The organism is Candidatus Brocadiia bacterium (assembly GCA_041658285.1).
GTDB lineage: Bacteria > Planctomycetota > MHYJ01 > JACQXL01 > JACQXL01 > JBBAAP01.
Genome location: JBBAAP010000011.1, coordinates 1 through 57671, shown reverse-complemented (window position 1 = coordinate 57671; position 57671 = coordinate 1). Strand labels below are relative to the sequence as shown.

Below are 57671 nucleotides of genomic sequence, written 5' to 3'. Positions count from 1 at the left end.
CCTAGCCCCGGTTTTCGATACGCCCAATCCCCATTTTCGACACACCCACTACCGGTTTTCGATACACCCTATCCCCGTTTTCGATACACCTATTACCCGTTTTCGATACACCCTATCCCCGTTTTAGATATCACCTATCCCCGTTTCCGATATCATCTATCCCCGTTTTCGATATGCCTAGTCCCGGTTTCCGATACACCCTATCCCCGTTTCCGATATCATCTATCCCCGTTTTCGATATGCCTAGTCCCAGTTTTCGATACACCTAATACCAGTTTACAACATATCCTATAGGGATTATCGATACTGCTTATAGGTATTACCCAGATGTCCCATAGTAGTCATCCACACCCCTTACAGGGGTTATTGATATCGCCTATGGGAATTATTAGTACTCACTATAGCAGTAATTCACACACCTCATAGAGGTTATCTATACCGCCTATGGGAATTACTGACACCACCTATGGGAGTTATCCATACTCTATATAGGGGTTATAGATATAGGAAGTAGAGGTTAGGGGGGAGGGGGGTAGGTATCTCCCCCCCCCTCTATCTCGAATTAAATAAGGATTTGAGCGGAAACCGAGAAAAGTACGGCCTGGAAGGGGCCTGGTTAGTGCGTTACCGGGGATGGGATGTGTCCCTAGCGTTCACGGGGATATTACCTATACTACGGGGGGATATTACCTATACTACCGGGGGTAGTTACCTATACTAGGCGGGGAGGTTACCTATACTACCCGGAGAGGTTGCCTATACTACCGGGGGAAGTTACCCATACTACCCGGGGAAGGTATGGGAATGGGGGAATATTAATATTTCTCGAAGTGTTGATGGTGGAATAACATGCGAGCCGGTAGGCTCTGGTCTCTGCCTGTGCGCCGCAGGCAGGTGTCTCGCTTGACCGTCGAAATAAATCAGAAAGTCACGACCTTGTCGCTCTCTTTGACAATCTCGTACATATCCTTCATGGTCGACATCGGGCACATTTCCGAGCTTTCCTGCTCCCGGGATTTGATGCACGTTCCGCAGGCGAAAACCTTGCCGCCTGATTTGATGATTTTAGCGGCTTGCTCGATGTTGTTGAATTTGTCGGTGCTGACCTTCTGGTATTCGACTCCTTTACCCATAAGGAATACCCTGACTTCATCCTTCTGCCCGATGCAATAGTTGGCGTATCTCAGCGCATTCCAGCAGGTCTCGGCATCATTACTCGAAATTACCACTCCTATTTTCATAGCCTCTCCTTTTCTAATGTTTATGAAGCGTCAGGTAAACTGCCGGAATCACAAAAAGCGTCAGCACCATACCGAACCCCAGGCCGCCGATGATGACTATGGCTAATGGCTGGAGCATTTCCAGTCCTTCGCCCCAGCCCAAGACAATCGGCAACAGCCCGACTATGGTGGTCAGGTTAGTCATAAGAATCGGGCGCAACCTTATGGGCGGCGCCTCTAAGACCGCGTCGTGAATGTTCCGCCCCTGCTCCCGGCGCAGGATATTGATGTATTCGACCAGGATGATGGCGTTGTTGACGACTATGCCAACCAGCAGAATCAGCCCTAAAAAGGCCGTGGCCCCGAAGGTGGTTCCGGTGGCGGCCATAAAAACAGCCGCGCCTATCAGGGTCAGCGGCAGGGTAATCATTATGACCAGCGGGTCTATCAAGGATTCGTACTGGACGGCCATGACCACAAAGACCAGGAATATGGCCAGGATAATGACGATGATTAGCTGATTGTTGGACTGGCTGATGGATTCTGCTTCGCCGCCGTAGTTTATGGTGTATCCCTGGGGCAGTGTTAAGGCGCCGAGCCGGGACTTGACATCACTGGTTATCAGGCCGACGTTTCTGCCGGTGGCGTCTCCGGTTATTTCCACCAGCCGGACCTGGTTTTCCCGGTCTATCTGGACCGGACCTTCGGATATTTCCACCCGGCCTATTTCTTTCAGCCGTATCTCGGCTTTATTGGGCGGATACAAGATGATATTTTCGACCGTGTCTTTGCTGTTCAAGGCCAGCGGGTTGACCAGTAGCCGAATATCGTAATCAACGTTCAACTCTTTGTCCGTGAATTGGGTGTTAACCGCGCCATCCACCGCCGCTTTGAGCATCTCCGAGACATTATTAGCGGTCAGGCCGAAATAACTCATCTTTTCCCGGTCCAATATTATATGCAGTTCCGGCTTGGATAAATCTATCGATATATCCAGGTTGCTTAATCCGGCGACATCCTTTATCTTGTCCTGGATGTCCCTGGCGATGCCGTATAGTTTATCAAGGTTATAGCCTTTGACCCGGACGTCGATATCCGAGGTCGAGGTGGTTCTTATCCCTTTGAGGGGCGTGCGCATCACCTTGATTTTCGCCTTGGGAATGGATTGGTCCTTTATTTTCTTCTGCAGTTTCTTGACGAATTCGTTGGTGGCTAAGGGGCGTTTGGCCTTAGGCAGAAGCTGGATTTGCAGTTCAGACTCGTTGGCCTTTTCGTAGATGTTCTTGCGGTACCAATACCCGCCGGCCTGAGTATAGAATTTCTCCACGCCGGGCATGGACTTAATCAGCTCTTCTATTTTTTTGGTGACCTGGTTGGTCTTTTCCAGGGCCGTGCCGATGGGCATCTTGAGCTTGACCGTGACCTTGCCGTCATCCATGGGCGGCAGGAACTCGCGGCCAATGCGTCCGATCAGGAACAGGCTGAACGCCAGCATCATCAGGACAGAGCCAAACAATATTACCCGGTGTTTCAATGCGCTCTGGAGCAGCCGTTTATAAAATATCGTCAGACCGTCGAGAAATCGCATGGACAGGGTCTGGGCGGCATTGGGGTTTATGGGTTTGATGAGGTGGGCCGAGAGCGCCGGCACGACCGTCAGGCTGACCAATAATGAGATGACAAAAGCCACGGTAATGGTGATGACAAAATCCCTGAAGAGCAGTGCGGATAGCCCGGTTATCAGGAAAAAGGGGACGATGGCCGCGACGTTGGTGAGGGTGGATGCGGCCAGGGCGCTGATCACCTCGCGGCTGCCGGACCGGGCGCCCTCTTTGGGGTCGTCCGAGTCTTTCTGGTGCCTGGTGATATTCTCAAGCATGACGATGGCATTGTCCACCAGCATGCCGACGGCCAGGACCAATCCTCCCAACGAGAATATGTTGAGCGTCAGGTCGAAGAACCCCATCAGGATGAATGTGCCCAGGATGCTGACCGGCACGGCGATGCCGATAATCAAAGTCCTTTTTATGTCGTGCAGGAAAAACCATATGGCGAGAATGGCCAATATGCTGCCTATGATGGCCGAAGAGCTGACGTTATTGATGGAGTTGACGATGTAATAGGCCTGGCTTGAGGCCACGGCGTAGTTTATGTCGTCGGGGATGATCTTCTTTCTTTTGAGCTCTTTGGCCTTTTTCTCTATGCCCGATACTATCCTGACGGTGTTGGCATTGGGCTGTTTGAAGAAGCTCATCAGCACGCAGGGCTGGTTGTTGAACCTGGTCAGCACCCGTTGTTCTTCGTAAGAATCGGTCACTTCGGCGACATCGGCCACCTTTATCAGCCACCCTTCACGGTTAGCCACGATGGTATTTTTAATCTCTTCCATATTATTGAACTTGGCTAAAAGCCTAACGGTGTATTCCTTTTCGCCGGCGGTTATCCGGCCGGTGGGTAATTCTATATTCCCAGCTTTGAGCGCGGCCAATACCTGATCGGTGGAAATCTCGTAGCGCTGGATTTTCTCCTGGTTGAATACGATTTGTATTTCCCGTATTTTCCCGCCGCTGGTGACGATCGAGCCCAGGCCGGTGATGCCCAGAAAATAATTGCTTAAATCATTCTCCACCCATTGACGCAGGTATCTTTCGTCCCTGGTTTCGGAGAAGACCGCCACGTCCACAATAGGCAGGTTCGAAGGGTCGGCCTTGAAAATCTTGGGTTCGTCAGCGTCTTTGGGCAGTTCTTTCTTTATCAGGTCCAGCTTTGCCCGGGTATCCTGGAGGGCGATATCCATATCCTTGCCGAACTCGAACGAAACCTCTAACGAAGTATTGCCCTCGATGGAGTTGGAAATGACCATGACCGCGTCTTCCGTGGTGGCGACGCTGGCCTCGACCTTCTTGGTGATGTTCTCTTCGACTTCTTCGGGGCTGGCGCCTTTCCAGTCAATCACAATCCTGACCATCGGATAGGTTATCCGGGGCAGGAGGTCGACCGAAATCGTGCTCAGGAAGAAAAGTCCCAATATCACCACCGTTAATGTAAGCACCAAGACGCCGATGGGCCTTTTTATGGACAGATCACTTATGTTCATTTGGTTTTACCTAAAAGCCGTTCGAGCGCGGCCTGGGATAAATACATCGACAATACCGCCTGGGCGTGATTCGACCGGGCCGTGGCGTAGGACTGGTAGGCATCCAGAACGTCCAGGCTGGTCACGGTGTTGTCTTTATACCTTTGTTCGAAGATGTCCAGGCTCTTGCTGGACTTGCTCAAACTGTCATATGCAATCCGGGCCCTTTGCCGGCTTGATTGGTAGTCAAGGAAAGCGCTTTTGACTTCGAGTGATACTTTTTGCTCCGTGAACTCCTTGGTCGCGTTTATTTCTTCCAGATAGGCGTTGGCCTGTTTGACCTTGGAATTAACACGCCCCCAATCCCAAAGCGGCAGGTTCATTACCAGCCCGAAACTCCAAGTATCCCTTTCGGGCGGGAGCGTCGCCCATTCGTAGCCGTACGAACCGCGCAACTTGACTTGCGGGAAATACTCGCTCCGGGCCAGGCTGACCGATTCCTGAGCCCTTTTCAGCTCCTGCTCCAGCTTAAAAAGGTCGGGATTATTGCCTGCGTTCAAATCCATATTCTCCTGGCTTGGGTCGCCGGGTAATTGCCGGGACATATCAATAGCCTGTATTTCCATCTGCGTTTGCCCGCCGGGGTTCAAACCCATGGCATTGAGCAGGAGTTCTTTTAGTATCCTGACGTTGGTTTGGGCATTGATTAATTCCTGCTCGGCGTTGTTAACTTGCACTTCAATCCGCAGGAGCACTTCTTCCCGGGGCGTTTTCATCCGCTGGTTGAGCTCTTTGGCGATTTCCCAGAAAGCGTTCAGCTTGGCCGATAAATCCTGCCGGATGGCAACCATTTCTTCGGCCACGGATAATTTATAATAGACCGATTTGACGCCGTGAATCACTTCGAGTTCGGTGCCGCGATAATCCTCTCGGGCGCCGTTTATCGAGTACCTAGCCTGTTCCTTTTCGGCCGTGATTCTGCCGCCGGTGAATATCGGGGATTCAATGTTCAGGCTGACCTGGTAATCATTGTTCGAATCGCCCAGGAATTGCCTTTTGACCGGCGAGACGTAGGATAAACGGTCGTAACTCGTGGATAGACTTAATACCGGGTAATCCAACGCCTTTGCTGAATTGTACGATTCTTGACGCTGTTTGATTTTGGTCTGGTATATTTTCAATTTGGGATGGTTCTCCAGGGCGATTCTCAGGCAATCATCCAATGTCAATTTTCCACGGGCTATGCCGCCACGGACGGAACTAGGCATCGGGGCCGACTTGGGATTTGAGTTCAAGGACTTGTAATCCGGTCCGGTGACCGGCTGGCTGGCGCAGCCGAAATAGCTCATGGCCAAGAGCCAGGAAAACGTCACCGCGAATATTCTATTGGCGCTCATTTTATTTTAGACATCGTGCATCGTTGCATCTTGACATTTTTAAATGGGGCTATAGGTTTTCCAATCAGTTTCCCGATGCTGGAACGCCATTTAGACAGCGTACCGGTTCTAATGCGATAATGGACGTAATAACCGCGTTTTTCCGCTTCTATCAAACCGGCTTCTTTGAGAATGCGGAGATGCTGCGATACCGCCCCTGCCGATATTCCGAATTGCGATGAGATAGCGCCGACGCACAGACAACGTCCCATCAGCACCTGAATAATACGCACCCGCTTGTCGACCGAGAGGGCTTTGCATATTTTCGTGATTTCCTGGATGCCCGAAGCTTTATTCATGTATTTTAGTATCCACTAAAATACTAAATAAGTCAAGAAAATTATTGCTTTAAAAATAATCGTTGGGGCTGGAAACAGAGCCTACCGGCCTCCTGGAGCGTAAGCCTCCCTTTAGGGATAAGGACACCACATTTTCTTTCCCTTTATTTGAGCGGGTTCCAAGGCACTGTTTTCTTAAGCAAGCTGCTATGTTTAGTATACATACACCGGCAGAGTTATATCCTTGGTAGCGCCGGGAGCGCCGGCGGGCGTGATGGTGCTGTAATCCATAAAGCTTAAAGTCACCGAGAGCCGGTGCCGGACGCCTTTCAACTTATACCCGGACATCAGTTCGACCTTCTTGACGCCGTCATCCCTGATATCCGCCAGATTGACCGTAATGGACAGTTTCTTGGTCATAACCGCATCATCGCCCTGGGCCAGGAACCCGTTGATGACCACGATGCCATATTTAAGATTTTCTGAATAGTTTATCAAAGGCGCGGAGTCAAGCCAGAGCCGGTACTCTTCGGTCAGCCCGGACGGGTCGCTGTAGGCCGATAGGCCCGGCTGGTTGGTGATATAGCCCGCCACCGGAACATCATCCACCTTCCGGCACGAAGACATCATCACCCCTATCGCGACGATAATTATAATATTAACTATCTTCATATTATCCGCATTAATACGCATAATCAGCGGTTAAAATTATCCCACTCCGCCTAACGGCTTCGGGGATAAGTCCCAGTAAGCTCACTTCGTTCGCACTGGCACTAAATCATAGCTATAATACGCCTGTAATGTCATCACCGCAAAGGCGGTGGAATAGACCCGTCCGCCGACGTTGGCCCAGGGCCCGTCCGGGTCCCAGGAGCCGTCCCAGTCGCCGCCCTGCCGCTGGTGCTTCAATAACAACGACTGCATCGTCCGGTTCCAGGACTGCCATTCGGGTCCGTTAGATTCGCTACTCTCACTACAAGTCATCGCCAGCAACCCCAGCGTGGCGTAATACCAGTACCACTCGTTGAGAATATCGCCCCGGATGAACTGGCTGGCCCACATATCGGACGGCAGTTGGTACATCGGCCGCCAGACCGGCGGATGGCCTTTAAGGAATTCGCGCGCCTTTGACTGGACATCCTTAAGCTCGGTTTGGTCATAAGGCGATATCAAAAACCGGGCGACGATGCCGCTAGCGGTGCTGTCGAACCCGCCGTAGCAGACCGGTATGGGACAGATATGCAGAATCCGGCCGGTCTTCGGGTCGGTCAGGGTCTTGATATATTTTTTAGCCCGTGTCAGGTCGTCCGGCGAGACCATCAGGTCGGTTTCACCGGCCATCCTCAGGGCGAAGATATAAAATATGCTCGGGCCGATGTCGGTCGGCTCCAGGTAGAACGACCAGCCGAACTCGGGCAGGACATATTCTCTCGAGTGGTCGAGCGCCTGCTGGGCGTAGGGTTTCAACGCCGAGTCACCGGTCATGGCGTATAATTCCACCAGCGCCATGGTGCCGATGTTGTGGTTGTAACGCCGGACCAGCACGCCGTGGTCATCGCCGCTCCGAAGACAGCGTTTGTCGTGGACGTGGTCCTTGGCCAGGTTGATGCATCCGGCCTTGTCCTGGCAGTAAATCAGGTAGTTCATACCCTTTTCCACGGCATCGTGATGCGGGCCGTAGCGGTGAGTATTACCCGATGCCATTAATGCCAACAGAGCCAGTCCGGTCACGGACGGGTCGAGCAGTTCGTCCTCGTCAAAGGTAAACCCGGGCAGTGACAGGTTGCCGTGGCTGGGGTTATGACGGGCACAGCTCCAGGAGCCGTTGTCTTCCTGGTTCCGGACCAACCAGTCGAGCCCCTTGGCCACGGCCTGCTCGGTCTGGAGCAAGGCGCCGCGGGCGCGCAAGGCCTTTTCCTTGGCCTCGTTCATCCGCAACCCCAGGATGGGCGGCAGTTTAGCATAGGTGAATGCCGTGCCGGATATTGCGAGCCAGCTGGTGGCCGGTTTTATCTGGGTCCGCGCCCAGGCCTTGTCGGCAATAACGTCGCGGCTGTCGGACGAATCGGGCTGGAGCCGTTCCAGGTATTTATCAGCCCGGAGCCGGCCCAGAATCCTGGCGGACAGCGCCCGGATGAGCATGGAGTTATGGCTTAACCCGGCATCGGCCAGGTATTCAAGCGTCTGCGGGCCGGATTTCTCGACCAGCAGTTCTTCGATGGTCCATAGCACGGTCAGGTTGTCCTCGAACCGGTAACGTTCCAGCAACCGGTTGAGTATATCCTGGTTGGCGATGAACCTGATTAAGACATAGACAGCCCCCTCGCGCACCTGGGGATAGTCCGAATCATCCAGCGCCCGGAACAGCATAGGAAAGATGCCGTTGTCCTTATCTATCCGCTGGGGTGTGTGCCGGGGCGAAATATAGTTGCTGACGGCTTCAAGCACGGCCAGGCGCACCTCGACGAAGGAATCGGTCAATGACTTGAACAGCGGGATGATTACCTGCCGGTAATACTCGTCACCCTTGAGGTCGGCCCCGGCCAAAGCGCCGGCAGCAATCAGGCGGATGTTGTTGTTGGGAAAAACCAGCGCCTCGGACTGCAAGAACCTGACCACGGCTGTGTCGGTAAACAGGGACAGCGATTGGATGATGGCCGGCTGGAGCTCTCGGTCGTCGGCCGCGGTCAGGAGCAGCCGCGCGCCGGTGATGTTGTTAAGCCTGCCTATTTCCTGCACGGCCTCTTGGCGGGTTTTGATGTCCTTGGCTGACAGCTTCTGAATCAGGGCGTCCGTGTTCTGATCAGCGTAAATATTTGCCACTGAGACGTTTATACTGAGCGTAGCGAATGTACAGAGAACACAGAGAATACCGCAGATTTTAGAAAGCTTGAACATATTTAAGGCATTGCCTGGAGATTGATTATTATTATGCCGGCATCAATAAAGGTCTTGAAAACGATGGCCAAGCCGATAACGGTAATTATTATCGGGCTGATGATGCCAAGAATCTTGATTACCTTGCTTCCGGCCGAGAAGCGATTGACCAGGGACGAACCGGTGACCATCAGGATGCCGATGGCAATCAGCACCGCGGCCAGGCCCAGGCTGAAGGCGCCGATGAGTACCAGTCCCCATACTGTCTTCTTGAAGTTAACGGCCAGCAGGAGTATGAATATGGCGGTCGGGCAAGGAACCAACCCACCGCTGATGCCCAGGCCGATAAGATGTTTGAGCTTTATTTTCTCTCCGGTAATCGGCTGAGGCAAACTATGTTCGTGCGAATGTTCGGTATGCTCATGCTCGTTATCATGGTCATGACCGTGTTCATGTTCGTGGTCATGTCCATGATGATGCCCATCGCCCTTGCCGAAGGCACGCGACACGAATATCCACACGCCCAGGATGACGATAATCAGGCCGGATACGACGCCCAGGTAGGTGCTCAGTGCAGCCTGATGGACATAGCTGGATGCGCCCAGGGCAATCACACCGGCCACTACTACGGTAAATATGTGGGTAAAGGTGACAATCAGGCCCAGGAGTATGGCCTGCCAGACCGTGCCGCGGGAGCCGATGAGGTAGGCGGCCACCAGGGTCTTGCCGTGTCCGGGCGCCAGGGCGTGCCCGGCCCCGTAGATGAATGCGGCCGCCAGCGCGCCCAGGATTATCAGGAAGGTCAGGTCGCCTGACAGCAGGCCTTCGACCTTGAGGTTCTGCTGGCTGGACGGCTTGACCGGGGTCATATTAAAAGCAAAAGGCGACGGCGCCCCGGCCGGCTTGTCCAGCAGGGAAAATGCGAACTTGGCCCAGCTGGATTCGTAGGGCTTGAGATAGATGCCGCTGCTCAGGCCCAGGCAGTGCCGGTAGTCTTCGGGCGTCCAGTTGATGCCAATCCATTCGTCCTGGTTAACATAAACCTTGGTAAGCACCTTCTTGTCCATGACATTGCCGATGAAGAAGGTCAGGTTGTGCTCCTGCGCCTTGGTTATGGGGTGGGTTGTGAACGCAGAGCGCCATCCCGCTGTAGCGGGTAATGTCTCGAAATCGAGCACGAACTCCAGCCCGATTTTTATGGGCACGGCCGCGTCTTTGCTTTCGTCCACCGTGATGGTGCCAGGCTTCCATTGCTTGAACGGCAGGTTACGCGCCTCGTCGATGGTCAGCGAGAAGGCCGAGTTGGCCACCTTCTGACGGATGACTTCGAGATAGGCCAGTTTCTCATCATCGGTTATCTCGCCATCCTTGTCGACATCAATGATGGGTAAGTAGTTGACGGCCTCTAGGTTGCCGATGGCAATCCAATAATCGATGAATATCAGGTCCTGCCAGACGCTGAGCTGGACGCTGTTGGTGATGCCCTGAACCTGGCGGTCGGAGATGTCGTGCGCCTGGGCCAGCCCGCCGGCCAGCAGCATCAAGACCATGAGCAAACCGAGCAGTCTATACTTCATATTTCTATTCATAGTAAAATCCAATGGAAATATCCAGCAATTAAAGCAAATATCAGCAGAACCAGGATACCGGGCACTTTTATGCGCATCCTCAATGCCAGCCAGAGAGTGGCAACTATGCCCAGCCCTATCAATGCGGTGTTGATTGACCAGAGCGTGGCCGGCGCCATTAGCGGTGCGGGCAGATGCCCGGCCGTACCGAAGAGGTTCCAGCGCAGACCAAAGGGGTCGGATATCAGCGCCACTATCTCGGATGCCCTAAGGTCGACCAGCTTCATGGTATTGGCCAGATGGAAGAACAAGGTCAACGGAATGACGGCGTAAACGCCACGCCGGAATCCGTAGTTGGCAATGATAAATAGTATGATGCCCAGGAGAACGCTCAGGCTGAATATCAGCGATATGCCCACGTTAAAACCGAGCCACTGCCCCATCTGCACGGTGATGGCCTGGTAGCGCGGGCTGAGCGACACGGCTCCGAAGAGCGTCATTGACAGGAGCAGGACAATCATCCATATTTCGCTCCGATTGCGGGCCAGCGGGAATTCCGCGTTCCGGCTCAGGCCGGACAGCTCGCTGAATGGCGAACGGACATTGACGGCGATATTATTGTTGGGACAGGTCCGGATGCACTCGGTGCAGAGGATGCAATAAAGGCTGGTATCCATATTGCCCGGATATTCAAAGACCGGGCAGGCATAGCCGCGGGCATTACCCTTGATGCAGTCCTTGGTAGCACATTTTTGGCAAACATCCTTGTCGGCGCTGCGCAGTTCCAGCGGAGCCAGCATACTGTAAACGCCGGACACGGCGCCGACCGGGCAGACATAGCGGCAGAACGACTGGCGCTCTAACAGCAAGGCCGAGATAACGGTCGCTATCAGGATTATCAGGGCGATGTAGGCGGTCAGGCGCGGGCTGTCGGTCATATTGAAGACATACTCCAGCCCGATGATGGCGCCGAGCAATATCGAGGCTATCCAGATATTGCGCAGCGGGCTGAACCATTTAAGGTTGAGCGAAAAGACCTGGGCCGAGACTCCCCATAATCTCAGCCGCCGGAGCCAGAGGGCCATAGTGTTCCAGGGACAGACCAGGCACCAGCTCTTGCCGCTGACGAGTATCATCAGAGTGATGAAGACCATCCAGCCCAGTCCGGTCAGCCAGGTATTGATGTTACGATAAACGTTGCCGAACAGTCCGCTGATGATAATCAGAAGCAGGAATCCAACAAAGACAAGCTGGAAGATAAATATCAGATAAGGACTGATAATCATCCGCTTTAGCCGGTTACCTAAGATATTCATCAGGTTATTTCTCCGCGTCTCATCTTAACTGCCACTATGGTTGCCAGCAAGACCAGACCAATCACTATCAGGAAAGTTATGCTCGGCGCCGGCGAACCGAGCTGGATATCGGTCTGGAGCCATTGGGCCGGAGTGCCTGAACCACCAACCGGTTCATAAGACACCTTGAGCCGTCCTTTGAGCGGACGGTCATACGAATACCGCAGGTAAAAGATGCCGGTATCGTCAGGCTCCAGAAAACTGCTGAAGACCGGCTTGCCGTCCGCATCCTCGATGACCACCGCCCTCTTGCCGAATATCGGGCGCTTAAGATTGTCCTCAAGATATAACATCAGGTCAACCGTATCCGGCGCCCGGTCCAGAATAGTCACGAAAAGGCTGTAATCCTTATAAATAGCGTTGAGGCTGGTATGCGGCAGATGCGCGTTGGCGGCAATTAGTTCCTTCTGGATGCCGGTAAGCCCGGCGTGGTGCGCCGAGGCATCAGGCGGGTAAAGTCCCAGGACAAGCAGGAACAGCCAATATCGGAACCATTTCATTAAAAATACTTATCACCACGTCGGAATCGGCAGAAGATGGTCGATTATCCAGGTAAATATGTCGGTATTATTGTCGGCCAGCCATTGGGTCACCAGCGGTATGGAGTTCTTTTCCATAAGCAGTCCGATGCCAACCACGGCGTTGGCCTTGGCGTTGGTATCGCCTTCTTTATAGGCCTCCACAAAGGCCTGGGCCGCTTCCTTGTCAGCCAGCAGGCCGAGCGTATGCAATGAATATTGTCTCAAGGTGTCGCTCTGCCCTTTGACCGAATGCTTGACCAGTTGATCCAGCACTTCCTTGCGTTTGCCGAGCATGGACAGCGATACGGCCATATTGGAATAGGCCACAGCGCTGACGTTTTTGTCGACCCGGTCCCAGAGCGGTTGGATTGATGCCACGGCCTTTTCGTCGCCGATCATGCCCAGGGCCAGTATGGCATAAGGCGCCAGTATCGGGTCGTCGGGTGTGGTCTTAAGCAGATCCATCAGCAACGGCACGGCTTCCTTGTCTTTCAGCAGACCATAAGCCATTATGGCCGCGCCCTTGACGGCGCGCGGTTTCCGCTTTTCCTCGAGCATTTTGCGCAATTCCGGTTTTATCTTAGATTCACCCAGGATGCCCAGGGCAATTATGGTCAAGCCCTGTCCATCGCGCTTGCAATTACCAAAGCATTTAAGAATGTTGTCTGACACCATCTTCTGGCTGTGCGCCTTATCGGGATATTTCAGGGTTGACTCGGCCAGGGCCAGGGCCGCCATGCCCCGGATGACCTCGTCCTTGTCCTGAAGCATATTAAGCAGCTCATCCTTGGCCTTGGGTTCTTCCATCAAACCCAGGGCAATGGCCACTGATGTGCGCACTCCCCTGTCCTTATCGCCGGCGGACTTCTTCAGCTCCTGGAAGGCATCCTTGGAGCCGATGTGTCCCAGGGCCAAAGCCGCGTAGGAACGGATGCGGGTATCTGATTTCAGCTCGCCGCTCAGGTAAGCAGCCAGAGTCTTGACGGCAGAATTATCCTTAAGCAATCCCAACGCGTAGGCGGCGGCGCAAACAACGTCTGCCTGTTTGCGGTATTCCTTTTCGTTGATGGTTTCATTCAGAGCCTTGAGCGAACCCGGCTCGTTGATATAGGCCAGGCCGACCGCGGCGTGGCTCCGGACGATTTCCTGTGTTTTCTTGTCAGTAAGCTTGCCGGCAAGGAAATCCACCGCAGACGGGTCTCTTATCCAACCCAGGCTAACCAGTGTATAATTCTTGACCAGCGGGTGCTCGGTATCGTTAAACGCCTTCTGAAGTAAAGGTATCGCCTCGGGGTCGCCGCAACGGCCCAAAGCCAGGGCGGCATTCCAAACCAGGGTATAATCCCTTTCGTTAAGGGCTGATTTTAATATTTCTAAAAGTTCCTTGTATATGGGCAGTATGATGACTGACCTGCTGCCCTCCGACTCCTTGACAGTAACCCACGTAATCGGCTGTCTGAAGTTGAGGAATTTGTCGCGGTTAAGCGTCCACCATACCTCCCAGGGTTCGACCATGCCGGCCAGAGTCATAATCTGGCCATCGGAGTTGGCTAAGGTGCGCAGGCTGGTGATGCGCGGCTGTAATCCGCTGCCTAAAGGCGGCCGGACGGCGCTGATGGCAGTCGGCGTGGCTTCAGTCGAGGATTCTTGTTTAGGCTCTTCCTTCTTGGGCTCGGCGGCCACCTCGGGCGTCTTTTTAGGCTCTTCCTTCTTAGTCTCAGTAGTATCGTTATTAGGTTGGGCCGGTTCAGGATTGGCTTGCGAGCGCCGGAAAAACATCGAACCCGGGCAGGAGCCGAAGATAAAGCTGTCGGTCAGGAATAGAATGGCCAGGACAATTGCACCAACACTAACCAGGATTTGAAATCGCTTCATTAGACCCTCCTTTACCAGGTGGGCAATGGCAATAAATGGTCGATAATCAACGTCGAGATCTCGGTGTTATTATTACCTGTCCACTCAGCTACTATAGGTGAAGACGCCTTTTCCATCAGAAATCCGATACCGGTGATGATAAACGCTTTATTGGTATCGCTCTTCTCGCTGTTGTAATTTTCCACGAAAGTCTTGGCCGAATCCCGGTCGCCCAGCATACCCAGCGTGTGGCAAGCATACTGCTTAAGCGCATCATTATTGCTCTTGGTATGTTGGATTAATTGAGCAACGATTTCGCTTCTCTTGCCCAGCATGGACATGGCCACAGCCATATTGGTATAGGCTAATGAAGTGACATTTTTATCGACCTTGGCCCAAATCGGTTCGATGGCTTCGAGTGCTTTTTCGTCGCCGATCATGCCTAACGACATTATCAGATACGGAGACATAATTGGGTCATCGGACTGTTTCTTAAGCATAGCGATAAAGGTCGGCGCCTGGCTTTTATCTTTCATCAAGCCAGTAGCCATAACTACGGCCGCCTTGAGAAGCTGGCGCTTCTTACGGTCCTCCATTATGCTCTTGAATTCGGCCTTGTATGATTCGTCACCGAGGATGCCCATGGCCAGGACAATCAAGCCGTCGCCATCGGCGGTTTTGGTATCCTTCAAAGCCTTGGATAGAGCCGGAACGATGGTTTTTGTATCCATTACTTCCTTATTTTTAACCGTGATCTGAGCCAGTGATATGGCCGCCAGACCGCGGATAATACCCTGCTTGTCTTTCAGAAGGCTGATCAGCTCATCCTGAATCTTTTTCGGCTCATTGGCTGAACCAACCGGGCCGACACTCATCATACCCAAAGCGATGGCTGCGGATACCCTGACACTGTTGTCACGATCGGCCATAACCTTCTTAAGTTCATTGAAAGCACCTTCATTGCCGATTCGGCCCAGGCCCATAGCCGCATAACTGCGGATTTTAGGATTCACCTTCTCGGCGCTATTGAGCAAACCAGCCAGCGTGGTTACCGCGTCCTTATCCTTGGTAAAACCCATGGCTATCGCCGCAGCGGCTCGCAGGTCCGTGAATTTCTTGTTTTCCTTGTCTTCAATAATGCTTTTCAGTATCCCGAATACGGCCGGGTCGGACAGGTATCCCAAAGCCGCTACCGCATGACTGCGCAGGACTTCCTGTTCCTTATTATCGAGCGCGACTGATTTCAACATTTCCAGGGCTTCGTTGCTTCTAAGCCAGCCCTGCCCCAGGATGGAGTAGTCCTTGACCAGGATCTGCTTATTCTCCTTGAACGCTTTCTGTAAATCCGGCAAAACCGTTGGTTCGCCGCTCCGGCCCAAAGCCAGCGCCGCGTTCCAGGCAACGGTCTGATCCTTCTCGGTTAAAGCGGTCCTTAAGAGTTTAAGAAGTTCTTCGTATATCGGATGTTTGGTTATTGAGGTGGTACCGCCGTCGGTCTTCTTGATGCTGACCCATTCGATCGGCTGCTTGAAGCTGAAGAATTTATCGCGGTTGAGAGTCCACCAAACCTCCCAAGTCTCAGCCACACCGTCCAAAGTCGGCCCAACCGGCGTTCTCATCGCCTGGATGCGCGGCATCAAACCTATGCTCAGAGCCGGACGAGAAACCAGGACAGGCGTTGGGTTAACAGACGGCGGCGCGGCTTCACTGCCCATAGTCTTGGGCGGGTTTGGACACCAGGCTTCGCTATTCTGTTCCCAAGGCAGCACAAAAATAAAACATGCCAATACCAGTACAAGCAATGCATAATTTCTCATATTTTCATATCCTCCTAGCGTTAATATAGCCTATAAATTCTCATTTGTCAAGAATAAAACAATTATCGCGTCTTAACAGCGGCATTCAGCCATTTCAAATAAGGCTTATTACCAGCGATTATGGGCAACCCTATTATTTCCGGGACCTGATACGGGTGCATAACCCTTATTTTATCGGCTAATTTAGGGAACAAGGTCTTTTTAGTTTTGATGACCATAAGCGCTTCCTTATCCCGGCAAAGCTTGCCCTTCCATTTATATACCGACCTTATGGACAGAATGATATTAACGCAGGCGGCTAACTTGGCCTGGACTACGGCGGTGGCAATAACGCCGGCTATCTTAGCTGATGGAACGGTAACGAATACTACAATATACATATTATATTATATTGACCAAACCTGAAAGTATACTACCCTATTATAAGCTTGGAAGGCAACTAATATGGCTCATATTCTCCGCCAGCGACGGTTAGTGCCAGTTTGAACGAAATGAATTACTGGCACGTTATCCCGACTATTCCGTCGTGATTAGAGCGAGTGAATTGAGTGGCGCTCATATGGTGTCACCGGAATTTGAGGAAGATAGGCGAAAGGAAAGTTGTAGCGGTCTTAGTCTCCCCGAACAAAAAAGAAAATATGAAAAATGCAAAAGTAAAAAACCCCTGGCTGGCGGTATGTTTATCATGGATTTTACCGGGCACAGGCCAACTATACGCCAAAAGAAACTCCATTGGAATAACTATCCTGTTTGTCTATCTTTCATTGTTAGTTGCTTTATTTTACTCGATGGTCAGCCCAATGATAGTTTTCCATTGGGCGGCCCTTTTTTTTACGCTATCTGTCTTATTGGCTATTTGGAATTTATTTAATGCGCATAAACTGGTCCGCAATCACAACGCCTCCTTGCCGCCTGACATTCCGGCCGACCAGCCGCAGAAAAACACCTGGTTGGCGGTTTTTCTTTCTTATATACTCCCGGGCGTAGGCCAGCTTTATTGTAAAAGATGGGTAAAAGGCATTATTTTTATTATTGGCTTTGCTCTTCTTGATGAAATTACATTTCAACATAGGTGGGTATCATTACTTCTAGCATTATTATACCGTCTTATAGTTTGTTACGATGCTTTTGTTTCTGCGCAAAGACCGCAAAAAGAACCAAAGAAAACACTGATAACCTTCTTAGTTCTTTTGCTATTATATAAAGTTTTTATTTATGTCTTACTTACCAGTCTTTTGGTTACATATCGCATTCCAACAAAAGGAATGGAGCCGGCAATTATGGAGAAAGACAGGATTATTGTAGAAAAACTGACTTATAGGTTTTCCAATCCTGAACCCGGCGACATTATTACGTTTGAATCACCGGAAGATCCCCAAAAGGTACTTATCAGACGCATAATTGCCAACGGTAGCCAAACCGTTGAAGTCAAAGGCAATAAAGCTTATGTCAACGGTAAATTATTCAAAGAATACCCTCAGCTTGAAGAGCAAATAAATACCGAGCCTTATGGTCCTTACCTGGTTCCTAATAATACCTATTTTGTTATTGGCGACAATTTAACTAATAGCAAAGACAGCCGCCAATACGGCCCCATCCCAAAAGAAAAGATTATTGGGAAGACCTGCAAAATATATTGGCCTGTAAGCCGCATCAAAAAAATAATAAGATAGGGGTACTTCACAATTTAGATTTCTGGGAACCTGCCTGCCGCACCTACCTACTAACGAGACACTAATTATAGATATTCAACACTCAATTATTGACCCCGCTGGATGACTATGTTATCCGTTGATGAATAAAACTGGTAAGATAGTTAAAAATATGCTAGATAAAACATCTAATGGAGTTGACAAAGTAACGGTACTTTCCACCTGAGGCGGATCAGCCTTTGGCTGATGGTATAATATTCACATAATTATGGTGATTCTTTGAAGGATTTTAGCAATCCTATGAGGGATTATAGCAATCCGATAAAGGATTATAGTAGTCCTTCAAGGGATTGTGGTAATCCTGCGAGGGATTATAGTAATCCCTTGAGGGATTTGAACAATCCTGTGAGATGTTGGAGTGATTTGTCATAGGATTAGAGCAGTCCTATGAGCAATTATAATAATTTGACATAGGATTGGAGCAGTCCTATGAGACATTGGAGCAGTTTGATGTTATGTAAGATTAATAATCTATGAAGTTGTGGGAAGTGGCCCCGAATGCTTTCGGGACCATGGCGCTTCGGCGCCATAACGCTGTATGGATTAACAGACTCTAAGAAAAAAAGGCGTAACTATGGGAAAAGTTAAGTTAGGTCTCAAGGGCATGCCAATTCCTGATAAGATTGCATTGGCTACCCGGATTGTCACTGCGATGACCGGCAATGCGAATTTCACCACGCCTAATCCGGCACTGGCCGATATTACGGCCAAAACAACCGCCTTGCGCACATCTTATAATGACGCATTATCTAAGCGCGCTCAGGCCAAGGCCGCGACTGATTTGATGACTAATGATGAAAAGGAACTGGACCGTTCGTTAATGTTAGAATCGCTTTACGTTGAAAATGAATCAGTCGGCGATGACCAGAAAATATCCTCGGCCGGAATGAATATCAGGCATATCGCCGCTCCGATTGGGGAACTACAAGCGCCGAAGAAGTTATCCGCCAAAGCCGGCTATAATGACGGCGAGATTGACCTTAACTGGAAACCGGTACGCGGCGCCCGGAGTTACGTGGTTGAGATAACCACAGACGCCAATGTGCCTACCAGTTGGAAGCATAAAACGAATGTGACTGAATCATCCGCCACCATCACCGGGCTGGCCAGCGGAGGCAAATTCTGGTTCCGGGTAGCCGGGGTGGGCGCGGCCGGACAGGGTCCATACAGCGACCCGTGCGCCAAATACGCGCCTTAGTGCCAGTTAGAGCCCCGCTAAAGGCGGGATAGGCTGCGGCACCTCGATTTTAAATCAGGAGTATTTTTTTGCGATTTTATATTTTCGCGGTTTCGTGGTAAATGAAAGGTATTTATAAACTATTATAAAAGTCCCGCATCAACAGTGCATCTGTTTCCAGGTTCGGGCTTTCGCAGACCAGGAAACCGCCGGCCTGATAATCCTTAAGCGCCTTGAGTAAATCCTTATAGTTCATATCAGAATCCGGCAGGTCAAGGTGCTTCAACTCCCCCTTGGCTGAATACTTGATTCCCGATGTATGGAAATGCATCTGCTTTAATGCGCTAGAACCTAGCATTTTCTGAACCTTATCCAGCGCTGACGCAAACTCCTGGTAAGTATTATTAGCTCCCCCGCTCCGGGCGTGATGATGCGAGAAATCTATGCACGGGCTGATGCCTTCTATCTCGCGGGAAAGTTCCAACAGCTCCTCTAACGAACCGAATTGGCTGGGCTTGCCGGTAAGCTCGGGCGAAAGCCTGATGTTTATCTTATCTTTCCACAGTTGCTTAACCACATCCGCCAGATTCTTCTTTATCTTGCTATAGGCCTGCTTGGGCGAATCGCCCAGATAGAAACCGGCGTGAAAGGTAACGCTTTGGGCGCCGCAGAGCGCGCCGATATAGGCGCTGTCGTAGATTCTTTTCTTGCTGGCCTCTATCTTGGCCTCTTCCTTGGCATTCAGGTTGATGAAATACGGCCCGTGCACCGTCAGCTCTATGCCCAGCTCTGCCCTTTTCAAGGCGACCTTCTGCGCCGTTTCCTTGCCCATCCGGACGCCCTGGACGAACTCGAGCTCCATAAATCCCAGGCCAAGCTCTTTGATTCGCTCCATTCCGGACAGCGTATCAGATGCCTGACTGCTCCTGGGCACCCCGGCCGTGCCGAATAGTAAATCCATATAGAGTTATATCCTCTTGTATATGGCTTTGATATTAACGTGCTGTTTGACTATCTTGATGGCGGCGTTGACCTTTGAAGGCGTAAACACCCCCAGATGCTTGGAAAGCCGGTCGATCTTGCCCATGGTCTTGAGCGTATCATCCCGGACGACTATCACCGGAACGCCCTGTTCTTCGGCCTTGGAAAGAATAATATCTGCCGGGTAAAGACGTCCGGTCAGGACCAGGCACTGAGTCGGCGTTTCCAGCGCGGCCAGGTGGATATCGGTCCGGTCGCCGCTGCAGACAACCGCCTTGCATTTTTCCTGCCTGAAATAGCGCAGGTCATTTTCGACGTTCATAGTGCTCATGCAGAACCGTTCGACCAGCGTATCCTCTTTATCCTTGGCGCAGATGATTTCACCGCCCAATGCCTGGCACAGTTCCTTGACCGAAACGGCCCTAAGGGCATCCGTCTGCGGTATTATGCCCAGCACATCTATTTGATGCCTATCGCGCAGGTAAGGCACAACCTTTTTCTTCAAGTAGTCCAGCTGGGAATCCGGCACGTTATTTATTACCACGCCGATGAGCAGGTTTCCGAACAACTTCTTGGCGGTAATGAATCCGTCCAGGGTATCAATCGGCAAAGCCAACCGGCCGGCCCGATACCCATCAACCAGAATAGTTTTCCAGTTAAAATCCTTGATCAAATTAGACTCGGTCAAGCCAAACATAGCGCCGCGATAGAATCTGCCCAGGCCCTTCACCAACATTACATCCTTGTCCTGTGATATCCGCTCCATCAACTTCGCGATTTTCCCGTTCAAGTCCATAACCGGCTGAGGCATAGACTTGCCGCTGATAACCTCCTCGGTAATCTCGTCGCTCAGCACTAGCGGGCATAGATTATTGACGGATTCATTAAGCCCCAAGGATTGGTGAAAGAAAACGATGTCCTCATCCGTCAGGATGCGTTCGTGGCGTATCGGCTTGTTCCCGATAGGCTTAAAAAACCCGACTCGATATTTGTCCTGCTGCATCTGGCTGCCCAGGCCAAGCATAAGCATATTCTTGCCGGCCGCATCGGCAGCTGAAGTAATAAATAGCGTCTTCATAGCACCTCCATAATTCTGAATCAGTAATTATATTCTAAATCTGGTATCCAGAGCAACCCCGCCCTTGGCAAACACCTTGAACGGGTTGATATCCAGTTCCGTTATTTCAGGGAAATCTGTGACCAATTGAGAAATCTTCAACAACACGTCCCTAATGGCGTTTATATCCGAAGGCTCTTCACCCCTGATGCCGGATAGGAGCTGGTATGAACGTATTTCACGTATCATAGCATCAACATCCTGAAGCGACAGCGGCGCCAGCCTGAACGACACGTCCTTCAATACTTCGACGTATATACCGCCAAGCCCAAACATCACCAGATGCCCGAATTGCGGGTCTTTATTGACGCCGATAATAATCTCTTTCCCACCAAGAATCATTTGTTGGACGATAACCCCCTTGATGTGAACTCCGCTCATCATCCGGGCTTTATCAATGATATCCTGATATGCCTTATTAAGGTCCGCCTGGGTATATATGTTCAAGCGCACCCCGCCGACATCGGTTTTATGGCTGATTTCCGGAGAAACAATCTTCAGGGCGACGGGATAACCGACTTTTTCCGCCGCCTTCTGGGCTTCGGCCAGCGACCCGGCAAGGATTGATTGCGGAATATGAATACCGTAAGCATCCAGGATATTCATCGAATCTTCCAGAGAAATATTTTCACCTTCATTATAGCGGGCCAGAATCTGCTTGACCGAAGGCTTGCGCATAACCTGCACTTTTGATTGAGCCGCCAGCGCTGTTGACGCCTTCATCATCTGATACTTAAAGACCCCCTCGAAAACAGCGATAGCATCCTCAGGGGCGGAATAGTGCGGCAATCCGGCAATCTCCAACGCGCGCACCCCTTTACCGGCAATCTCGCCGCCCATAAAACTGGTAATTATCGGCTTGGGCGACTTTTTGTATACATCAATCGTAGCAGACGCTATAAAATCCGGCTGTTCCTTTGTGGCCGGAGTATAAATAACCAGTATGCCGTCCACGTTCTTATCATCCACCGCTACCTGAAGCGCTATTTTGTAACGGGCCATATTGGCATCGGCAATGACATCAACCGGGTTGTAAATACCAGCGCCTTTGGGCAGAGTTTCACGCAGCTTATTTATGGTTGCCTCGGTAAAATAAGCCATCTTCAACCCATCAGTCTGCCCTGACTTTTCTATCCTGTCCGCGGCCAGCACGGCCGGACCTCCGGAATTAGTTATAATCGCAATGCGCGGACCTTTTAACAAAGGCAACGATTTATTAGCCAGCGCTTTAGCAATATCAAACATCTCGGCGATATTGTTTGCCCTGATAACGCCGCTCTGCCTAAAGGCGCACTGATAAGCAATGTCCTTCCCGGCTAAAGAGCCGGTGTGCGATGAAACCGCCCGAGCGCCAGCCGCGGTGGTGCCGCCCTTAAGTATCAGTATCGGTTTTTGACGGCTGACCCGCCGGGCTACATCCATAAATCTCCGGCCGTCGCGAATACCCTCTAAATACGCCAGTATCACCGATGTGTTTTTGTCTTTGGCTAAATATTCTATCAGATCGGCTTCATCGACATCGACTTTATTACCCAAGGAAATCAGTTTGGAAATTCCTATTTTCTCTTTTATGGCCCAGTCCAGAATTGCCATGGAAAGAGCGCCGGACTGGGAAAAGAAAGATATTTTTCCGCGCGGCGGTATCTTGGCAGTAGTTGAGAATGTCGCATTAAGCGGCGTATGAGTATCAATCATCCCGATGCAGTTCGGCCCAATCACGCTGATATTATGTTTCTTTGCAAGCTTGGCAATCTCGCTTTCCCAAGCCGCGCCTTCAGGTCCGGTCTCCTTAAATCCAGCCGTAATAATTACGGCCGCCTTTATCCGCTTGCCGGCTTTAACCACAGCCTGGAAATTAGCCAGGACAAATGGCGCCGGAATAACAAATACCAGCAAATCAACCGCCTCTTTTATACTTAAAATATCCGGATAGCATTTCAGACCCAGCACCGAACGAGCGCTTTGATTAACCGGGAATATTTTACCCTTGTAGCCGCTTTTAATAATATTATAAAGCGTGGTATGCCCGAGTTTACCCTTATGGCGTGAGGCGCCAATAACCGCTATTGACGAGGGGTTAAACAATCCGTTGAGCATAATTCAATAAAGGTATGTGGCATTACGCATCAGGCTGGGATTAATCACGCCCCAATGAATATGCGTAATTTATTCGTCTTCTTTTTCTTCCTTGGGTTTGTTCTTCGCGATAATTGCTTCCTGAATCTTGAAAGGCACCAGGTCGTAATGGGAAAACTCTATAGAGTAATGCCCCTCTCCGGCCGTGATTGAACGAAGTTCGGTGGAATAACTTGCTATTTCCCCCAGTGGAACAGTGGCTTTTATGACCTGCTGTCCGGAGACTGTATCCATACCAGTAATCCGGCCGCGGCGGGAGTTCAAATCGCCCGTGATATCGCCCATATATTTGGACGGCACCGTTATTTCGATATTAACTATCGGCTCTAGAAGAGACGGTTTAGCCGCCATGAATCCCGTCTTGAATGCCTTGGAGCCGGCGATTTTAAATGAAGCTTCAGATGAGTCAACATCGTGGTAGGAACCATCAAATATAGTCACTTTCACATCCACCACGTGATAACCGGCAATAACACCTCGTTCGAGGACCTCTTTAATTCCTTTTTCCACGGCCGGAACATATTGCGATGGCACGGAACCGCCAAATAACTCGTTAGCGAACTCAAATCCGGCCCCGCGGGTAAGCGGCTCTAATTTAAGATATACTTCGCCATATTGTCCCCGGCCACCGGATTGCTTTTTATGCTTATGATGACCTTCAGACGGCTGAGCTATCGTCTCTTTGTAAGGGATCTTGGGCTGCTTGGTATTAATTTGGACATCAAATTTGCGTTTGAGCCGCCCCATGATAATATCCAGATGCAGGTTGCTCATACCGGTGATAACCATTTCACTCGTTTGATGATCACGCACAACCTTGAAAGCCGGATCCGAGGCTACCATTTTAGCTAAGGAAGTACTCAATCTTTGTTCATCACCTTTCGATTTGGGTTCAACCGACAGCGACACCATCGGGGTCGGGAATTTTATATCCGGCATTTTGACCAGGTTATTCTGCTGGCAGAGAGTATCGCATATCTGCGAATCCTCGAGCTTAGGTATTATTATGATATCGCCGGCAATAGCTTTATCAACTGACCGCTGCTCCTTGCCAAATACCTTAAATATCTTACCATAGCGCTCGCTTTTCTTTGTCCGCGCGTTATAAATTGAACTGTCCGCAGTAATAGTGCCCGAATATAAACGGATATAAGTAATCTTCCCGACAAACGGGTCGCTGATAACCTTAAAGACAAACCCAACCAACGGGCCTGCCTCGTTAGCCTCAACTTTAACATCCTTACCGGCCTGATCCAACGCAGTTTTAGACGGCATATCGGCCGGAGACGGCACATATTTTGCCACAAAATCCAAAAACTCCTGGATTCCAAGATTTCTGCGGTAAGATGTTACCAGAACCGGAATCACTTTGGCTTTAAGTATGGATTCCTTAAAAGCAGCCTGGAATTCAGATTCAGTTACTTCCTTGCCATCCAAGTATTTATTAAGCAAGGCATCATCTATCTCTACCACTGCCTCTAATAATTTCTCGTAGTAAGTAGCCACATCCTTAATATCTTTCGGGCGCTCATCAGTAATACTGATAATCCTTTTCATGGCTGAACCGCCACCGATACCAGAATCTGTTAAAGGCAGGAATACCGGCATACATCGATCGCCGAAACTTTCCTGAATAGATGCCATTAACTCATCGAATTTAATATTCTCCATATCCATTTTGTTAATGACAATAGCCCTGGGCATCTCTTTCTTTACGGCCTGTTCCCACATTTTCCGGGTATTCACCATCACCCCCGATGAAGCATTAATAGCCAGAAAAGACATGTCTGAAGCGCTAAGCCCCGAAATCGCCTCTCCAATAAAGTCCGGGTAGCCTGGAGTATCAATCAAATTAAACAGTAACCCCTTCCAATTGCAGTAAACGATGCCGCAATCCAAAGAGTTCTTACGTTCTTTTTCGTCCGGTTCAAAATCGCATACGGCCGAGCCTTCACCAACATCACCCAAACGGTTGGTAGCACCAGCTTTATGGAGCATCGCCTCCACCAAAGAAGTCTTACCACCGTCGCCATGGCCGATAAAAGAAACATTTCTTATTTCGCTAGGCTTCATTTTAAATTCCTCTCTTCGTACAGAGATTCTAGGACATCTAAGGTTAGCCGAAACCGCAGTTTTGGTCTATTTATTTACCAACAATACGATTTCTACACGCCTGTTTTTTTGCTTACCTTCTGGAGTTTTGTTATCTGCTATTGGATTAACCGCACCTAAACCGCGGGTGGAAATGCGTTTTTCGGATATCTTATGCTCAACAAAGTATGTTTTAACCGCCTCAGCCCGAACCAACGAAAGCTTCTCATTAGTCTTATATTTTGATTCTTTAACAGGCTGATCATCGGTGTATCCGTCTATAGATATAGTCGCAGCTGGGGTTTCCTCTTTGATAACTTTTAATATCTTATCCAGCTTATCTTTACCATCAGCTGAAATTGTGGCCGAGCCGGGATTGAAAAGGCCCGTCCCAATAATTGCCGGATTACCTTCACGATCAATTACTTCAAGTCCCTTAGATTCAAGCTTGCGAATAAGCACGGTGTCAACATTTTTGACCGGTTGGGCATAATACTCTTCGTCGTTCTCAGTTTCCTGAAGTTTTTTTGCCAAGAGTTCATTTCTCTGGTTTAATTCTTTGTAGTATGATTCTAGTTTGGCATTCCTCAGCTCCAGTTCTTCATTCTGGCGCTGCAACTCTTTTATCTGAGAGCGATATTTGCTCGAAATGCATCCCGACCCCAAAATACCCAGAAAACCCACCAGAACAATAAGGCCTATTCTTTTAGTCATAACACACTCCTTTTATTGGTTATAATAATACTATTTTGGATATTATCGGTTTGTGTATACAATGTCAAGAATTTTGCTTGTTTTCTGCGGGTATGTACTGTTTCCATCTTCGATGAAACCATATCCATTGTTCGGGATATTTCCTGATTAAAAACTCGAGATTCTTAATGTAGAACTGAGTTATAAGTTGGATATCCCGATCTTTATCTCCAGTCCGCTGGCACTGGACCTCCGGCAAAAAGGTTATCAAATATCGCATCTCATTAGGTTTGCTTTTGACGCAAGCAAATGGAATTATAGGCGAAGCAGTTTTAAGCGCCAGGTTAGCCGGACCCCACATAGCCGGAACCGTCCGTCCGAAGAAATCAACCATAACACCGTCATCTCTTCCGGTTTGATCTATGAGCATCACTACAATTTCATGCTTATTCAGTACTTCGACACATCGGCTAATAGCCCCTTTGGAATACATCACCTTAACGCCATATTTAACCCGGTAGTGGTTAATCAGTCCATCAAGATATGGGTTTATTTGCTTAAAAGCTACAAGATTAACGGAATACCCCGCCAACGCTAATGCCGCCACCCCCATCTCCCAGTTACCTAAATGACCGGAAACTAATATCACACCATTATTAGAATTAACAGCTTTTCCCAAAACCGCTTCATTCTCAAACGAAAAATACTTTTGAAATGTTGCTCTCCGGATCAGGCGCATTGATCGAGCTAAATCAAGAATAGTTTCTGCGAAATGACTTAATACCGAAATCGGCTTGATGTTGATTCCGGCAAAATGGAGATTATCAATCATAACGGCAATCTGCCGCTTAGCAAAAGCTGATAACACATAAATAAAACTAGTTATCAACACCCTGGCCAGTTGCAACGGCAACGCAAGCAACAGACAGAAAATTACCCGAGTTAATATATACTCTAGATAAAAAAGAAGTGTCTTAGGTACAGGAATTCTACGCCAGAATTGTTCTCTCAAGTTATTTACCGGCTAGACTGCCTTGACTTTCTTAATCTGAGGAATTTCTTTTTTGAGTGCTTCTTCCACACTCATCTTTAAGGTCATCTGAGACATCGGGCAACAACCACATGCCCCGGTTAATCTTACAGAAACTTCCCCGTCCTTAACGTCCACGAGCTCTATATTACCGCCATCCGCAACCAGCATAGGACGAATCTTATTAAGTACTGCTTCTACCTTGTCACGCATATCATCACACTTTCTAATAAATTATCTTGCCGGCGGAGTATATATCCAAGCATCACTAAGATAATCCTCACCGTTATAACCCCCAAATATTACCATTTGAGTCCCGGTCCAGACTGCCGTATGACGCCTTCTAACCGGAGGAGGATTGGCACTCTGTTGCGTTGCCTGCCAAGTATTAGTCAACGGGTCATAAATGCCTCCCGAGTTCAACTGGTTACCATCCGTATCAGTCCCGCCCCAAACAATCATTCTCTTAAATCTAATGGTATCATCATCAACACCAGGATTAGTCCATAACGCCGTATGATTTGTCCTAGATATCGGTGCCGTGATACCATCTGTTACCGGCAACCATTGATCAAGCGCAATATCATAGATACCACCAGAGTTCGTAGGCCGCGGACTGCCTCCGCCCCAGATAATCATCTTATTATTCCAAGCATTGGTGCCGTTCCCGGTAAACACCGCTGTATGGTTTTCTCGCGCCGAAGGTGCACGGCTAAGAGTCATTTCACTCCAACTGTCTGTAGAAAAATTATATCTGCGGCCGTTATTAAGATAAGAAGCGGACGAACCGCCCCAAACAATAAGTTCTGTGCCTGTCCAGATTGACGTATGATTCCAACGCGGTGTTGCCTCGCCACTGGTTGAACCATTAGTCCAGGTATTAAGCGTCGGATTAAATATCTGCAAGCTAGCTAAGAATGTGGCCGGAGTATACGTCCACCACCAGTAATAGGAATAGGAAGCACTACCATATCCACCGAATACGAGCATCCTGGTACCGTTCCAATTAGCAGTATGTCCGATTCTGGTATAGACCGAGGAAGGAGGACTCATATATATCCAGGTCGCACCGGCCGGGTCATACATTGCCCCACTGTTATATATGGTACCGTCTGAACCCTGACCGCCAAAAACAATCTTTTCCTGTCCATCCCAAACGGCGGTATGTCCGGTTCGGGGAGGCAAACCACCGCCATACCAACCGCCGGTAAATACGGCCGGTGTAGCAGACCAAACCCTGGTACTTTGTCTCCACAATGCGCCAGAAGTCAAATAACCGCCTACGCCACGACCACCCCAGATAATAAATCTAGGAGTACCGGGCCATGTCCATACCATAGTATGCTGTTCACGGGCCGCAACCAGAGGCGTTCCCACCGGAGGCTGGTTTCTTCCGCCCGGACTGAGCCAAGGCGCTATCAATTCCCAAGAACCGACTCCACCCACAACTCCTGAAATAACTCCGCTGGCGCCTGTTTCGTAATCATCCTCACCAGCCCAAGGACAACCTGCAAGTATAAATGCAAAAAATGGGACACTAATCAACACCAACCATTGCCAATTTTTCATATCTTAACTCCTTTCCGAGTTAAAATTTGATGCCTATATACTAACTTCCCCTATTTTTATATGGCAAAATACTCTCCCATACATAATTGTCAAGCATTTCGTTTATATTTTAACACTATAAACTCCACCATCACAAAATCTCCTCTTCTTATATAACGCTCTATAAGCACATTTTATTTCAACAGAACTTATTTATTAACAGGTGTTTCTATGTAGTCCTTATCCTTAATACCCTCTTTATTATTCTGAACACCTTCCAGCGTTTTCTGATCCTGCTTGGTCTTCTCAATCAAATCCTGAAAATTCTTTATAATCTCCGGCTTGATGAATATCCACAGGTATTTCTCCCGCACAACCTCCTTGGTCTTGCTAAAGAAAAACCCAAATATCGGTATATCACCTAAAAAAGGAACCTTGGACACAGTGTAAGTTTTATACTCTTTCTTCATCCCGCCGATAGCAACTGTATTCTTATTCGGAATAGTCACCATGGTCTTGGCCGAACGCGAGGTCGTACCCGGCCTTGTATCTGAATACGATGTTTCCATAAATTCATCAACTGTCTGGTCTATTTCAAGCCGCAGATAATCATCCTCGCTGATATGAGGAATTATCTTAAGCTTAATAGCTGCTTCCAGATATCCGCCGAAAGTAATGCCAGTAACCGTACCATCCGGCCCGACTGTTTTCGTATCATAAGGAATCTTTTCCCCGATAGTAATCGTTGCCTCTGAATTATCATTAACCACAATAGAAGGCGCGGCCTTGACATTAACGTCTCCATCTGTTTTAGCCGCCCTGAGCAAAAAAGGAATGCTGTCTTGTTTCCCGGCCCATAAACCCATTGTCAAACCACCATATGTCGGCGGAATAGGTACTTTTCCCCCATCCGGCTTTATTTGCGACAAACCAAAAGTAGTTCCGGCAATAACACCGGGAAGCGGCGCACCACTAACATTCGTCGCATTAGTACCCGCAACAGTCGGCTGGCTGAATGCGGCGAGTTCGATACCAAGTTCCAGCATCTTGTCGTAAGAAAACTCACCAATAGCCGCCTCAATGTTCACCTGCAATTTACGGACATCTAGTTTTTTTATCAACTCAACCATCTCTTCATAAATTCTAGGCGGAGCAACAATAATCAGTGAGTTAGTGCTCTTTTCTGCAGTGACGCTGATAATTTCCATAGTCCGGCGGGCCGGCGGTTGGAACTGTTGTTTGCTGTAAGCATCCAAAACTATTTTCGCGATATCATCCGCTGTGGTATTGACCAACTTGTAAATATAAACCGACGTATCCTTCTGCGCCGCTTCCTTGTCAAGCATTTCAACCAGCTTTAAAAGCTGTGGCATATCTTTCTCTAAGGCAAATATCATTATAGTGCTGGTACGTTCATCAACCGTGATAAAAGGACGGGCCGGAGGCACTCCGGCCTTTTGCTTAATGAACTGCGCCGTACCCTGAACATAACTATCCAGCGCAGTTTTGACTGCGGTGGAAGATGCGTTCTTCAATATCCTTACCTCGCTCAGATAGGGCGTCTGCTCAATATCAAGCTGTTTTAATATCTCGTAAAACCTCTTGATGTTGGATGCATAATCGACAACAATAATACTGTTGCCATCCATCGAAGCAATACTCTGAGTATCCTTGCCCCTCATCTGCTGAACTATCTGATTAGCCGTATTGGCATCAAGATACTTCAATGGGATAGTTTGGGTAATAAGCTGGTCGGTATCGGGCAGACTCCCTATATCAGCAGGCGGCCTAACCGGCGTAATGTCGCGGGCATCACCTGTCCTCATCACCTTAAGCGTGGTTTCCGTTCTAATAGCCACTACATTCTTCAACCTAAGCAATGTATCTATCATATTAAGGAAATTATCCACAGAGATGCCTTCCTTGGGCGTAATAACAAATATGGTTTCCTGCGGGATAGCCGCATCGGCATAAATAATGGTCCTCTGCTCGCGGTTCCCTATGTACCCAAGAAGTTCACTCAGCTTAACCGGACCATTATATTTTACCACACCTCCTGTGGGCGTGGAAGGCGTCGCAGGCTCTTGGGCAAACACCGGAGCCATCATCAATAAACACATGACAAGAATCTTATATTTCATAAATTCACTCCACTCTATATATTCCGCTAGCCACCTTTTCGGCTGTATTAACCCTGAAAAGTTCCACCTCGTAGGTACCCCTGGTCCAACCTTCCTTCGCCTCCAACCAGATAAAATTGTTGGGCGCATTAGGATCAAGTGAATGAAGTTTCATGCTTACTGTTTCCCCCGATGTCTGGTTATTCCAACGAATAATTGCTTTAGATATCCCTTTTAACGCATCCTTATTGGGGAAACAAGCATAAATCCGGTATTTACCAATCGGTAATATCTTTGTCGGCGTCATTGGGCTATTGTCCTTATTAACCTGAAGTGAAAACAGCATATCAACGACTGCCCCACTAATAGTAACCTGTTCATTACGCCCAATAGCCAGTAATTTTATCGCATAATCGGTCAGGTTTGTATCCGGCGGTATCTCTGAAGGCGCAATCCCCAATGTCTGAAGCTGATCTTCGATAACCTTGCGCGGTAAAGTATTAATAATCGCCTGAATCTGAGGCCGAAGCTGCTCTATGGGTACATCCTTTTTAAGCATAGGCTCAATTATCTTGGCCATATCAGCCATATTAGCCGGCGACGCCATATTAACAATATTCTGAGCTCCTTTGACCAAATCCACCACGCTATTGGTTATGGCCGCTCCCCAAGTGCGCTCTATAGTCAATCGGGAAATTTCACCGGCATTGTTGCGAAGCGTTACTTCATCCTCTGTTATCTTGACAATAATCCACTCGTTCAAACGCTCATTTTCGATATACCAGCCAGACTGCTTGGAAATCAGATCCTCAATAAAAGCCGTAGCCGGGCGGCCCGGCTCAATAATTATGCCATTAAGCCTTAACTGTGACTTGACAACAACATCAGCCTGAGAAACAGGCTTGCCGACATTTGTACCTTCGAAACTGGGCCAGGGCATCTTCACAAGAATCTCTTTAGCAATACCGCGGTTTATAGTTTCATTTGATATCGCAGGTCCAGTAACTGAAGTCTCCAACTGTTTCTGAAAAAGCTTCTCATCTGCCCTGCTCTGGACAAAATCAAGAACAATATAACCGCCCAGAACAATGATTACCACTATTAATAATTGAAACGTTCTTTTCATATATCTTGTGTATAGTATATGACAAACTGGTTGATTTGTCAACTAAAAACCTTACCAAGCCCTTATATATTTTCGGTCTATTGTTGCGCTCAACCCGAATTATTCTTCCTGGTGGGAAATAATATCTGAAGGTTTAGAATAATCAATGTATAGATTAGTCAAAGCTGGGGCGCGTTTCCAGGAATCCGTAAGAAATGCGCCAGGCTGGTACTGGACAAATGCCAGCAGTTCTATCTGGTTAGCAACGATGTTAAGAACCTGCTCCCTATTCCGTGAAAAGAACTCAAACAAACCGTCCTTGCGGTTCGTTGGCGTATCGGCCCAGTGCGGCCCGCTATCAAACCGAACTAAGAATCTCCACTGGACCAGCCCATCGTCTGCCGGATCGTGCCGCTCAGTCCAGCGCACCTTCTGCCATGTGGCATCCCGTGAAAAATGAGCCGTATGGAAATAGGCCATTTCATGATGAAACGCCTGGCGTTTTTCCAAATGCCAGTAACGGAACGGCATGGCGTAAACCAGCGTCCCCTGTATAAATGAACCAACCGGAGTCCCAAATGCCCCCCGGAACATTCCCGTACCGGTCCGATCAGAAGGCATCAGAAACTGTCCATTACCGGTATCTCGCCAAAGATACCCGATCATCTCCGATTGGCTGAAGTCATTACCAACCAACAAATAAGCCGCGTCCGTCGAAAAACCATTCATAGTACTGACCGGCACGGAAAAATCAGTCGGGCTAAGATTATTTTTTAATGCAGCCACCGGCAAATAAGGAATATAGAATATCCTCTCCCGATAGTCGTGCGTTTGCGGCGTAGAATTGAGATATCCGCGTACGCACCCGGTAATTTCGCCGGCCAGGTAATCGATACCGCCATACCCGATAATCTCATCCCCTATTTTGATAACCCCGCCTGAAGGTGACATGCCATTAAGATTCAGTACCCTGATCCGGTCATTGTGCGTATCGGAATACAATGTGTCCGAAAGCGGGCGATTTATCTGGTCCCCGCTGTAGCACTTTAATTCATCCACCATTCCCAGTATAGACCCACCTGCCTCATCCCCGCCGATATAAAAATTGCCCGGCAAGTAAGAAGGCAGTTCATCCGAAGGAAATTTAAGCATCCTTGTTATTCCGTCAACATCATAATTCCTGCTAAGATTATCAAAAAAAGCCAGCAAACATTTCGGTTCTCCGGTCTGCGCGTCATTGTAACGCATTGCGTTACGGATGGTTTTCATTTCTTTGCTGTCAGTCACATGGTCATCTTCGACAATAGTCACCACATCGCCCTTGCCGCAAGTAGGTTCATCAGCCGCCAGCACCGGAATAATCAAGGCTCCGGACATATGAGGCGTCCTTTGTCCGTAGACACCTCTCATAAAATCAACCGGAGTAGTACCGTTAACCACGCCTGTAAAGTATTCGGGCGTTTCCCCTTTCTGGACCAACCCTATCCATTCGTCGTCAATCTGAATCATACCCGGCGACGGATATTCGGTATTGTCGGAGACCTTTATGGAATACATATCCACGGCCTCGCCGCTGCTGTGGTCACGGCCGACAGTGCCCAACAAACCGCGTCGGCAATTCAACAGCGTTTTGGAGTTGTCATCCTTACCTAAATAAAAAATAACTTCATTATTGCCCAGCCTGACGTATCCCTCATTAGGAAAATTAGTTACCGAAGTAACGGTAATAACCGTATCTGCCGCATCAATACCTAAAGGCCAGTTAATAGTTGTCTGCGGCAAGGTGTCAAGAATGCTTTCAACTAAAGTAGCGCCGCCTTTCGGCAGGGGCTGATAATCTATCCGGACCGGTGCAGGAAAACCGGGACCAGTTACATCAACATTGCTGACGAATAAGTTAGAATAGCCAAAGGGCGTTACCTTAGCGCCGGCCGGATGCGCCATAAGCACCGTGCCGCGCTGTCCCCGGCCGTTCCCCACCGGAGTCGGAGGGGTATTCGACATATTCCAAAAAACCGGGACTTTGAACCCGCCGCCGACGATTTCGGAATATTCAATGGCTTCTTCTCCAACCTGGATAACACCGGATCCCGGGAAACAAGAGGTATCCTTAACCGGAATTATCAGGTCAGTCCCGGGTGCGACTGTAACCGTATCCGGCACATCAGCCATCAACTCCGTAATAATAGCCCGGTCCATATCGTCGTAGTGAGCAAAACTGCCCACCGGTTTGCCGTCCAGGAATAAAGCCAATCCGGAATGCTTGGTGCCTTCAAAATAAGCGCCGATGTGATACCAGATATTTTCCCTCAACTGTACCGGCGCCACCACCCGCGCCGATTTTCGCTCTATGCCCGCGTCACAAACCGTCAATATCAACTCGTTATTCTCGTAAGAAATGCTTATCCGGTTCTCGTATTCGCTCTGGCGAATATCAGCGATATACCCCGACGGGCTGGCAGAAAATTTCACCCAGAGCTCGATTCCGCCCGGATAAATATCCGGCTTATTCGCCGGGTCCGGCGGAAAAACAAACGTATCATCGCTCTGATAGGTCAAAGCTGTCCCGGCCAACTGCTCCCCTTCCTGGGTGTCTTCAAAAGAATCCTTATAAATCACGTCTATTCCCCGGTCATCTTCAGCCGTCTTCAGCTTTAGTTCCCCAATCTCCGGCTGGGTTGAACGCAAATAATCCGGCTCAACGTATTCAGTCGAACCGACAATGTAATTATCCACCCTTAAAGTAGATACGTTAGGAAATGTGCTGAATCGCCTGGGGTTACCCAACAACATATTAAACTGTTCATCAAAATCGTATTGCGACTCAAGAAGGAATGTAGCAGTCTGGGCCGGAGCAACTTCCACAATATCATTGAATACCGTCCGAGCCGCTTCCAACCCTGAAGGATAATTAACCACGCCGGTGGACTTAATATTATAGGTATCATAACTGCGGTAGCAGAACGGCAATGTCCCGGTAAACCGCTCGTCGATAATATCGTAAAAAGCCGATGACCGGGGATGGCGCGAATTAGTCCACAAGGCCGATACGTGCGTCCCCGTGATAATCCGGCTGTCATTGACATCGAGCAGGAAACCCAGCCAGTCGGTTGGATTAGCGAAGTCACGTGATTTTATCATTGTGGCCAGCATCTGGGCCTGGCCCAGACTGATGCGCTCGTCAACCTGCCTGCTAAAAATCGGGTCATAATACCGCCGGCCCAATTCCCACAATAAGGCCGTGACCAATTCCTTGGGTGCGGTGTTTATATTCACCGCGTGCGGCTGTTCCACCTCGAAAATAGTATCCGGCGTCAGGAACTCTGGCGGCACGTTTCGGTCAATGTAAAGCCAGGTGTATCCTCCGGCCGCTACGGTCCGCCATATTTCTTGATTCAAAGGGAAAGGCGGCTTTTTATGCGGGTGTTGTATATGCGGACTGTATTCCAGCGGAACAACCTTAATGGAATTAGCATCAAGGCAAAGCCCCTGTCCGCAGGGCTGGTAACTGGCCGTAGAGATAAACTCCCTGTTACCGGCAGTCAACCGGACCCGGACGCCGGTCTCGCTGTACCAATATGAATTCTTCAGGTAAAGCGCCGTGCGCATGATATCTTTATAATCCTGGTATAGCATATATCCGCCCAACATCTGCGCGTCCACCCAGGGCGTGGCGCGGTAACTGTGCTCGGTAATGTAATCATCCAGCTTGTCGGCCGGCTTCATCTGGGAAATCAGGTTATTCATCAAGGTATGATGGTTTTCAGCCGCCTTGGCGATTTCTCCGATATTAATCTTGGATTGTTCATCGATTACCCGGGTGGACCAGATAACACCCTTGGGGTCAGCCACATCGGTATAAGTCATCTCCCTCGAGGCAAACTCGACTCCGACGTCATAATCCGGGGTATTGAACGGGTCAAGCGCCGTATCCTTACGTTCCTCGCTCAGGCATCCACGAACGAGCGAAGCGATGGCATAATTGCGGGCGCTGACCGCAGCAATGCGGCTCTTGGCCAAAAACAGCGAATTCTTATTAGTTTTCTCTTTAAGAAGCATCGAGGCGACAAACGGTATGCCCAGGAACATCAGAACCAGCAGGACCAAAAGCACCATCACCAGTGCAATACCCGGTTTAGTGCCACTTCGAGTATAACGAGTTAGTGGCAGTGCGCAGCCTCCTGAAAGGACCTTATCCCCGAAGCGCAGCGGAGCGGGATTATGAATATCAGCTGGTTTCATCGGGCGTAGTTATACCCTGATAGCCCTAAAGTGTCAAAGAAAAGATGCTGTCGCTTTGCATCAACTGCCGAAGTATAACCACGAGAATAAATTAGTGTATATTCGTGTTAATTCGTGGTTTAAAATTAATTATTACGGCCCCATCGGCGGAAACCGTTTAGCCCGGATATTAAAATTAGACCAATCCCCCGAGACATAAGTCGGCGCAGTTATGCCGCTCAGATACACGTTACCGGCGCTGTCCAGCGCTATCCCGCCCGGCTCGTCCATCGAATTGGTTGCTGATTTATCCGTGAAATAAGACTGGTAAACCAGGGAAGAATTATACTTCACCACCAGCCAGGCATCCTGCACAACACCGTTATAATAGTTGCCGTTGACATATACATTACCGCTGGCATCAACCGCCAGATTCGTGCCTTCAAGCCCATCCGCATAAATAGCGGTGGCAACCTGATTAAGGCTGGCGTCATACTTAATCAATAAAATGTCCCTGAACGGGTCTCCCGGCCCGGCCGTACCTAATATAGTCCCGGATACATAGACGCTGCCCGAGTTCTTGTCCACCGCAATTCTTGGATATAAACCATAACTGGTGCTATAATAAACATTGGTGCTGTACTCGACCGTATTCTGAAGAACCAGAGAAGAATTATACTTCAACGTTACGATGCTGTAACCGGTGCCGGATATCTTCATACCGGTCACAAAGATATTACCGGAATTATCAACCGCGATGCCGCTTCCCTCATCGTTATAGCCGCTATCATAAATAACCGGACTACCCTGTTGGACCAAATCGGCATCGTATTTGACTATTTTATAATTATAAGCGTTGATCGTCCCGTCCGAACCGATGACATAAACATTGCCGGAATTATCCAGAGCCATAGCCCGGGCGCTGGCATCGCCGGCCAAAGCGGTCGAGGTTATCAGGTTAAGGTTCAGGTCATACTTAGCGGTGACATAAGCGCTCGGGCTTGGACGCTGACCGGTCATATAAACGCCGTTCTGGTTTACGGCAAGCGCCGTGCCGCCCGTACCGTTAAACCTGGCAGCTGCGGTGATATCGCCGCTGCTGTTGAATTTAGAAATAACCGCGTCTCCGTTGCCGGTCGGCGAAGCAAAAGCCGCGCCCAACACGTAAACCACCGGACTGGCGGTTATGGTGCTGTCCACGGCAATGTCAGAACCCCAATCCATATTTCCGCCGTCATATATCACGCCGCCGGTTGTGGTCAGATTACCGGAATATCCAGGAAATAAAGGTCCACTATCACCATCCTCATTATCATCACCGCCGCTACTGCCGCATCCGCCCTGGCTCAGTATTACCACCGCCCCTAAAAGCAGGAATAATCCTGCATATTTCCACCAATTCTGCGACATAGAACAACTCCTTACTCTGCCGCTCTTAGCGCCCGGCAGATTTTGGAATAATAATATTGCCGGTTCGTGAATATCTTAAGCAAATCTTCATTAAAACACAAGGAAAATAACGCCTCTTTTGGTTTTTTAGATACATCTCCAGTATTTGCCAAGTCGTGCGCCTGGATTTACTAAACCGTATAGCTCTATTTGCCAAGCCGTGCACCTGGATTTACTAAACCGTATAGCTCTATTTACCAAGCCGTGCACCTGGATTTACTAAGCCGTATACCTCTATTTACCAAGCCGTGCGCCTGGATTTACTAAGCCGTATACCTCTATTTGCCAAGCCGTGAGCCTTGATTTACCAAGCCGTATACCTATATTTACCAAATGGGGGTATACGATAACCGTACCCCCTACGTCTGAGTAGGGTATCTACCCCCTCCCCATACCCTATCCCTACCCTCCTGATTCCGCGTTTAATTCGTTTTAGCCCCTCAAAGTGACAGTTTTTGTCCGTTTTACGCCCGTAGTAATCACTTTTCAGGCCGCCTCAGTCATACGGCAAACCCGCTAAGTTATTCGAACAAGTCGTTCACACCCTGGAGTGAATCGTTCCCGAGCGTGCTATAAACCATTCCGAGCGTGCTATAAACCATTCCGAGCATGCTGTAAATATTCCCCATCATGCTGTAAATCTTCCCCAGCGTGCTTGAAAACTTTCCCAGCATGCTTGAAAACTTCCTCAGCGTGCTGAAAATCTTCCCCTGCATGCTGCAAATCTTCCCCAGCATGCTGCAAATCTTCCCCAGCATGCTATGAATCGTTGATTACCCCTGCCTGACGGCAAGGCAGGCTGCACTGCGAAACACCTCTGGCGCCAATTAATTCATTTATAGTACATAATGATGTCCCTTACCCCCTATTTAGGTTGCTCTTTGGATTTGTCAGGCTCTTTCAGAAAGGGATGCATTTTGCGGTATTCGTCAACTGGATCTGTGCTGTCATTTTTATTATTAGCTTTAATTATAATTAACAGCAACCGATTTTCTTTACTGATAGGGTCTGTGAATACTTTACTGAAAGCTTGCTCCTCGCCATTTTTCACAGTGCCTTCCCATAAAGATTCTACAAAAAAATTCTCTTTAACATAAGATAGTGTTCCTTTTAAATTTAACGTAATCAAATTTTCAGCTATTGATTTAACATCATATATAAGGGCAAAATTTCTACTTGAATCTTCATGCAAAGCAACGGCAGGAGCTCCACCACTTGAAATAAAATATAATCTACCCGTATTTTTCACCTTAATACTCGCCGGTTGTATTTCGGTTTGATAGAACAAATCATACCAAGTACATTTCACCCTTACCATCCCATTTTTTAAAGGGGAGCCTTCAATGGCCTCATCAAAACACTCTAACGATAACGGTTCTTGTGCTAATGCCCCTATATTTGTTGCCGGTTTTGCCCCAGATGAACTACAACAAATTGAAATGATACATAATAATAAAACCGGATATATAAATATTCGTTTTGACATAAAGTTACCCTCTTATAACATCCAATATCACAGGAACTAATTCCTTAGTTCAGAATATATCGAATCGCACCAAGTAAGTCAAATCATTTACCAATGACACTATAACAGTATTTCAGAATTCTCTGCGTCTCTGTGGCTAATAATATTTTCTCTGAAACCAGAACGCCACGTTGACCAGCCCTATCATCACCGGCACCTCGACCAGCGGGCCTATAACGGCGGCGAAGGCAGCTCCGGAGTTTATCCCGAACACAGCCACGGCTACGGCTATGGCCAGCTCAAAGTTGTTACTGGCCGCCGTGAATGACAGCGTCACGGTCTTGGAATAATCGGCCCCTACCTTCCGGCCCATATAGAACGATACCAGGAACATAACTACAAAGTATATAAGCAGAGGGATGGCAATCCGGACCACGTCCAGCGGTATCTTGACGATATACTCCCCTTTCAGGGAGAACATCACGATAATCGTAAACAGCAAGGCTATCAGGGTAATCGGACTGATGCGCGGGATGAATTTTGTCTGATACCAATCTTTATTAACAAGTTTTATCAAAGTGAATCTGGTAATCATCCCGGCCAGGAACGGTATGCCCAGATATATAAAAACGCTCTTGGCAATCTGCCCAATGGTGATATTCACCTCGATGCCTTTTAGTCCGAACCAGCCCGGCAGTATGGTGATAAAAACCCAGGCGTAGACCGAGAAGAACAGCACCTGAAATATGGAATTGAAAGCCACCAGCGCCGCGGCGTATTCGCTGTCGCCTTTGGCCAGTTCGTTCCAAACTATGACCATGGCGATGCACCGAGCCAGGCCTATCATTATCAGGCCAACCATATACTCCGGCTTGTCCGGCAGGAATATGACAGCCAGCGCGAACATCAGGATAGGACCGATTATCCAGTTCTGGACCAACGACAGCAGAAGCACCTTGACATTTTTGAATACATCGCCCAGTTCCTCGTATTTGACCTTGGCCAGCGGCGGATACATCATCAGGATTAACCCGATGGCAATGGGGATATTGGTCGTGCCTGAATTGAACTGGTCCCAGAACTGGACAATAGAAGGGATAAAATACCCCATAGCCACGCCGATGCCCATAGCCAGGAATATCCAGAGCGTCAGGAAACGGTCTAAAAATGATAACCTTTTAGTCGTGCCATTACTCATAATGTTACTCCTTCCCGTACAATCAAGCAATCCATATCAAATAAAGCCCGCCCAGGATAACGAGTATCCCGCATATCTTTTTAATAATCATCGTCGCCTTGGATGACTCGCTCCAATTTAAATACGATTGCACCATCCCGGAACTGGTCCCGGCAGCCACGATAACAGAACAGTGGCCTAACCCATAGGCCAAAAGCAATCCGGCCGCATATACGAAATTAGTCGGCGCTATCTTAAATGTCATAGCCAGGACCGGCGCCATATAAGCAAAGGTGCAGGGGCCCAGGGCAATGCCGAAGATTAACCCCAATAAAAACGCCGCCATCCAGCCCTTGCACTTACCCTGACCGGAAAAACCGGACCAGGGCATCGGTATGACGCCGACAAGATGCAACCCAACCAGGAAAAATATCACGGCCACCAGGTAATTGCCATACGGCTCGACATCACCGGCTATCCGGCCCAGACCGGCTGTAATCAGTCCGATTATCCCAACCGTAATCAGGATACCTGTAGCGAAAAGAAGCGACAAGCCAAAGGCCTTGCGCCCGGAGCTATCACGCTGGCCGCTGATAAACCCGACGATAAGCGGGATGCTGGCTAAATGGCACGGGCTCAAGAGAATGCTCAAGATACCCCAGATAAAAGCCGCCACGATAGCCATATACGGCGCCGCATCAAAACATTGCGTTAATTTAGCAAATACTTCCTGCATCATTATTTCACACCTAATTCAACTAACTTGCTAATAATTTTATCCTTATCCAAAAACCCTTCGTGTCGCCAAACCTCTTTACCAGACTTGTCAAAGAATATCTGGGTCGGTATCAACTGGATACGGTATTGCTCGGTCAAGTCCCGATAATCATCAATGCTAAAAATAAATATTTCCGCCCGGCCTTTATACGTCGCGGCCAGTTCATCCAGTATCGGCTTCATCATCTTGCAGGGAATACAGGTGCCCCGGCCGAAATCAGCCACCACCGGACGGCCGGTCTTAAGCGCCGACTCCAAAGGATTATTAACGGCCGTTTTTACCTCAATCACAACCGGCTTATCCGAAACCGGCGGCTTGGCTTCAGTATCGCACTTTATGCCGGCGATAGCCGCAATAATCAACACAAACACAATGATTACAGCAGAATGTTTTCGCCTATTATCATAGCTCATACAACCTCTTTTCTTTATATCTTAATGCTTTGATAGTTCTGTGGTAACAATTGAGGTAATCTCGGCTTTGCTGGGAAGTTTGCCGGATGACTTAACCTGGCCGTCTATAACCAGCGCCGGGGTCATCATCACTCCGTATTTCATTATGTCAGTTATCTTTTCCACCTTGACCACCTCTGCCTCAACGCCCAATTCCTTAACTACTTCATTGGTTAACTCGGTCAGTTTCTTGCACTTGGGGCAACCGGTACCCAAAATCTCTATCTTCATAGCTACCTCCTTTATTTTTCACTAAACGGCGCAGGAACGCTGTAACCGCACGATTTGAGCAGCTTGACCAGCAAATTCCGCTTGTCGTCATACCTGCCGGAAAATAGTTCCGGACAGTTCATTATGCCGATTTCTTCAGCCGCCGCCTTCACCCCGAACGCCAGGCAGGACGGCTGTCCGCACTTTTGGCAATTAGTTCCAGGCAAAAGCTTATAGACATCCAGCGGTGTAAGCTTGTTGCGCCGTTCATAGTTCGGCTTAATTGAATCGCGCCGGTTGTAGCAATCATTGACCACATCCTTAAACCAAGCCATCAACTCGGTGGCTTCTTTTAGGTCAACTACCTTGCCAGCCGCCAGCTGCCGCGGCTGGACCCCTATCAGCCGGCCATCACGCTTCATAGTAATGCACGGACCGTCGTGGTTATAAATGGACTCCTCCACCACTGCATTTATGTAAGGCATCATCTCCGAAATATCGCGGTCCAGCTCGGACACAAACCTTATCCGCTCCGGCATTGCGATGCAGGGCATCGTCTGAACCAGTTTTATCTCGTTCAAGTAAGGCATTTTAAATCCTTTTGTTTATCTGTAACCTTAACCCCGACGGAATCCTGCATAAGTGCTGGATTTCGCTGCGGCTCAATAGTCGGGAGAGCCTAGCCTCCAGTACAACTATCATTACCACTGTGATTTACACTGGATAAGGTGCCGGTCCATCGGCTGTTAGAATGTAATGAGTTATCAGCCGAGGATACTCAGCAGTAATTCACTAACGTTCAAACTGCTGGAGTATAACTCGTTATACTCGAACCGTCACTAAATCCACGCCCCGTAAATCATTCCGGTGATTGTGGCCATTATCACCACCAGCCCGACATAAACCAGCGTCTTCTTGGTGCCCATAATGCTCCTTAAGACCAGCATACTGGGCAAAGACAGGGCCGGACCGGCCAACAACAGCGCCAAAGCCGGACCTTTGCCCATACCGGAACCGATTAATCCTTGCAGAATCGGTATCTCGGTCAGGGTGGCAAAATACATCAACGCACCGGCAAATGAAGCAAAGAAATTAGACCAGAGGCTATTGCCACCGACCAAATACTGAATCCACTCGCTCGGGATAAGAGCCTGATGCCCGGGCCGACCCAACAGCAATCCCGAAACAAATACCCCGGCAAAAAGCAGAGGAAATATCTGCTTGGCAAATCCCCAGCTGGAATCCACCCAGAAACCCAGCTCACTCCTGCGGAACCATTTTGTCAGGATAAATGCCAGGATAACTATTAACCCGCCCGAGATGAACCACTTTACATTATAAATACTCTGCCATAATAGAATGGACTCATCCTTCCCCCAATTGGCAAATACCAAAATCCCGCACATCACGGCAAAGTAGATGGTATTCTTTAATAATGAACGGCTTCCTTTGGCTTCTTCAGGAATCACTATATCCTGACTGTTTTGCTTGTTCAGTTCTTCCTTGCGGAATATGAAATGCATCAATAACCCGATAATGACCGAGAAAGCAATTGCACCAACCGCCCGGGTAACTCCCAATTCCAGGCCTAAGACCCGCGCGGTCAGGATAATCGCCAAAACATTTATGGCCGGACCGGAATAAAGGAAAGCCGTAGCCGGACCGATACCGGCCCCGCGCTGGTAAATACTTGCAAAGATTGGCAAAACTGTGCAAGAGCAAACGGCCAGGATTGTGCCGGAAACGGAAGCCACCGAATAAGCCAGAAACTTGTTGGCCCTGGCCCCGAAGTATTTCATCACCGCGGCTTGGCTGACAAAATTACTAATCGCGCCGGCGATGAAGAAGGCCGGCACCAGGCACAGAATCACGTGCAGGCGGGCGTAGTCCTGGAGCATATAAAACGCCTCCATCAGCGCGTTCTGCATCCGGACCTGCCCAAAGGGCACGAAATAAAACAGCAGGAATATCGCCAGTATCAGCAATAGTTTAGTGCGCTCACTCATAATTTACCTGCACTTCTTGCATAGCACCACACGACTCTTAAGTTCCTTCAGGCGTTTATGCTCTTTCTGTAACTCTGCCACGTGGCTCATAGAACCTTCCAGGAAATGGCTGATTTTATTCAGGTATCGGCCAAGCACCTTTTTATCCACCGCGTAAACAATCCACTTGCCATCGCGCCTCGACTTGAGCAGGTTGTGGTATTTCAGGATAGCCAGGTGCTGAGAGATACAGGGCTGGTTCAAGCGGAGAATATCCATCATCTCGCATACGCACAACGGCCGGATCGACAGAAGCTTGATAATTTTAAGGCGGGTCTGGTCCGAAATCAGTTTGCCGAAAGCAGTAATATTATCCATTTATCACTCCTTCATATAATATCATATTCGCATATACGCATAGCTATATATTAATATAAATAATTGTCAAGAAATAATAGGAATATTATTTACCTTAAGCGATTGGAAGTATTTTCGGCAAGGCCCGGCATTTGACCGGCTCGCCCTTCTTGCCCAGGCACAGGTTGCAGGAAATGCAGGTCGATGTTGATTTCGCCTTCTTAAGTTCCAGCGCGAACTGCGGGTTGATGATGAACGGACGGCTCATCGAGACCAGGTTGATGCCCTTGCCGGAAACGACTTTTTCCATCACCGCGCAGGAACGCATTCCGCCCACCAGGGCCAGCGGGAAGCCAGGCAACTCTTTCCGGAACCGCTCGGCCTGGGCCAGGAAATACGCCTCGGGCGCCTTGTCCGGAACTCCTTTGCGAATAACCGTATCAAATGTGACTCCCCCACTTATCTCCAGAGCATCCAGTCCGGCCGCTTTCAGTAACTTGGCCGTGGCAATGCTTTCCTCCACGGTCATACCGCCCTCGATGGATCGGCTGTTAGAATGTAATGAGTTACAGCCGACCATACTCGGCAGTAAGTCGCTTTGCTCCAACTGCCGAAGTACGAAATCTTCACAATTCATTTTGGCCCAGATGGCGAAACCAGACCCGGTGCGATGCCTGATAAGTTTTACCACCTCCACCAAAAACCTGGCCCTGTTTTCAACCGAACCGCCCCATTCATCTGTGCGCCGGTTGAACAGCGGCGACAGAAACTGGGAACACAGGTATCCGTGCGCTGAGTGCAGCTGAATACCGTCGAAGCCGGCCTCCTGGGCCCGGACCGCAGCGTTGGCAAATGCATTTATCAAATACGTGATATCAGCCGGACCGGCTTCCTGAGGCGGGTATTGCCCGCGCTGTTCTTCGTTGGGGTCGAGACAGACGGCCAGAGGCCGCTGTTCGATAATGGCTCCGGGCGCGTACCGGCCGCAGTGACTTATCTGGGCCAGTATCCTGGACTCGTATTTATGCACCGCACCGGTCAAAAGTTTCAACGGGCCGATGGCCGCATCGCTTTCCAACGAGGTCATCTGCCAGCCGGCCCGGCCGCGGATATCAACCGAAGTATGACCGGTGATAATGGTTCCGATTTCACCGCCGGCCAACATCTTGTAGAGCTTTACGAGCTGTTCGGTGGCGATGCCGTCCTTATCCACCATCCGCTCGGCCGTGGCCGAACGGACTATCCGGTTCTTGACCTCGATATTGCTTATACGGACAGGCTCGAATAATACAGACATAAGCGATATGCTATAGTTCGCCGACCCATTGTCAATATTATTTTGACAGAGCAGCCAAAATTATGTAAGCAGATTAAACAGATAGAAAAATTATTCATTAGAAGACCTCGGCTTAATCAGCTGAATCCGTGTACTTAATGCTATGAAAATCGCATATTTCGACTGTTTCTCCGGCGCCAGCGGCGATATGATTATCGGCGCGCTTCTGGACGCCGGGATGCCTTTTCCCGCACTCCAGAAATCCCTGAAAAAACTGCATCTAAAACCGACCATAAAAATCCGCCGCTCCAAGACAGAACGCTGCGGGCTGATGGGCACCGGGTTCAGCCTGGCCGCGGCCGACAAGCACCTTTCATACAACCAAATGACCTCTATCATCAAGCGAAGCGCTCTCAGCTCCCGTATCAAGTCCGACAGCCTGAAAATAATGGCCCGGCTGATGGCCGCCGAAAAGCGCGTCCATCACGGCTCGCACAAAGGAATCATAGAATTCGCCGAACTGGGCAGTATCGACACCATCGTCGACATCACCGGCGCGGTTTCGGGAATGGAATCATTGGGCATTGATAAGATTTACCTGTCGCCCTTGCCCCTTTCCGGCGGCACCATCAAAAACCATCACGGCATCTATCCAGTGCCCGGCCCGGCCGCCATGGAACTCCTCAAAGGATTTGAGGTATTCCGCAGCCCGTTGCAGTCCGAACTGGTCACGCCCACCGGCGCGGCCATACTGACCACCCTGGGACGCCCAGCCGAACGAATGCCTAATATGAAGATAGAACGGGCCGGCTACGGCGCCGGCACGACGGAAATACCCAACCAGCCCAATATGCTCCGGGTGCTCATCGGTGAAGCCGCGCCTAAAACCGATTCGGACACGGCCTGGGTGCTGGAAACCAATATAGACAACGCCACCGGCCAGGTCATCGGCTACCTGATGGAGCGATTACTGGCGGCCGGCGCGCTGGACGCGGTGGCTATCCCAGTCCAGATGAAAAAGTCACGGCCCGGCACGCTGGTCCAGGTGCTCTGCGACCCGGACAACGTCAACCGGATGGAACGGATAATATTCGCCGAAACACCCACCCTGGGCATCAGGCGTTACCAGGTCCAACGCACCAAGCTTTACCGCGAAGCTGGAAGCATCAAAACCCCTTACGGCCCCATTCGATGCAAGGTCGGCTCATTGGACGGCAAGCCCGCAGGCAGTCCAGCACTTATGCGGGGCAAACCCACATTACTGGTGCCTGAATACGAAGACTGCCGCAAAGCCGCACAAAAACACAAAGTGCCCTTACGGGCAATTTTATCCATCTTCCAATAATGGCCGGCATCATAACTTATCAGCTTGCGATGGGTATCACTGAAACTTGACAAGTTAAAATAAATCTCTAGACTATCAGTGGCTTATTACCCGGTGGTGTAATTGGTAACACAAGAGATTTTGGTTCTCTTATTTCTGGTTCGAGTCCAGACCGGGTAACTTATCTTCACATCAGACATGCTGAAATATCAGACCACCTTGGAAAGGACGTCTAACATAGCCTGGGGCGTGTACGGTTTTGACAAGTAATTAGTCAACCCCAGTTGGGGCATTTTCAGTGCGGCCTGGGCTAATTGCTCTTCCTGCTTGGTGCTTATTGTCATTACTACTTTCATTGTTTTATCTATATCACGTATTTTCTTCAGGATAATAAACCCATTCTCATTGTTGAGAATACTGTTCAAGACTATGACGGACGGACTGGTTGAACCCATCTTAGCCAAAATATCAGCCATATTGACCACTTGAATGATTATAAAGTTCTTGGAAGCCAGGAAGTTTTTAACCTCGGTAACGAGGGAGGTGTTTTCTTCGGCCATCAAGACAGTATGCACCCGCAGTTGCAGCGAGGGAATTATCTTTTTCAGCATGGCAATGACATTTGCGGTCCCTCCGCCTTTATGCAGGAACTGAACGATACCGGCCTCTTCGGCCTCTTTCTTCAACGCTGACAGCTCTTCGGATGACGGCAAAAAAGCGGTCAATAAAACGCCCTTGGCTTTCGGATGTGATTGTTTTATTCGTTTGAAGGTTTCCAGCCCGGTAAAATCAGGCATTTCATAATCAAGTATTACGAAATCCGGCTGTTCTGGCCCGTACATGGCTATCCCTTCGGTACCGTTGACGGCTTCAACCACCTTGTGCCCATCCTTGGTTAAAGCCTCTTTAACGAAAGTGCGGATGACCAGGCTGTCATCTACCAACAGTATTTTCATACAACCTATTTTACGTTCCCAGGAACGGCTTGTTCGTTTCCGGACAATATCACGGTTCTTTTGATGATATTAGTCTTTATAATATTTTCGTCAATAAATAACGAGGAATATCCACAATATTTTGGAAATAATTCCCGAAGGACTCATGTCTATTCTATGTATCCTTTCAACCATACATTCATACATTAGCAGAGCAAAACTGGCCGTTCTTTCTTGGTGCCGGTAGAAATATAAAACGTACTGGCACTTAGATCCAGTTAAGCCCTTCGGAAATACTCAAGACAAGCACGGCTTAACGGAATTGGCAGATACGCTTACGGAAACGGGCGGATACGCTCTTTGGGATGAGGGTATACGGTGAGGTGTATATACCCCCACTGGTGTCCGGGCTAAAAGTGCGTTTAAACTTGTAGTGAGGAACGAATCTATTAGTTTTTATCCTAAGAACTGCCAATTTCCCCCGTCCCTAATATCTGTCGCAGGTACAAGAGGTAATAGAATTTATTGACTTTATACTCGGTCTATAATATCTTACCCGCATGGATATAGACAATAACTTAATCGAGCACCTGGCTTATCTGTCCAGATTAAAACTCAAGGATGACGAAAAGGAATCCCTGAAAAACCATCTCAAGAAGATACTCGACCATGTTGATGAACTCAAGGAACTCAACGTGACCAAAGCAGGACCATTAATACAGGCCGACTCTGCCGGGAACATCCTGCGTGACGACGTGATAAAGCCCTGCTTGCCGACGGATAAGGCCCTGCAGAACGCGCCGGACAAGAAGTTGAATTTCTTCCGCGTCCCGCGCGTGATTGAAGACGCCCCTGCCCGCCGACTGGACGGCAGGAACGAACACGAATAACAGTGTAAAAGATGATCAGAGAATCAGGGAATTTATATCCAAATCCCCTGATACCCCTTCCTGATATTCTTGCGTTGGTATGGATTATTATCAGTTTAATCAGCTGAATCCGCATACTGAAAAATATGGCTACTTATAAAAAACCTGCCACTAAATCTTTCACCATGCACGACACGCCGCCTTCTGAACGGCCCAGGGAACGGCTCCGGGCGCTGGGCGCGGACAAGCTCTCGGCCCCAGAACTCCTGGCCATCATCCTGCGCAGCGGCAAAAAGGGCGAGCCGGTTACCATGCTGGCCCAGCGGCTCCTGGGAGAATTCAAGAACATCCAGGGGCTGGCCGACGCACCGGTGGAAGAACTGTCAAGGGTATCCGGCATCGGGCCGGCCAAAGCCGCCGAAATCAAGGCGGCTATGGAACTGGGCCGGCGCCTTATCAGCTTTGAAGCCCCCAATAAAACCGACATCATCGCCAACCCGGCCCGGATTATTGATTTCCTCTATCCGGAACTGTATGACAAGAAACAGGAATATTTTTACATCGTCACCATTGACAGCCGCAACCAAATCATCAATAAAGAAAACATCTCCAAAGGAAGCCTGAACGCCAGCATCGTCGAGCCGCGCGAGGTTTTTAGCCTGGCCATAAAATCCAATGCCGCGGCCGTGATTTTCGCACATAACCATCCCTCAGGCGACCCGACCCCGTCAGCCGAGGACATCAATATCACCCGCAAGCTGGTGGCCGGCGGAAAACTCCTCAATATAGAAGTGCTTGACCACATAATAATCACCCGCAACCGGAATAAATGCCTGAGCTTCAAGGAAGAAAAACTTATCTGATATGCTATTCAAAGATTTCGTGTCCCGCCTGGCCTCGGCCAAAAGCCTGATGCCGCTTTACCTGCTGTCCGGCGAAGAGGATTTCCTTAAGGAACAGGGATTGAAATTAATCCGGGAATGCCTGGGCTCGGATATGAAACGGTTCTCATCGCGTGATTTCAAGGAAGCCGCGTTCTGGGATGAAATCTATATGGTGCCGTTCGACGGCAAAAAGCGCATCATCGCGCTTGACATCAAAAATATCCAGCTGTTCGGTTCCCTGTCGGAAAACCTGGACAAATTCCTGTCCGAGAAAAAGACATTCGCGGTGCTGGCCATACTGGCGCCGGCGCTGACCGGCAAAGGCGCTGAAGGCAAGATAACCAAGCTGGCCGAAAAGCACGGCTGGCTGGTCGAATGCTCCCCTATCCCGGAATACGACCTGCCCCGCTGGATAGCGGCCGAGTTCAAACGCCTGGGCAAAAACATCTCGCGCGAGAACGCCAAGCTGATAATAGACGGCACCGGGAATAACCTGTCCAAAATAAGCGCCCTGGTCGAAAAACTGTCGCTGGCCTCAGGCAACAAGCCGGAAATCCCCCTGGAAATTATTCAGAATTTAGTTGATAAAGATGCTGATTATGATATCAAGCAGCTAGCCTTGGCAATCGTAAACCGGAATGCCGGCAAGGCCGTCGAGATACTGGATAAAATGCTCAGCGAAGGAGAAGCCTGGCCCAGGATTCTCGGATACCTGCGCTCGTTCTTCAGCCGCGAACCCGGTTACAATACGCTCCGGGAAAGATATGCCAAACTGCTGGAAACCGACCTGGCCATAAAAACAGGCCGGATGTCCGAAGAACTGGCGCTGAAAACAATGGTCATAAAACTGGCCATGACGAAAACGAAATAACTGATTGTCCCGGGAACAACCGGCTCTGAGAGGAGGCTTGCTATGGCTATTTTCTGTATGAACTGCGGCGTCAATCTGGTGGATGATTACATCATCAGGAACGGCCAGGAAATCCCCAATCCTTTCGTGGTCTGCAATCACTGCGGCGAATGGGCCGGCATAGCTGTCCCTAAATCAGTCAAGATCGAGCAGACCAAAGACTCCGAAGAATATGACCGATTGGTTGAACAAGACAAGGAATGCCGTATCAGCTCCGGGAAAGTCTCCGAGAAATAACACCCATCATCCGCTCTGACGCCCGGCCGTCCCAGAGAGGTATGCTTGCCCCGGACGAAACCTTCACCCCTTTGCGCAATATGCCCTGAGCCAGCTTGATAATCAACCCCGGCTTATTGCCGGCCAGGCTGTTGCCTTTTCCAATGGTCTCGACCCATTCGGTTGTCTGGCGCAAGGTCAAGCACGGCACCCGGAATGCCACGGCCTCTTCCTGCACCCCGCCCGAATCGGTCAGCACCAACCGCGCATTCTTTATAGCGTTAAGCGAATCGATATAACCCAGCGGCTCGGACGTTATGATATTGCCGGCGCGCTTAATGTCCTTCAATAAATTAAATTTATCCAGTTGTTTCCTGGTCCGGGGATGGACCGGGAAAAATACCGGTACGTCGCGGCTGATGGCTATCAACGCCTTTATGATACCGCTCAGAACGGATTTATCATCCACATTGGCCGGCCGGTGAAGAGTAACCATAGCGTAGCCCTTTGGCGCCAGTTTGTGCCTGCCCGTAAAATCAGTCGGCCGGTAATAGAACTTGAGCGCATCTATCATTATGTTGCCGACCACGAAGATATTCGCCGGGCTGGCGTCCTCATTTATCAGGTTACGACGGGCCGTATCCGAAGGCGCGAACAGGTAATCGGACACCGAATCGGTTACCACCCGGTTGACCTCTTCGGGCATGCGCTTGTCAAAACTCCGAACACCGGCCTCGATATGGGCAATTGGTATATGGAGCTTGGCCGCCACCAGCGCACCGGCCAGGGTCGAGTTAACATCGCCCACCACCACTACCAAAGACGGCTTTATCCGCTCGATTGCCTTATCCAGAGCCATCATTATCCGGCCGGTCTGCCCGGCGTGGCTGCCCGACCCTATGCCTAAATGGATATCCGGCTTGGGCAGGCACAAATCATTGAAGAACACCTGCGACATATTGTAGTCGTAATGCTGGCCGGTATGGACCAGGACCATATCCAGGCTGCGATACTTTTTGGCGGCGTGCAGGAACGGGGCAATCTTGATGAAATTAGGCCTGGCCCCGACGACATTGAGGATACGCATATATTCTCCTGTAAAATACTTTTATCGGCGTGATTGCCTAAGACCTTAAGAAAAGCTCTGCCTACCCCCGCTGGAATAAATTGTATTCCCGGCAATACGGCAGTAGCCATCACATATTTTTTTTACAGTGGTAGGGGTTATTGATACCTCTAGTACCGGTTTACGATATCCCTGGGACCCGTTTACGATACACCCTATAGAGATTATCGACACTTCTAATGTCGGTTATCGGCACCTCTAGTACCCGTTATCGACATTCCTAATACCGGTTATCAATATCCCTAATCCTGGTTTACGATACGCCCAGTCCCGGTTATCGATACCCCTAATACTAATTATCAACATCCCTAATACCGGTTTACGACATATCCTATAGGGGTTATCGATACTGCTTATAGGTATTATCCATATGTCCCATAGTAGTCATCCACACCCCATATAGGGGTTATTGATACCGCCTATGGGGATTATTAGTACGCCCTATAGTAGTAATTCACACACCTAATAGAGGTTATCTATACCGCATATAGGGATAACTGACACCACCTATGGGAGTTATCCATACTCCCTATAGGGGTTATCGATATAGGGGGTAGAGGTTAAGTGGGGAGGGGGTAGGTATCCCCCCCCCTACCGAATATGCATTATAATAGTTATTTAAGCAAAATGTTATGTTTTTTATTCAAAGTGAGTAACAGATACCGTACCCCTCCCCCCTACCCCTTACACCCACTCTTCTAGTCCCTGAAAATGGCAGGAATAGCACCCGAAGATGGCAGAAGTAGTCCCCGTAAGTAACAGAGCCACAGGCCCTGTAGAACATGGTGCGTAGGGGCACAAAAAGCGTCCTGAACCCTGATTTATAGCTCAGCTGTTAGAACCTGTCTACAGCACCTACCCCTGCCTGAAGCAAGCGAGGGCAAACGCAGTAAATTTTTAGGGACTGGGTCTTATCCCGCTTTAGCGGGGTTAGTGCCAGTAGGAACAAAGTGACGTACTGGCACGTTATCCCGCTTTAGCGGGGCCGGGAAAGTAGAGGTGCAATTCCAAACAAGTCTAGGTGTATTACCAAACAGGTAGAGGTGTATTACCGAACGGATAGAGGTGTATTACCGAACGGATAGAGGTGTATTACCCAACGGGTAGAGGTATAATACCGAACGGGTAGAGGTGTATTACCCAACAAGTAGAGGTGTAATACCGGACGGATAGAGGTATAATACCCAACGGATAGAGGTGTATTACCGAACGGATAGAGGTGTATTACCGAACGGATAGAGGTGTATTACCCAACGGGTAGAGGTATAATACCGAACGGATAGAGGTATAATACCCAACGGATAGAGGTGTATTACCGAACGGATAGAGGTGTATTACCCAACGGGTAGAGGTATAATACCCAACGGATAGAGGTATAATACCCAACGGATAGAGGTGTATTACCGAACGGGTAGAGGTGTAATACGGGGGTAGTAGTAGTGAGGGGGGGTATCCCCCCCTAGTCTGGGGGGGTATCCCCCCATGCCTGAAAGTGCGTTATATTCGTTTTAGGGACAGAAACTGACAGCGAAGCATCCTATAAGAACAATTTTTACCGTCTCTGATGTGTGTAGCACCCTACACCGGTGCACAGGATGCTGATGACGGGCTTCTCGCCGAACGCCTGCCAGCGATGCGCGCTATTGAATGACTTATAAGCCATATGATTAACCTGCTTTCTGGCTATTTCCCCCTAACATTATCCCTAAAGGGATGCTTCGCTAAGGCCATTAGACTCTACTTCTTGTCCGGCTGGCCGGATTTGTCGTCCTTGCCACCGTCCTTATCGTCTCCGTGTTCTTTGTCTTTTTGCTCTTTATCCTTATCTTTGTCTTTGTCTTCGTTTTCTGTGCCAAGAATAATTTCGTCTGTTTTAAACCCGCCTATTTTCGCAACCCACCACGTTACAGAATCTCGTATCTCCTCGTCATCGCTATAAAGAAAAGAGTATTTGCCATTTACTATCTTTTCGTATACAGTGGGGTCGTTTTTTGCGGCCTTGACCACGGCAAACTTGGCCCTATAAGTTTTTATTTCCCGTTTAATATATTCTTCTTCCGTGTCCCCATAGGCACGTTTTAACACTTCAATTATATCAGGCAATGCTCGTTCTTCACCGCTCAGAATAAGTTGTTCCTCTGCCCAGCCCTGAGCCTCACCGCCACTATTTTTTACCACATCCAATAATAATTGATATTTTTTCTCAGGGTCTGTTTCCCGAAGATATCTCAAGCGGTGGTACGTTTCATTAGCGGCATCTATAAAAGATGCGACTTTATCGTACCAACCTCTAATATCAAGATGTTTCAAACCAATATTCTCTAACTTACGCTTCGCGTCATTCCGTTTATCAATATCAGTTTCCTTTTCCAAAACAAGCTGGATTAACTTTTCCGTAGAGATTCCCAATTTATAAATTTCGCCGTTAACATACAGGTCGCGATGAACTTCATGATACTTTTCATTCCGCTCATCACCAACAATACCTTGAACCTTCATCTTTTCCTGAATAATCTCTCCTATGATGTCGTGCTCCATATCAGATACTTTATTCCTCCACACCCCGGTATCAGAGATATCTTTTGCTATGTCCTGAACCTCTAAGACTCCAATTTTCCCAAGTTTTCTTATTGCGTGCGCTCTTAGTAAAATATCTTCTTTGTTATCTTTAACCATCTGAATAAGTTTACTAATCGCAAGTTCCTTTTCTTGGGGTGTTTTTGCCGACTCCCACATCTGGTTAACAACTCCTTCTTCTTTGGTATAAAGAGGAGCACTCATATCTTGCCGGCAATATGCCACAGGCTTATTGTTCATTTGCGAATAAAACCCATATAGCGCCCCGCCTATTAAACAAGCCCCCAGAACAACAATTATTTTGGTTCTATTTTTCATATAACAACCTCCTTAATCATTATCATTTGCATATTTGTAAGCATCTTTTTCTCTAGCATTCTTTGCCCCTCTATTCATCGTGGGACAGACACCTGATTTTCTTTCTCAATATTCAAGCGGTTTCCAAGGCGCTCTTTTCGCAAACCGAGGCTTTCCCTGCAGAAATTATTAAATATAATATGCTTTTAGCCGGATTAGTCAATTTATTTGGGCGATGGTAAGCCTGGATTCTAATCCTCGTTCGAGGATGCTCACCTATCCTCGTTCGAGGATGCTCACCTATCCTCGTTCGAGGATGCTCACCTAAAACAGTGCCCTACAAATCAAGTATTTAGCGCATTATCCTACGAATACTCAGGACAAGCAAAATCAGGTGTCCCTAAGGGAGGCCGGTAGGCTCTGTGTCACCGGACCTGAACAGATAAAAGGATATGATGTGTTCCCATTACTAGTAAGTAGATAAAAAATTCAATGTGTCTGTATCAAATCTATCTTTGCCTAATATCTCGATAGTTAGTTGGAAACATGGATCAGTGAAAAGAAGAACCTTAAATTCTTTAAATAACTGCTTAACTTCATTAAGTGATATATCAATATAAGAAGTATGAATAACCCCGTCTTTACTCAAAAGTATTAAAAGACATTTTTTATCGTTAAATCTTATCCTATTTTTTTCATTAGTACCAGGCAATAAGGGGTAGTACCCGTCTTTATCATGCCCCAAACTTATACTCGGGCTACTCCTACCAACGCTCGGCTGTTTATCAATTATTACAAATTTAACATTACTATTGTCATCTGTTCCTGCCAGTGAATTCGAAGTCCCGAAAAAATTCTTAAAAGGATACGGCTCTTGCTCGTCCTCTATTTTCTTCCGCGGTTCTTCTTTTGGCTGGTAATCCATAGATACCACTTTGCCATTGATATTAATCACCGGGGATAAAACGCAGCGAAAACCGGAACTATGACTGCCATACCATGGAGCAAAACTGCCACGAAAAACGACCTTTCCAAAAGACTTACCAAAAAAATCCAAAGCAAAAACCCATGTTCCTCCGCGTTGGACGCGAGATTCGCCAGTAGTAAGCCCCTGAGGGTTTTTGTATGGGCTATTTTTATAATAATCCTCATCATACCAGTCCCAACACCACTCGGCAACGTTTGACGCCATATCATAACAACCGTAGGGGCTAATATCTTTTGTGCTACCCACCGGTATGGTAGCCGTAAGTTTCGCGCCCTCAATGGTTATATATTTCTCATCCCATGTATTACCCCAGGGATATAAGCGCCCATCCGTACCCCGGGCGGCCTTTTCCCATTCAGCTTCGGTCGGTAACCTTTTCCCGGCCCAATTGGCATAGGCATAAGCGTCATACCAATCAACAAACCAAACTGGGCAATTATCCTTACCTTGAGGAAAGCTTCCCCCCCCCCAATCATATCTTCTATCATCATGAGAACCGTCATCAGGAACATGGCCTCTTTTAAGAACAAGATTGATGTATATCGCCGGCAGGTTATTATACTCATTTGGATAACACCACTTATGTCCCTCCTGCTTGATGGCATCAACAAATCTCTTATATTGCGCGTTAGTTGTTTCGTATTTATCTATATAATAAGCATATAGGTATATCTTATGGGCCGGACTATTATCATCCCTTATTTTATCATGCTCATCCGTACCCATGGTAAATTCGCCGGGAGGCACTAAAACCATTTCTGAATCAGTTTTTACATATTTTATCATCATCGGTAATTTAGTGGTTGGGTCAACCTTATCCCCAACGGCAACACACCCATCTGGTAACGAATAAATTACGTTTTCAATCTTATTTATCTCTTTAGTCAATGGCCCCTCTGAGTTCGGTTTGAATGGTGTATCCGAGTTCGGCTTGCATGAAGTCAGGCTAAACAACCCTATTAGTAACATCATAGCTATTAACCATCTTATATTCGTTCCTATCACTATATCACGCTCTCTTACGTTGCAGTATTTTATACCTGCTATTACATCATCTCATGTTACAAGGAATACTTCCTATTTCATACAAATACTGCTCAGACCAAGAACTTGTTTGGATAAACGGTTTGGCTATCTTTTCTATTTCAAGAGCTTCAGCATACTTCTCGGGAATTAAAACTCCTGCAATACTAGTATTCAGGGCAGAATGCCCTGCGAATGTATATAAATCAACAACGTTCCATATAATAGAAATAAGCATTACGCTATCCGAGAGCTTTTGATATACTCCGCTCCCAGTTAAATCAAAATCCGCTAGTGCATAATATAAGTCAGAACCATATAAGCCACACACTGACTCCGTGATTTCGGACAACTTTCCTATTTGTTGGTTAGGATTAATTGATGCTTCTAATTTAGGACGCATTATTAAATTTATTTTGTCTTGGACCTGAGAGTCCTTTTTAAAATAATCCGAGGAAACCGTTAAAGGATCTCCTTGCTTTATACCTTCAATCCCACCCAACCAATGTAACAAGTTACGAGCCGCTAAAGGTTTGCCTCCTAATAATCCTCCCGCAAGGGCTATTCTAATATACATTTGTTTTGTAGCATTTAAACGAGATTCTCTTTCCGGTGCTTTTTCAACCTTATCTAATAAAGATTGAACATATCTTTCTGCTATTCCCTTAAGTCCAGATGGATCTATAGCATTCGTTGGACTATTGCCAACGTAGGTGTAAAGATTCCCCAAGTCGTCATTACCAGCCGGATCCCTCTGCAGGAACCGCCCCATCTGGGCTGAGTAATATCGCGCTCTATAGAAATACAATCCTGATTCCGCATCCCATTCCCGGCCGGTATACATAAAGCGATTTGAGATTGGGGATGTGGTATGCACGACCTCTAAAGCGTCCTTTATCGTTACTTTGCCATAAGCCGTGTAACTGTATTTCTCAACAATTATACCGGTGTTATCCGTAACCGCATAGATGCTCCCCAAGCTGTTCTCGTGGAAGTAATATGTTGCGCTGACCGCCCCATCAGTGTAATCCTTCCTCTGCAGGATTTCGTCTATGCCGTTGCCATAGACATATTGCCTAAGCAGGACATCCGACCCATCCCGCTCCTCTATGCACCGGGCGCCGTCGTAATAGAACTTTGTAATAACCGTGACATTGGCCACCGCTCCTGCGGTGCCGGTGCCCTGGGTGATACCCTGGCCCGCGTCCTGGCTGCCGGTGCCGATGTTATCCGCGGCGTTGTCGCTGCCGGCATCATTGGCCGTCTGGTTAGTAATGGCTTTTTGAATACCTGTCTTTGCTGTAGTTTTAACTTTCATCGTGGGACAGACACCTGATTTTCTTTCTCAATATTCAAGCGGTTTCCAAGGCGCTCTTTTCGCAAACCGAGGCTTTCCCTGCAGAAATTATTAAATATAATATGCTTTTAGCCGGATTAGTC

General features: G+C 48.7%; 46 protein-coding genes. 7 read left to right on the top strand and 39 right to left on the bottom strand.

Annotated features, from left to right (window positions below):
• Positions 1-920: 920 nt before the first annotated feature.
• From WC980_09300 to cutA, 12 genes are all read right to left on the bottom strand, one after another.
• The gene (locus tag WC980_09300; protein MFA5795241.1) at positions 921-1241 is read right to left on the bottom strand and encodes a DsrE family protein; all 321 of its coding nucleotides are present in this window, start codon (positions 1239-1241) and stop codon (positions 921-923) included.
• 13 nt (positions 1242-1254) lie between these two features.
• Positions 1255-4317 carry an efflux RND transporter permease subunit gene (locus tag WC980_09295; GenBank protein MFA5795240.1) on the bottom strand — a complete coding sequence of 1021 codons (3063 nt, stop codon included), beginning with the start codon at positions 4315-4317 and terminating at the stop codon, positions 1255-1257.
• Entirely contained in the window at positions 4314-5693 is a 1380-nt protein-coding gene (locus tag WC980_09290) for a TolC family protein (protein MFA5795239.1), read from the bottom strand. Before WC980_09290 ends, WC980_09295 begins: the two co-directional genes overlap by 4 nt.
• Positions 5690-6031 (bottom strand): metalloregulator ArsR/SmtB family transcription factor, encoded by a 342-nt coding sequence (locus WC980_09285; protein ID MFA5795238.1) that lies wholly within the window; start codon positions 6029-6031, stop codon positions 5690-5692. Before WC980_09285 ends, WC980_09290 begins: the two co-directional genes overlap by 4 nt.
• A gap of 192 nt (positions 6032-6223) precedes the next feature.
• On the bottom strand, positions 6224-6682 hold the full coding sequence (locus WC980_09280; protein MFA5795237.1) for a hypothetical protein: 459 nt from the start codon (positions 6680-6682) through the stop codon (positions 6224-6226).
• A gap of 81 nt (positions 6683-6763) precedes the next feature.
• The gene (locus WC980_09275; protein ID MFA5795236.1) at positions 6764-8833 is read right to left on the bottom strand and encodes a hypothetical protein; all 2070 of its coding nucleotides are present in this window, start codon (positions 8831-8833) and stop codon (positions 6764-6766) included.
• Positions 8834-8910: 77 nt separating this feature from the next.
• On the bottom strand, positions 8911-10464 hold the full coding sequence (locus WC980_09270; GenBank protein MFA5795235.1) for a sulfite exporter TauE/SafE family protein: 1554 nt from the start codon (positions 10462-10464) through the stop codon (positions 8911-8913).
• An 8-nt stretch (positions 10465-10472) separates the two neighbouring features.
• A complete protein-coding gene (locus WC980_09265) occupies positions 10473-11771 on the bottom strand; it encodes a 4Fe-4S binding protein (protein ID MFA5795234.1) in 1299 nt (432 codons plus the stop codon).
• The gene (locus WC980_09260; GenBank protein ID MFA5795233.1) at positions 11771-12310 is read right to left on the bottom strand and encodes a hypothetical protein; all 540 of its coding nucleotides are present in this window, start codon (positions 12308-12310) and stop codon (positions 11771-11773) included. The genes WC980_09265 and WC980_09260 overlap by 1 nt, the downstream gene beginning before the upstream one ends.
• Before the next feature lie 12 nt (positions 12311-12322).
• Entirely contained in the window at positions 12323-14206 is a 1884-nt protein-coding gene (locus WC980_09255) for a HEAT repeat domain-containing protein (GenBank protein ID MFA5795232.1), read from the bottom strand.
• 11 nt (positions 14207-14217) lie between these two features.
• Positions 14218-16002, bottom strand: a complete 1785-nt coding sequence (locus tag WC980_09250) for a HEAT repeat domain-containing protein (GenBank protein MFA5795231.1) — start codon at positions 16000-16002, stop codon at positions 14218-14220.
• 62 nt (positions 16003-16064) lie between these two features.
• A complete protein-coding gene (gene cutA / locus WC980_09245; GenBank protein MFA5795230.1) occupies positions 16065-16382 on the bottom strand; it encodes a divalent-cation tolerance protein CutA in 318 nt (105 codons plus the stop codon).
• A gap of 258 nt (positions 16383-16640) precedes the next feature.
• On the opposite strand from cutA, the gene lepB reads away from it, so the two are divergent.
• A complete protein-coding gene (gene lepB / locus WC980_09240) occupies positions 16641-17675 on the top strand; it encodes a signal peptidase I (GenBank protein MFA5795229.1) in 1035 nt (344 codons plus the stop codon).
• 613 nt (positions 17676-18288) lie between these two features.
• Positions 18289-18912: a fibronectin type III domain-containing protein gene (locus WC980_09235; protein MFA5795228.1), complete on the top strand. Its 624-nt coding sequence runs from the start codon at positions 18289-18291 to the stop codon at positions 18910-18912.
• Between the two features lie 112 nt (positions 18913-19024).
• Here the strand turns inward: WC980_09235 and WC980_09230 are convergent, their stop codons facing one another.
• The 22 genes from WC980_09230 to WC980_09125 all read right to left on the bottom strand — a co-directional run bounded on the left by WC980_09230 (position 19025) and on the right by WC980_09125 (position 45103).
• Positions 19025-19852, bottom strand: coding sequence for a TIM barrel protein (locus WC980_09230; GenBank protein ID MFA5795227.1), 828 nt, complete (start codon positions 19850-19852; stop codon positions 19025-19027).
• Positions 19853-19858: 6 nt separating this feature from the next.
• On the bottom strand, positions 19859-20950 hold the full coding sequence (locus WC980_09225; protein ID MFA5795226.1) for a phosphotransacetylase family protein: 1092 nt from the start codon (positions 20948-20950) through the stop codon (positions 19859-19861).
• A 27-nt stretch (positions 20951-20977) separates the two neighbouring features.
• On the bottom strand, positions 20978-23086 hold the full coding sequence (locus WC980_09220) for an acetate--CoA ligase family protein (GenBank protein ID MFA5795225.1): 2109 nt from the start codon (positions 23084-23086) through the stop codon (positions 20978-20980).
• A 69-nt stretch (positions 23087-23155) separates the two neighbouring features.
• A complete protein-coding gene (gene fusA, locus WC980_09215; GenBank protein ID MFA5795224.1) occupies positions 23156-25198 on the bottom strand; it encodes an elongation factor G in 2043 nt (680 codons plus the stop codon).
• Positions 25199-25264: 66 nt separating this feature from the next.
• Entirely contained in the window at positions 25265-25930 is a 666-nt protein-coding gene (locus WC980_09210) for an OmpA family protein (GenBank protein MFA5795223.1), read from the bottom strand.
• A gap of 64 nt (positions 25931-25994) precedes the next feature.
• On the bottom strand, positions 25995-26921 hold the full coding sequence (locus tag WC980_09205) for a lysophospholipid acyltransferase family protein (protein ID MFA5795222.1): 927 nt from the start codon (positions 26919-26921) through the stop codon (positions 25995-25997).
• Positions 26922-26933: 12 nt separating this feature from the next.
• A complete protein-coding gene (locus WC980_09200; protein MFA5795221.1) occupies positions 26934-27152 on the bottom strand; it encodes a NifU family protein in 219 nt (72 codons plus the stop codon).
• 21 nt (positions 27153-27173) lie between these two features.
• Positions 27174-28508 (bottom strand): kelch repeat-containing protein, encoded by a 1335-nt coding sequence (locus WC980_09195; GenBank protein MFA5795220.1) that lies wholly within the window; start codon positions 28506-28508, stop codon positions 27174-27176.
• A gap of 188 nt (positions 28509-28696) precedes the next feature.
• Entirely contained in the window at positions 28697-30628 is a 1932-nt protein-coding gene (locus tag WC980_09190) for a secretin N-terminal domain-containing protein (GenBank protein ID MFA5795219.1), read from the bottom strand.
• 4 nt (positions 30629-30632) lie between these two features.
• Positions 30633-31733, bottom strand: coding sequence for a hypothetical protein (locus WC980_09185; protein MFA5795218.1), 1101 nt, complete (start codon positions 31731-31733; stop codon positions 30633-30635).
• A gap of 99 nt (positions 31734-31832) precedes the next feature.
• A complete protein-coding gene (locus tag WC980_09180; protein ID MFA5795217.1) occupies positions 31833-35954 on the bottom strand; it encodes a hypothetical protein in 4122 nt (1373 codons plus the stop codon).
• 132 nt (positions 35955-36086) lie between these two features.
• Complete coding sequence (locus WC980_09175; GenBank protein ID MFA5795216.1) at positions 36087-37343, bottom strand: SBBP repeat-containing protein; 1257 nt, start codon at positions 37341-37343, stop codon at positions 36087-36089.
• Positions 37344-37903: 560 nt separating this feature from the next.
• Positions 37904-38056 carry a hypothetical protein gene (locus WC980_09170; protein MFA5795215.1) on the bottom strand — a complete coding sequence of 51 codons (153 nt, stop codon included), beginning with the start codon at positions 38054-38056 and terminating at the stop codon, positions 37904-37906.
• A 191-nt stretch (positions 38057-38247) separates the two neighbouring features.
• Positions 38248-38868, bottom strand: a complete 621-nt coding sequence (locus WC980_09165) for a hypothetical protein (GenBank protein ID MFA5795214.1) — start codon at positions 38866-38868, stop codon at positions 38248-38250.
• 136 nt (positions 38869-39004) lie between these two features.
• Positions 39005-40045: an ACR3 family arsenite efflux transporter gene (gene arsB / locus WC980_09160; protein MFA5795213.1), complete on the bottom strand. Its 1041-nt coding sequence runs from the start codon at positions 40043-40045 to the stop codon at positions 39005-39007.
• Between the two features lie 22 nt (positions 40046-40067).
• Entirely contained in the window at positions 40068-40763 is a 696-nt protein-coding gene (locus WC980_09155; GenBank protein ID MFA5795212.1) for a cytochrome c biogenesis protein CcdA, read from the bottom strand.
• The gene (locus WC980_09150) at positions 40763-41215 is read right to left on the bottom strand and encodes a thioredoxin family protein (GenBank protein ID MFA5795211.1); all 453 of its coding nucleotides are present in this window, start codon (positions 41213-41215) and stop codon (positions 40763-40765) included. Before WC980_09150 ends, WC980_09155 begins: the two co-directional genes overlap by 1 nt.
• A gap of 21 nt (positions 41216-41236) precedes the next feature.
• On the bottom strand, positions 41237-41485 hold the full coding sequence (locus WC980_09145; GenBank protein MFA5795210.1) for a thioredoxin family protein: 249 nt from the start codon (positions 41483-41485) through the stop codon (positions 41237-41239).
• An 11-nt stretch (positions 41486-41496) separates the two neighbouring features.
• Entirely contained in the window at positions 41497-42054 is a 558-nt protein-coding gene (locus tag WC980_09140) for a (Fe-S)-binding protein (GenBank protein ID MFA5795209.1), read from the bottom strand.
• A gap of 249 nt (positions 42055-42303) precedes the next feature.
• On the bottom strand, positions 42304-43470 hold the full coding sequence (locus WC980_09135) for a permease (protein MFA5795208.1): 1167 nt from the start codon (positions 43468-43470) through the stop codon (positions 42304-42306).
• Positions 43471-43473: 3 nt separating this feature from the next.
• Positions 43474-43827 carry a metalloregulator ArsR/SmtB family transcription factor gene (locus tag WC980_09130; GenBank protein ID MFA5795207.1) on the bottom strand — a complete coding sequence of 118 codons (354 nt, stop codon included), beginning with the start codon at positions 43825-43827 and terminating at the stop codon, positions 43474-43476.
• Between the two features lie 94 nt (positions 43828-43921).
• A complete protein-coding gene (locus WC980_09125) occupies positions 43922-45103 on the bottom strand; it encodes an NADH:flavin oxidoreductase (GenBank protein ID MFA5795206.1) in 1182 nt (393 codons plus the stop codon).
• A gap of 142 nt (positions 45104-45245) precedes the next feature.
• Between WC980_09125 and larC the strand changes: the two genes are divergently transcribed.
• Positions 45246-46427 (top strand): nickel pincer cofactor biosynthesis protein LarC, encoded by a 1182-nt coding sequence (gene larC, locus WC980_09120; protein MFA5795205.1) that lies wholly within the window; start codon positions 45246-45248, stop codon positions 46425-46427.
• 188 nt (positions 46428-46615) lie between these two features.
• On the opposite strand, the gene WC980_09115 is transcribed toward larC, so the two are convergent.
• On the bottom strand, positions 46616-47362 hold the full coding sequence (locus WC980_09115; GenBank protein MFA5795204.1) for a response regulator: 747 nt from the start codon (positions 47360-47362) through the stop codon (positions 46616-46618).
• Between the two features lie 539 nt (positions 47363-47901).
• Here WC980_09115 and gatC point away from each other — a divergent pair.
• The 4 genes from gatC to WC980_09095 all read left to right on the top strand — a co-directional run bounded on the left by gatC (position 47902) and on the right by WC980_09095 (position 50241).
• Positions 47902-48231 carry an Asp-tRNA(Asn)/Glu-tRNA(Gln) amidotransferase subunit GatC gene (gene gatC / locus WC980_09110; GenBank protein ID MFA5795203.1) on the top strand — a complete coding sequence of 110 codons (330 nt, stop codon included), beginning with the start codon at positions 47902-47904 and terminating at the stop codon, positions 48229-48231.
• A gap of 125 nt (positions 48232-48356) precedes the next feature.
• Entirely contained in the window at positions 48357-49073 is a 717-nt protein-coding gene (gene radC, locus WC980_09105) for a DNA repair protein RadC (protein MFA5795202.1), read from the top strand.
• 1 nt (position 49074) lies between these two features.
• Entirely contained in the window at positions 49075-49965 is an 891-nt protein-coding gene (holA, locus tag WC980_09100; protein MFA5795201.1) for a DNA polymerase III subunit delta, read from the top strand.
• Positions 49966-50007: 42 nt separating this feature from the next.
• A complete protein-coding gene (locus WC980_09095; protein MFA5795200.1) occupies positions 50008-50241 on the top strand; it encodes a hypothetical protein in 234 nt (77 codons plus the stop codon).
• Here WC980_09095 and wecB read toward each other — a convergent pair.
• The 4 genes from wecB to WC980_09075 form a co-directional block, all read right to left on the bottom strand.
• A complete protein-coding gene (gene wecB / locus WC980_09090; GenBank protein MFA5795199.1) occupies positions 50213-51307 on the bottom strand; it encodes a UDP-N-acetylglucosamine 2-epimerase (non-hydrolyzing) in 1095 nt (364 codons plus the stop codon). The two genes, WC980_09095 and wecB, sit on opposite strands and share 29 nt — an antisense overlap.
• A 1776-nt stretch (positions 51308-53083) precedes the next feature.
• On the bottom strand, positions 53084-54241 hold the full coding sequence (locus tag WC980_09085) for a hypothetical protein (GenBank protein ID MFA5795198.1): 1158 nt from the start codon (positions 54239-54241) through the stop codon (positions 53084-53086).
• Between the two features lie 448 nt (positions 54242-54689).
• Complete coding sequence (locus WC980_09080; protein ID MFA5795197.1) at positions 54690-56096, bottom strand: formylglycine-generating enzyme family protein; 1407 nt, start codon at positions 56094-56096, stop codon at positions 54690-54692.
• 163 nt (positions 56097-56259) lie between these two features.
• On the bottom strand, positions 56260-57549 hold the full coding sequence (locus tag WC980_09075) for an RHS repeat-associated core domain-containing protein (GenBank protein ID MFA5795196.1): 1290 nt from the start codon (positions 57547-57549) through the stop codon (positions 56260-56262).
• Between the last annotated feature and the right edge of the window lie 122 nt (positions 57550-57671).

What these genes read in the sequence shown, in the direction of transcription:
- WC980_09285 (MFA5795238.1), bottom strand. Translation starts at nt 6,031, where the DNA reads ATGAATAAAGCTTCGGGCATCCAGGAAATCACGAAAATATGCAAAGCC.
- WC980_09270 (MFA5795235.1), bottom strand. Translation starts at nt 10,464, where the DNA reads ATGAAGTATAGACTGCTCGGTTTGCTCATGGTCTTGATGCTGCTGGCC.
- WC980_09150 (MFA5795211.1), bottom strand. Translation starts at nt 41,215, where the DNA reads ATGAGCTATGATAATAGGCGAAAACATTCTGCTGTAATCATTGTGTTT.
- arsB (MFA5795213.1), bottom strand. Translation starts at nt 40,045, where the DNA reads ATGAGTAATGGCACGACTAAAAGGTTATCATTTTTAGACCGTTTCCTG.
- WC980_09250 (MFA5795231.1), bottom strand. Translation starts at nt 16,002, where the DNA reads ATGAGAAATTATGCATTGCTTGTACTGGTATTGGCATGTTTTATTTTT.
- wecB (MFA5795199.1), bottom strand. Translation starts at nt 51,307, where the DNA reads ATGCGTATCCTCAATGTCGTCGGGGCCAGGCCTAATTTCATCAAGATT.
- WC980_09115 (MFA5795204.1), bottom strand. Translation starts at nt 47,362, where the DNA reads ATGAAAATACTGTTGGTAGATGACAGCCTGGTCATCCGCACTTTCGTT.
- WC980_09170 (MFA5795215.1), bottom strand. Translation starts at nt 38,056, where the DNA reads ATGCTGGGAAAGTTTTCAAGCACGCTGGGGAAGATTTACAGCATGATG.
- WC980_09130 (MFA5795207.1), bottom strand. Translation starts at nt 43,827, where the DNA reads ATGGATAATATTACTGCTTTCGGCAAACTGATTTCGGACCAGACCCGC.
- WC980_09235 (MFA5795228.1), top strand. Translation starts at nt 18,289, where the DNA reads ATGGGAAAAGTTAAGTTAGGTCTCAAGGGCATGCCAATTCCTGATAAG.
- WC980_09300 (MFA5795241.1), bottom strand. Translation starts at nt 1,241, where the DNA reads ATGAAAATAGGAGTGGTAATTTCGAGTAATGATGCCGAGACCTGCTGG.
- WC980_09095 (MFA5795200.1), top strand. Translation starts at nt 50,008, where the DNA reads ATGGCTATTTTCTGTATGAACTGCGGCGTCAATCTGGTGGATGATTAC.
- WC980_09210 (MFA5795223.1), bottom strand. Translation starts at nt 25,930, where the DNA reads ATGACTAAAAGAATAGGCCTTATTGTTCTGGTGGGTTTTCTGGGTATT.
- WC980_09260 (MFA5795233.1), bottom strand. Translation starts at nt 12,310, where the DNA reads ATGAAATGGTTCCGATATTGGCTGTTCCTGCTTGTCCTGGGACTTTAC.
- WC980_09280 (MFA5795237.1), bottom strand. Translation starts at nt 6,682, where the DNA reads ATGAAGATAGTTAATATTATAATTATCGTCGCGATAGGGGTGATGATG.
- WC980_09085 (MFA5795198.1), bottom strand. Translation starts at nt 54,241, where the DNA reads ATGAAAAATAGAACCAAAATAATTGTTGTTCTGGGGGCTTGTTTAATA.
- WC980_09290 (MFA5795239.1), bottom strand. Translation starts at nt 5,693, where the DNA reads ATGAGCGCCAATAGAATATTCGCGGTGACGTTTTCCTGGCTCTTGGCC.
- WC980_09255 (MFA5795232.1), bottom strand. Translation starts at nt 14,206, where the DNA reads ATGAAGCGATTTCAAATCCTGGTTAGTGTTGGTGCAATTGTCCTGGCC.
- WC980_09145 (MFA5795210.1), bottom strand. Translation starts at nt 41,485, where the DNA reads ATGAAGATAGAGATTTTGGGTACCGGTTGCCCCAAGTGCAAGAAACTG.
- WC980_09125 (MFA5795206.1), bottom strand. Translation starts at nt 45,103, where the DNA reads ATGTCTGTATTATTCGAGCCTGTCCGTATAAGCAATATCGAGGTCAAG.
- WC980_09140 (MFA5795209.1), bottom strand. Translation starts at nt 42,054, where the DNA reads ATGCCTTACTTGAACGAGATAAAACTGGTTCAGACGATGCCCTGCATC.
- cutA (MFA5795230.1), bottom strand. Translation starts at nt 16,382, where the DNA reads ATGTATATTGTAGTATTCGTTACCGTTCCATCAGCTAAGATAGCCGGC.
- WC980_09180 (MFA5795217.1), bottom strand. Translation starts at nt 35,954, where the DNA reads ATGAAACCAGCTGATATTCATAATCCCGCTCCGCTGCGCTTCGGGGAT.
- holA (MFA5795201.1), top strand. Translation starts at nt 49,075, where the DNA reads ATGCTATTCAAAGATTTCGTGTCCCGCCTGGCCTCGGCCAAAAGCCTG.
- WC980_09230 (MFA5795227.1), bottom strand. Translation starts at nt 19,852, where the DNA reads ATGGATTTACTATTCGGCACGGCCGGGGTGCCCAGGAGCAGTCAGGCA.
- WC980_09165 (MFA5795214.1), bottom strand. Translation starts at nt 38,868, where the DNA reads ATGTCAAAACGAATATTTATATATCCGGTTTTATTATTATGTATCATT.
- fusA (MFA5795224.1), bottom strand. Translation starts at nt 25,198, where the DNA reads ATGAAGCCTAGCGAAATAAGAAATGTTTCTTTTATCGGCCATGGCGAC.
- WC980_09265 (MFA5795234.1), bottom strand. Translation starts at nt 11,771, where the DNA reads ATGAATATCTTAGGTAACCGGCTAAAGCGGATGATTATCAGTCCTTAT.
- WC980_09225 (MFA5795226.1), bottom strand. Translation starts at nt 20,950, where the DNA reads ATGAAGACGCTATTTATTACTTCAGCTGCCGATGCGGCCGGCAAGAAT.
- lepB (MFA5795229.1), top strand. Translation starts at nt 16,641, where the DNA reads ATGAAAAATGCAAAAGTAAAAAACCCCTGGCTGGCGGTATGTTTATCA.
- WC980_09200 (MFA5795221.1), bottom strand. Translation starts at nt 27,152, where the DNA reads ATGCGTGACAAGGTAGAAGCAGTACTTAATAAGATTCGTCCTATGCTG.
- WC980_09185 (MFA5795218.1), bottom strand. Translation starts at nt 31,733, where the DNA reads ATGAAAAGAACGTTTCAATTATTAATAGTGGTAATCATTGTTCTGGGC.
- WC980_09135 (MFA5795208.1), bottom strand. Translation starts at nt 43,470, where the DNA reads ATGAGTGAGCGCACTAAACTATTGCTGATACTGGCGATATTCCTGCTG.
- WC980_09155 (MFA5795212.1), bottom strand. Translation starts at nt 40,763, where the DNA reads ATGATGCAGGAAGTATTTGCTAAATTAACGCAATGTTTTGATGCGGCG.
- WC980_09220 (MFA5795225.1), bottom strand. Translation starts at nt 23,086, where the DNA reads ATGCTCAACGGATTGTTTAACCCCTCGTCAATAGCGGTTATTGGCGCC.
- larC (MFA5795205.1), top strand. Translation starts at nt 45,246, where the DNA reads ATGAAAATCGCATATTTCGACTGTTTCTCCGGCGCCAGCGGCGATATG.
- WC980_09075 (MFA5795196.1), bottom strand. Translation starts at nt 57,549, where the DNA reads ATGAAAGTTAAAACTACAGCAAAGACAGGTATTCAAAAAGCCATTACT.
- WC980_09195 (MFA5795220.1), bottom strand. Translation starts at nt 28,508, where the DNA reads ATGAAAAATTGGCAATGGTTGGTGTTGATTAGTGTCCCATTTTTTGCA.
- radC (MFA5795202.1), top strand. Translation starts at nt 48,357, where the DNA reads ATGGCTACTTATAAAAAACCTGCCACTAAATCTTTCACCATGCACGAC.
- gatC (MFA5795203.1), top strand. Translation starts at nt 47,902, where the DNA reads ATGGATATAGACAATAACTTAATCGAGCACCTGGCTTATCTGTCCAGA.
- WC980_09190 (MFA5795219.1), bottom strand. Translation starts at nt 30,628, where the DNA reads ATGAAATATAAGATTCTTGTCATGTGTTTATTGATGATGGCTCCGGTG.
- WC980_09295 (MFA5795240.1), bottom strand. Translation starts at nt 4,317, where the DNA reads ATGAACATAAGTGATCTGTCCATAAAAAGGCCCATCGGCGTCTTGGTG.
- WC980_09175 (MFA5795216.1), bottom strand. Translation starts at nt 37,343, where the DNA reads ATGTCGCAGAATTGGTGGAAATATGCAGGATTATTCCTGCTTTTAGGG.